Raw genomic sequence first — 57,671 nt, forward strand, 5'->3', positions numbered from 1 at the left:
GAGGCTAAGTACTGTGAATAAGCTAGTCACCCCGTTCAAATCTCCCCCTTAATTGATATTTCCCCCCTTTTTTGAAACACAGAAAAGGCGGAGGGTAAGAACATCTAACTTCCTATTTTTGTTTGTTATGCCCCTATGCAAACTCTTTATTATTCAGTGAGTTAATTTGTCCGTATTCTCTAGTATCTATTTGAAATACTAGGGGTACATAAATGAAAAATAGATTAGTCTGCACGTTAGCCGTGATGTTAATTATGGGGTGCAAAGAATCGAATGAGCCAAACGTAACTGTAGTGGAACAACCGAGTGTCATCTCTCACATAGAAAAAACACCGGAACTAATTGCAGAATTAAAGGCACTGCCGACCATTGATGATCAACTTAGGCTTCTATATGAGCGTTTCGAATCCATGCTTGACCGCAGCGACTCTCTCACTGGTACTGATGCAAACAATGATGGTATCCGCGATGACATTGAGGCGTTTATTGATGCGTTAGAAGTGCCCGAGCCTGTCCGAAAAGCCTTAAAGCAAAATGCCCATTACACACAAGAAAACCTCTATCACGATTTTTCACAAAAGACCGACGCTAATATCAAAAAAGCTCTTGATATTTCAAGTCAATACGACAAAGTCCTGCTGAGGCAAAATATTGTGAATAGGCAAACAATATTATTCATATTAGTGGTTTTACTGCCATTCAATGCAATCGCTAACTCATGCAAAATAGAAGGTTACACTATCGGCTTTTTTAATGGGGTAGCAACAACCAAAGAACAAGCTAAAAGGGGACAAAAGAAGATCAAAGCCACTCTAGGTATCAGCCATTACAACGGTGAGTCTGTCGAATACCAGCTTTTCTACAACGATTCTTATATTGAAGGAAGTGGCCTTAACGTACTGGCTGATTTCGCTGAAACCTTTGACCAAAGAACTTCCGAGTTAGAGCAGAAACAATTCGACCGGTGGGAGGCCTTTTGGGATATTATGAGCAGTAGGCAAAACAGCGCTATCATCAAAAAAATCAGCGCCACTTTTGCTTGGTTTGCTGGATTCGTTCTCGACTTCACCAGTGAAGCCATCAATGCAACCATCACGACATTTTTAAAAGAATTAGCATCACTTGTTGATGCCCCCGAAACCAGCCAAACTAGAATGAAGCATCATCTTTTAAATGACTCTCTTACGTGGAAAGGAAAAAAGCTCATTTACATCGCTCATTCACAAGGGAACTTATGGGTAAACGAATCATATAAGCATGTTACGTCCCAATACGGTTACAGTGCCGATAACATTCGCGTCGTTCACATCGCTCCCGCTTCCCCAACCCTTAGCCCGGACAGTGATTATATTTTATCGACCTCAGATCTTGTGATTAATGGGCTGAACTTTACAGGGATAGGCAGCGTTCCGCCTCCCAACACCGTGATAGCACCGAGCAAATTAGACTTTGCGGGACACGGATTAATTCCGATTTACCTCACTCATCCTAAATCTATTGAAAAACTTAAAGCCTCCGTCGATAAGGCTTTCACGTCTCTGACTAAACCCGAGATGGAAGATTTTTTGTTTAAAATTGAGTTCGATTATAGTGCGAGTTATGACGCACTTCATGATAATCCTGTTTATGAAATTGTTGACGCAAATAAAACTGACGATTTTGGTTCTTACCTAAAGTCTCCTTCTTTTTATCTCAGCCCAGAGGGTGATTCTTGGTTCAAAAGGAACGTGGATTCTTATATACAAGATGAAGATAGATTACCATTTAGAGTTGAGAACAATGCTGTGGTTTTGTTTGATACTTGTAAAAGCCCGAACGAGGCAATGAATGACATTCCATCGATTCCCTCGCAAGACACTTATATGTTCGTACAATGGCGAAATTTAAAACGCTTTGAGCGAGGTACATTTAAAGATATTTGGAGGTCAAGAAAGATGACCGATAGATATGGATTGGTAGATGAAACCCCAATAGCATTTCGAGATATGGACGACGACTATTTCATTTGTGCTGGGGATGGCGATGCCATTGAACTAGAAGCAACACAGCACTTTTATAGTGAAGAACAACGTCAATATTTAGCCACTCAGCATTTATCAGGACGTTATGATGTGTCGGCACGATATGAGACACCTTACCTTCCTTTCCAACCTACCAATCTTTGCCAAGGTCATTGAACATTATCCACAGAATCAATGTATTAGTAACAAATTCTCATCAACTAATCGCTAAATGACAAATATTATGTAGTCATGATTCAGATAACTATTAATAAGTAAAAACAGTATTAGCAAGATGCTGATGAGTATCAACTCTAAATGATAATGGGGCAGAAATAAGTTGGTTAAGTCACCATCAAGGAAGAGGCCTTTATCTAAATCTCTATTGACCTGTCTACAACTTCACACTTTATAGTGGCTATATTGATTGAGAGGGGGCTTTCTGTGTTCCCTTTAAAGTAAGTAGAGAGACACTATGAAACGTTTAATTCTAAACATCACACTCTTGGTATTTATGGCACTTGGTAGCATGAATACCATGGCTCATGATTCAACGGTTAAGTGCGGCATTGCGATATCTCACGATGGTGAGCAAATTGCGTATGGCAAAAGTGGAAGTGGGGAGATAGCACTGCTCTTCATTCACGGTTGGAGCTTAGACAGCAGGCTTTGGCAAAACCAAGTGAGTGAGTTTTCAAAGCAGTACCAAGTGATCACTGTAGTTGCATTAGCCGAAGACGTGAAATCGGCAATCTCTTCTGATAGATAGAAAACCAAAGGCCTCGCATTGCGAGGCTTTTTTAGATCCGGAAACGGATGCTAACTCATTATTGGACAAAAATAATTTAGGGCAATTACTTAAATTGAGTATGCTCGAATTACCTTTTTTATGGCAAACCATACAATTAGAGACAAGCTAACTTGGAGCTTGGCTAAAGATTATTACTACACCTGTGCCACACTTTTATTGTAAATTCACAGGTGTATACAACCCTCCTAAAGTTTCATCTTGTTTGTAGCAAGTAAGGAAAGCGTCTACTACACAGGGGTCGTATAGTTTATTTCGGCCTTGTTCTAAGGTATTGATAGCTTTCTTCGCTCCGACAGCCTTCCTATATGGTCTATCATTTGCCATAGCATCGAAGGTATCTGCAACAGCTATAATCCGAGCCTCAAGTAAAATTTCATTCCTTTTGATTCCATTTGGGTAGCCTGAGCCGTCCAACCTCTCATGGTGCTGTTCGATCATTTCGACGATTGGCCAAGGAAAAATTACTTCATGAAAAATCTTTGCTCCTACTTCTGAATGACTTTGGAGTAACTTGTACTCTGCTGGCAAGAGTTTCCCAGGCTTACTTAAGATTTGAGACGGGATCGTAATTTTCCCGATGTCGTGAACCAAAGCTCCAATGACTAGCCCCTCTTTCACCGAGTCTTCTAATGAAAGTTTATCAGCTATAAGGTCGCATATATGAGCGACATTGCGCTGGTGAGAGGAAGTGTATTCATCACGAATCTCAAGCGCACGGGATATTGCGCCTAACATATTGGTCATAATCGCCATGGAGGCAGAAGAATCAAATTCTAGCTTTTTGTTAGCTAATCCAGATTCGATCTTACTTACCTTTGTTTGTACCTGAGGCCAGATGCTGTTAATCATCCTGTAAAAATAATTTACGAAGTCGTGACTGTATGGTGCGTTGTTGTTGCCTATACCGATGACTGCAACTACGTCATTATTTTGTATTACGGGAAGACTGAAGTGATGAGTTAGTTTTATGTGGTCTTTCGGTAAAGAGTCGCCTATGGAATAGTTTGCATCATAGTGGTTGTGTATTACGGGCTTTTTAGTTCTTATACTATCTGCCCATATTCCTGCAGATGACAGTGGATAGTGGCTTACGTAGCTGCAATGGCAATGTTCCAAGACAGAGGTTGACCAAACATTCAATGCGACTTCTTCGTTAGTATGAGAATAGAAGTGGAAATATCCGATATCGCTCTTAGCTTCTTGTACAAAAAAATCGATGAGATCTCGATAGAAGTCATGACTCGTTAAATACTTCTTTCTTGTAAGAAAATCTATACTCATAGCGCTTTTAGTCCGGTAAAGTCGATATTGACTTTAAGTCTAGTCCTTTTTCACGTATTTCATCTGACATTAGCAGAATTTAGGCTGGCTAAGAAAGTATATGTTCTGGCTGAAACTAATATTGGGGCAGAAATGAGTTGGTTAAGTCACCAGCACGGGAGAGGCTTTTATTTAAATCACTATTGACCCGTCTACAACTTCACACTTTATAGTGACTATATTTATTGAGAGGGGCGATTTCTGTGTCCTCTCCAAAGTAAGTAGAGAGACACTATGAAACGTTTAATTCTAAACATCACATTCTTGGTATTCATGGCGCTTGGTAGCATGAATGCCATGGCTCACGATTCAAAAGTTAATTATGGTATTGCGATATCTCACGATGGTGAGCAAATAGCGTATGGCAAAAGTGGGAGTGGGGATAGGGCGCTGATCTTTATTCACGGTTGGAGCTTAGACAGCAGGCTTTGGCAAAACCAAGTGAGCGAGTTTTCAAAGCAGTACCAAGTGATCACCATGGACTTAGCCGGGCACGGTAACTCATCGTTTAACCGCGAAGAGTACACCATGGTTGCATTCGCTGAAGACATCAAAGCCGTAGTCGACAAAGAACAACTCGAATCTGTCATCTTAGTCGGCCATTCCATGGCTGGTGGTGTTATTGCAGAAGCCGCTAAACTGATGCCGAAAAGAGTGAAGGGCATTATTGGTGTCGATACATCGCAAAACGTCGCACTAGCGGTTTCACAAAGCGACCTAGATGCAATGACTAAACCGTTTGAAGCAGACTTCCAAGCGGGCATTACTACGTTCGTGAAAGACTCGCTACCAAAAGACGTAGACACGGATTTACTTTACTGGGTAACGCAAGACATGGCATCAGCACCGCCAGCTATCGCGATAAATCAGTTCCGCCATTATCTAGGCCAATACGTAACAGGCGAAGCACACCGCGTGTATGAGAACGTGAACGTGCCAGTAATATTAGTGAACGCTCGCCTATGGCCAACAGACTCAGAAGCGAACAAGAAACACATCAAGGATTACAGCATTTACTACATTGATGACTCAGGCCATTTCCCAATGCTTGAGCAACCACAGCAGTTCAACGCAACGTTGATGAAAGCTGTGAAATCAGTGAAGTAGGGCGGTTGTAATCATTCTATAGATAAACGAAGGCCTCGCGTGTGCGAGGCCTTGTTAGTCTTGTTAAACACAACGCAGTTCAAAGCGATTAAGAATTTTTGTATTCGCAATAGTTAAGCTTTTTTGAAAGCGACTCTAGGCTAAGTTTTGCCAATGTGTCTTTAAAAGGCGAACTGTGTAAGGCAGTCGTGAGGATGTCGCACTCTTCTGCTGAAAGCAAATTAGCATGCCTGAATAAGACGTAATCTAATGCGATGTGTAGGTACAATGTTGAGAAGTCAGGTTTGAGCAAATCATCATTGCTTTTCAACTGCCTGATAAGTACTTTAACGCTTCTTTCAATACCTTCCTTTCCCCTAATCGTTAGCACGTTTTGCTCAGCTTCGAAGCGGCTCAATGCAGCGCATCGAAATGCTACTTCCATCAACGTTTTGCTTACTCCCAATAACGACATGCGTTGAGTGTCGCTAGCCTTGGTCGCTGCTAGCTTTTCTGTTGGGTATGCTTGCATGAGGAACTCGCAGATCGTTAAGCTCTCGGTCAGTGCAACCCCATCACTGGTTTCTAGAACCGGAATGGTACTAAATGGATTCACTGCGACCAATGTGCTCGGTGTTTGCCACGGGTCGACCCATTCAAGAACCATTGGAGCATCACATAAATAGGCCGTTGCCAGCACTGCCCTGGAGAATGGCGAGGTGTCGTTTAAATACAGTTTCATGAGCGATTCCTTTGCTAAGAACTTGTTTGAGCAGTGTTTAATGTCTGCTGTTTGGTTGATGTAAATGCGATGCAGAGTATCGACAAAATCAGTGCACTCGCGCTGATCATAAATAACAGGTTATAACTGGTGAGTTGAGGGGCGTAGTGAGCCATAACGAAGCCGACTATTCCTTGCGATATAGCAAACGCCATTGTCATTGCTCCCCAAGATTTCGTATGGAGTTGTGTCCCAACGATTTCTAGGGTGTAGGTTGATACCAGTGTTACGGTGCCCGGCGTAAACATACCGACCAACAAAGATGAAGCAAAAAGTGCTGTTTCACTGGTGCTTAAGAGTGGAAGAGCAACCCCGGCAGCTTTGCAAGTAAACGCCGCTAATAGTGCTTTTTTAAGTCCAAACTTATCACCTAATATACCGGTTACTATTGGTCCAATCGCTGCTCCTATACCAAAAACAGCCCAATAAAACCCACCGCTCGCAAAACTCATTTTTAGCTCTCGAACAATATAGTCGACCCAAAAAAGAGTATGAGGTAGATAGCCAATAGCGTTGAAGGTATAGGCTAACAGTACACAGCTAACACTGATACGCTCATTCTTAGATAAGGCATCAAACGTCGATGGACTTTTATCACAATGGTTTGGCTTAACCTCAAGAGACCAAGCGTTCCACGTCAGGACAGTTGCAACGAAAGCGATCGCTCCCATACCTAACCATGCACTCTCAACGCTTTGGTAGATAAGTAAAGGTATGATGGTTCCTGAAATCATCGCGCCAATACCGATGCCTGAAAACACGACGCCACTGATTCTTGCTTTCATTTCTTGAGGGTGAAGGCTGGTGATCACAGGGGGAGCGAGTACCATGAGTATCGCACCGGATACACCAGCAATAGTTCTAAGTGTTAAAAACCATTCAAAGGGGGCAGACTTTAAGGCACAACCCAGATAGCTAAAGCTACTTAGCAATAAAGAGGCACGTATGAGTGTGCCTGTTGAATAATATCTTTGTAAAAAGCTCGAAGCAGGTGCTCCGAAAATATAGCCAATCAGTGTAGCTGCGCCGAGTATGGAGGCATCTTCGCTTGAGAACCACCCACTTTGAATGAGCACAGGCATTAATGCTATATAGGCAAAGCGGCCAATACCATTCCCAACTAGTGTTGCTGCGAGCCCAGCAAAGGTGCTGCGGTTTAATAGTTTATTATGTGGCATATTCTTTACCTTCAGTTTGGGTTCCAGACAACTGTTTAAACAATGTATTGACAGCTCTACCAGCATCGACGATTGCCGTAGAATTAACACCAGGCCTAGGCACTATGAAGGTGTAAAATTTATTGCCTTCTGTAGGCATGCCTAATGCCCAAATGTTAATTTGCTCCATACCGTTGGCATTGATCACATTCATGTTCGGCGTTACATCAATGCCACCAGGGTGGTAGTCACCATTGAAGTACAGTCTTGTATACTGTTTAGATAGAAGGTTTTCCCAGAGCTGTGTCCCATCGTCCTTTGGGCTGTGCATAGACACTTTTGCATGAATCTTTATGTCGGCTTGCTCTTGTAGTTCAGGCCATACCGTTGATTTGAGTGTGATCAAATGAGTACTTGAACAGCTCATCACTTCTGGCGAGGGGCCGAGGTTTAGCTTGAGCACACCGCTTTTCAGCAAAGCAACCATCTCTTCAATTCTTTCCTTTGGTGGGCCTACAGCAATTCGGTTCATTAAAGGAATAAACACAGAGTCAACCCAACGATGTGACTCTTCGGTAAGGCCTTTAAAGTCGATAGCGTCTCGAATTATGTCTCTTAAGTCGCGTAACACATCGCTAGCAGACTTTATTGGGCTGCTTATGTTTCCTTTTTTTGCTTCTTTTATGTCGTCTTCAAGGTGATCTATCAGCCAAGCGATATAAACTTCTGGAGATTTAAGTGCGTAGCTGGGAATCGGTGCAGCGAGTTTTTCCCAACTGAATCTATCTTCAATAGGAATTGTTTTAGCAACTAAAATTTTTTGTTCATTCAGATTTGAATATAGGAATTGGTTGCAGAATTTTTGTGCGGCTATGAGTCCTTTCTTCTGGCTAAGGTAGCTCTCGTAGTAAGCATACTCCATGTCTTTTATCAGTAAAGGAAGTACATCCTTGATAAAGTTGATCGAGCCCATCTCTCTAAGTTTTGCAACCTTTGAAGGTGTTAGGAATCTAGCATGGTATTGTTTAGATGTTCCTTTTTGGTTTTCAGCTCTACCTGATAAAGGGAGGCCAGTACGCGAATACGCTATTATCTTTGGTTCATTTCCTGAAGGTGAATATTCTAGGTTACCTCTTTGAGTTCGGATGAACTTACCACCACGCCCAATAGATAGCTCTGCCAAAATATCGCAAGCCGTCAGCCCAAGGCCTTGGAGGGCAACTGTTTGCTCTGAAGATACATGCTTTAGCTTATCTTTCACTGGGTATGGATTGGTAATTTCTTGTGCAGTATCAAGCTTGAGATGTTTGGGTTTTGTATGCCCTGTTGTTAAGTAAATATATTCAACATTAGTGAGGACATCTCGGTCATCTCGTAAATTCCAGGAATCGTCATCTAACTTATCGATATCAACAACTTCATGAGGTAAATAGTCTATCGTTATGTGAGGGGCTGAGATATCAACAAGATAGTGAAATACCCAGTTAAGATATTCACCAAAAAGAGAACGGGAGTAGTATTCGTTCGGTAATATTGCTTTTGGACTCAACTCATCTCGTGGTCTTTCACATAACCATTGGTAGAAAGTAGGCCCTGTAATCACATTTCTAGCTTCACTAACACTCTCGTCGGCGAACATTGTAATTTGAGAACTAACAGTATTGACAAGCAAATGATTCGGTTGTTTGACATCATGGCATCCCGAACCTGGAAGGTTTGGGTCAAAAATTTTGATCTCCAATGGTTGGTAGGGAGTGTCTATCGATAGAGCTACTATTCGCTCTAATACGCTTAGTCCGCGAGGACCAATGCCAATGATACCAATTGTTCGTTTTTTCATCGCAAGCCTTTATGGTTCATTTGTTACTTATTGGTTTAAATTGTTGCAACTACGTTAGCATTGAGTGTTGGGAGTCTTCAATAGAGTATTTGCTCTAGTTAGGGGGCGGTTTACATTTTCTGTAAGTGTTAGGATTGTTATTTACACTTTCAATATTTTGCATTGCATGACGTAGAGAGCTATTCAGAGTCGAAATTAGATTTATTAGCGGTTATGTCGGGTAGCTGAGTTAATTTACTACATTGAAGATTCAGGTCATTTCCCAATGCTTGAGCAATCACAGCAGTTCAACGCAACGTTGATGAAAGCAGTGAAGTCACTGAAGTAGGGCGGTTGTAATCATTCTACTGACAAATCTAAGGCATCGCGTGTGCGAAGCCTTTCTGTGTTGTGTAGAGCGAATAAAACAAAGTGGCAGATACATGTGAGATTCGGCTCACAATCCCCTCCTAACCTCCCCTTGGTTTACATCTCCAATCTCTTGTTGGTATTGGGAAAGGGGAGGAACTGAATACCGATAGTCATGTGCGCTGAGATACATTGAGCGCCAAAGAATGTTCTCCCCCTCGATCATATTTCTCAAGAGACCGATGAACTTGATTTGAGGGGGAGTTAGAGGGGGAGGTTTTGCAAAGCTTCAGATTGAATTGCTACGGGCATTTAATCTATTACGTGTTTCCCAAATCACATAACCACCAGATTTATGGTGGTTATGTGAACCAAGACATCTATACCTAAATGACTTGAAGTTGTAGATAGGCGGCAGACGAATGAATCCCCATGAGCCTCGATAAACTTGGTGGTAGGGGGGGGGAAATAAGTGCAGTCAACACCACCACAACTTTAAGTAGAACGGGTAAAGCACCTAATTGCTTTATGCTCATCAATTTCAAAGCGATTAATTTAACCTTGAGTTAGTTCTATGTGCGGTTCGGTTATCTACCGTGACTAACAAAACTGGTAGCAATGACAACAGCATGACGATGGCCAGTGTAGAGATACTACTAACCCCCAAAAGTCCCGATACAGCGACAAGCAATGCTCCTCCAATCATTCTGAAAAAACCATCGATAGATGTTGCCAAGCCAGCACAATATTTAAAGGGCTCAAGCGCAAGAGATGTAGCAGAGCCAGATAAGAGGCTGAAGCCTGCTGCTCCCAATGCCGATAAAGCAAAGAACAGATAAGTAGCATTAGAGCTAATAAACAACAAACCCATTCCTCCGACAGTGATAACAGTGGCACCAAATCGTACAGTATTCCTGCGGCCAAACGACCTCATCAATCTAGGCGCAATAAGGCTAGCAAGTATTTGAACTCCTCCGATCATGCCGAACATAAGAGAGAACTGCACTTGAGAAAATCCACCCTCACTAATTGCAACAATTGGAGCTACCGAAATGTAAGTCAGCAGCGCACCAAAACTGAACATGTTAGTCAGTGAATACACCAAAAATGTACGATTGGTTAATATATCGCGCACGTTACATTTAAGCGCCTGCATGTCTTTTACATTAACCGCGTCTTTTACATTAACCCTAGCCTTAACACTCTTCTTAGATTGAAGTGCGATAGCTGACATAATAAACAGCAACAGAGCCAAACCAGCCATGAGATAGAAGCCACCTGTCCACCCCCACAAAAGAGCCAACCCACTGCCAATGAGCGGCGCAATGGTTGGCACTGCACTGGTTACACCGCCCATATAGCTTAACCACTTACCTGCAACGTCACCTTCGTAGTTGTCTCGAACCCAAGCCATGGCGGTGATCATAGTGAATGAAGCGCCTACACCTTGCAGGGCTCGCGCTGCGTATAGCATCTCTAAAGAGGAAGATGCCACAACCAGCAAGCTACCTGCTGCATACAAGATTAGCCCAAGCATGGCAGAGAACTTACGCCCCTTGCGGTCAGAAACTGGGCCCGCAATTAGTTGACTCACACCCAGAGCCAGAACGTAAATCGAAATAGTCTGCCTTATTTCGCTCTCAGAGACAGCAAAAGCCTCGATCATCTGTGGAAAAGATGGCAAGTAGACATCAATAGCCAGTGGCCCCAAAGGTATGAGAGAAAAAATAACCAGCAGTTGGAAAAATTTGTTACCTGCCATCTTAAACTCCCATTACTGACTGATTGGTGGATACAACGACATTCCAGAGCGTGATGCGATGAAACTAACAAAGCTCATCATGCGCTCACTCATTTCTAATTCCGCTACCATTGTGTAGTTTCGCAGCTCAGAAAATGCAGCAATGTCGTCAATGTTCAACTTGCGCTCACCAGAGACAAGAGCATCAATATCGAGCGAGGAACCCAGCTCTTCCAAGAGTTGTTTAAGCTCCGGAAGGTACTCTTCTGTTCTCTCCAACGCCTGCTCAATGGATTGGCTTAATGCGTCTTTGCGTGATTCAACAAACATATTGAGGGCGTCTGGCGTAGACAGCTCAGGGAGGTTAAGTTGTGGCATGCGCGGGTACAAAAGCTGTGCGGATATCGGGTAAAGCCGCTTTAGAAGGTTGTTTAATGCTTCTGATACTTCGTAGCGGGTGAACATGGGTTCATCTTGTTGATCTAGGTAGCGGATAATGTCGAGGCTCTCAACCATCACCGTATGCTTACCATCACGCTGTCGCTGTTCAAGCACAGGGACAGTCAACCTCTCCAGTTTCCCCTCTAACGATTCTGGCAATTGCCCCAAAATCATGGGGCGAATTTCACAATCAATATTTTTAAGCCTCACAAAAGTCTTAACACGAACACAAAATGGACAGCTATCAAATACATGCAGTTTCATCATTCGCACCCTATTAATTACCATGCCAAATTGAGTAAGCCATGCGCTCAACATGAGCTGGCAAATGTTCCTCATAACCATTCCAATGGCTGAATTTAGGCAGCTTTATCGACTCTTTTAATTCATCAACAGATTTACCCTCTTGTAGCCCTTTCCAAACCTCATCGAATAGAGCCTGAGCAAACTCTTCACTCTCTTCTAGCAGTTCTGGTGAATCGACGGGGATATGACCATTTATGATGGTGTCAAATTCTAGCTCTTTACGTACGCGCTTAATCGTATTCAATGTGGCTACGTAATCCTGCTCAATTAAACGCCCAGAACTCACTAGGTATTGAGGCAAGTGCCAATCTACTGCAACTAATACTTTGTCTTCAGGCATGTGAACAATACTCATGCAATTACCGTCATTCTTACCGTAGTAGTGTAGGTCGACGTTTTTTCCGCCTAACGAAATCGTCATGCCATCTTTGTAAGTGGTCGTTGGATATGCCACCTTATCTTCTAAGTCGCGAGAAAGAAGGTCTGAACAATTTTCTTGAGCGATGAATTCTGCGCCTTGTTGTTCGAAGATCTTACCGCCACGGGAGTGGTCAAAGTGATCATGGGAGTAAATGACTTTTTTGACTGGCTTATCTGTCACTTTACGGATCTCTTTCATCATTTGTGCAGAGCGAGCATCGCCTGAAGGATCAGTAATAATCACGCCTTCGTCGGTAACAACGACCATGCTGTTATAAAAAAACTGGGAATACTGATAGATACCTTCTTTTAGTTCTTTTAATACTGGCTTCGATGGGTCAAAACCATCGGTCGCACTAGCACTTGCGACCATGCCTAGCGTCAGAGTTAAAGTGGTCAGTTTTGAAGTAATAGACATTGTTCTTTCCTTTCATCATTGAAGATGAAGTAAAAGATAATTAACATTAACAAATAGAACAATACAACCAAAAGTAACTTAACTTAATACTATAGGTATCAAATGGATAAGTATCGGAATATGCAGCTATTTTGTACGGTTGTCGATAGAGGCAGCTTTTCTAAAGCGGCCAAAGCATTAGGTATTACCCCAGCAATAGTCGGCAGACATATTGCCGCTATGGAGGAATCGTTGGGATTTAGACTTTTGAATCGTACAACACGCAGTATGCACCTTACCCCTGGAGGAAAAGCCTATTATGAAGGTGCGCAAACAGTATTGAGCCAGATAGAGCAATTAGAAGACTCGCTAACCACCGCCCATCAGAATAACCCTGAAGGTCTTATTCGCCTGTCTGCTCCCGATGCAATGGGCCCTTTTCTAATGAAGGCCATTAAAGATTTTCGAGCAGAATATTCTGGGATTCGATTTGATCTCGCCTTATCTAACAGTAAGTCAAATCTGATTGAGGAAGAGATCGACCTCAGTATTCGATTCGCATTCGAGTTACAAGATTCATCTTACATTGCAACCAAGCTCGGGGAGTCGGAGTTTGGTTTGTATGCAGCCCCATCATACATAGACGCGCATCACGTGCCTTCTAACTACAGCGATCTAAAAAATCATGACTGTCTACATATGGGCAGCTCAAGAGATGGCGATTATTGGATGCTTACTGTCGATGGTAAAAGCCTTTCGTATCGACAGCAGTGGGTTGCGGTCATCTCAGACACAAACACCTTAATCCAAGCGACTGTGGACGGAATGGGCATAGCCATGATACCAAGCGTATTTGTTAATACACACATCATCAATGGCGACTTAATCAAAATAGAAAACGTTGCGGAATTTCCAATCGTAAATATTTATGGAATGTATCCTACACGTAAACATGTGCCTTATAGGTTATCGCTGTTCTTGGAATACCTAAAAGCGAACCTTATTCGTATTGTTACTCCATAGGCAAATTTAGGCCCTTTTGCCATAACCCAACTCCTGCGGATGATGTGTGGTTAATAACGACTCAATTCTTTCTTTAACCAAAGCCTTATAAAAATCCACTCTCCATTTTCGTCTTGCATTTGCCCTAATTCGATACTCTAAGTAATAAGTATTGAGATATATCGGCTAATTGTTTCTTTTATTTGGCCGAATAAAATGTGCCAATATTCTATTTGATTAACACTGGCGAGCGATGTTTGGGCTTACGTTATTACTCACCCTCATTTGGGTTCCAAGTTTTATTCTTGATTTTTAAAATCTTTCCGACCTATATACGCTCAGAAAGCACTTATTTATTTACACAGGCATGCGTGTTTGAGCTACATCAGTATGGTGACGGTGTTGTGTCGAGCACTGTTGTTGGTATGAACAAACTATAGCTAATCCCATTTATGTTGATTAGATGGTTAATTTGAGTTTCAACACCCCAAATACGGGATGGCTGGAGAGGGCAGACGAAAGAGATATCGTCGTGACTACTATTAGCGAAAGTCGTTGAGTTGGGCAGTTTTGCTCAGGCGGCACGTGAACTCAATGTTCCTACAACAACGGTCAGCCGTAAGAGCTGACAACTCGAATCAAAGCTAGGTGGTAAGCTGTTCAATCGTTTGACTCGGGCGTTATCACTGACTGAGCTAGTTCAGCAAGTTTTACCTAAAGCACGGTTGGTCGCCGATACGGTTTTTGAACTCTACAGTGAAGCGGAAGAGTTCTCATCACCTGCAGTAAATAATCACCTCAAATGAATTTCTTAATTAATTAAAAGTTATCTGAATACGTATCAATCCCAAAAAATAACATTCTAAAAATGATCATGTAACAACTTGTTAACGATCTGTATTGTCTCTGTGTTCTCGGTATTAGTTGCATATCGCTACTGAGCTAGGAACATAACATTATTTTTGAGGATCTGAATATGAACGGAAAACTAATAGCGGCTTTATCGCTAAAGCTTAAGAAGCAAGACATCACTAGCCAACCACCAAGACTGGTGCGATCAAATGCTGCCTTTGAACCGAATCCAGCCCCATCAGAACACAACAAAAAAGAGTCTCGCTAATTAGCTTGCTACCCCTCAATGAGGCACTTGAGAGAGTGTCTTGTTGAAGATGTCTGCTGAGGAAAGGAATGGTTTATGAATAATATACAAAATAGTCTCTATGGTTTATTTGATGACAAAGGCGTGAGTCTTTCAAAAGAATATAAAGATTGCATCGAGCAGTATTTGGTATCTGATTTGTCTTTCACGTCTGAGATGATGAATGGCTTGGCTCGAACTATTTTTCAAAATAAAAAGATGATGGCTTACTACCTTTTGCACAATGCGATAGATGAAGCCAAAGGTGCGGCAAGGTTACGAATGATTGCTGAGCGGTATGCTGATGATGAGCTAAGGCCGCTTATGTTGCGTCATTATAATGATGAAATGAATCACTCTACGTTGTTTGCCAGCCTTATTCCTTTGACCGGCTATGAGACAGAAACACATGAACATGAGGTTCAATATGAGTTAGATAAAGTCATGAACTTTGACGATGAGATCAAGACGTTTCTGTTTAGGGTTCACTCTATTGAAATACGCTCATGGCGTTTATTGTTGCTGCATTTGGCGATCATCGATGAGTCTGACGATGATTACATGAAACAAATGCGTCCAACGATTCAAAAAATCTTAGAAGATGAAATGCAGCATGTCTCTTATACCGGGCAGTGTGTCAGTCGCTGGTTACATGCTGAGCCACACTTAAGCAAAGTTTTTGTTGAGTGCATCACTCACACGAATAAAGAAACATGGGAAGACCTCTCTTCTATGGCTTTATTTATGCGTGATCATATTCAAGACTTTCTTTTCGAATCGGCGGCTTAAATGACTCTCTGGCTTAGACTTTTAACATCGCGGAGCTCATTCGCGATGTTGGTTATTATCGCTATTGCATCGGTGATAGCGAATACGGGGTGGCGAGTTGTGATGAACAACTTCGCTGTCGACACTGTTGGTATGACAGGGGCTGACGTGGGTGTACTGCAGAGCGTTAGAGAAATTCCTGGCTTGCTTTCATTTACTGTGCTGTTTCTGTTGTTCATCGCTTCAGAACAGAGAGTCGCGGTATTGTCAGTTGCAACATTAGGGCTGGGCGTTGCAGTGACTGGGTATTTGCCTTCGATTTATGGCTTCTATTTTAGCACGACAATCATGTCTATCGGTTTCCATTATCTAGAAGCGGTAAACAAATCACTCTCGACTCAATTGTTAGCAACTGAGAATTTTAGTGAATCAATGGGAAAGATTCGCTCTGCTGCGTCACTTTTCTCCATGGTGACGTTTCTAGGTATTATGGTCGCGAGCTATCTGTTTGACGTTTCAGATAAGGTCATCTTCTTTACTTGTGGCCTAATATGTTTCTCACTGGCAGTTTATCTAATCACGTTTCGAGATACTCCCACAGAGGTCAAGCAACACACCAAACTCGTTATACGGCGTGAGTACACAACCTATTACATTCTGACCTTTTTGAGTGGGGCAAGAAGACAAATCTTTGTGGCATTTGCTGGCTTGCTGATGGTGACCAAGTTTCATTACACCGTCCCAATGATGGCTGCGCTGTTTATGGTCTCTAGCTTAGCTGCGACGCTTGCTTTGCCTTATGTTGGGCGCTTAATCGATAGAGTAGGCGAGAAGTTAGCGCTGATCATTGAGTATGCTGCGTTAGTGTTGGTGTTCTTATCCTACGCATTTGTGGATGATCATTATGCGGCGGCAGGGCTGTATGTTGTCGATAGTATTATTTTTAGTTTTGCGATCGCTTTAAATGCCTACTTTAAAAAGACAATTAGGGAAGATGAGGTGGCTTCAACGGCGAGTCTGTCGTTCACCATTAATCATATTGCAGCGGTGTTCTTGCCATTTTTGTTGGGAATAATTTGGATGTCTGGTTATCAATGGGTGTTTGTTACAGGAGCAGTGATTGCTTTGATTAGCCTATCGGTATCTTTGACTATGGGCACGGAGCTCCATCAGCGAATTAATGGGTTCCATAAGCTACAGAATCAATAGCGACTCTTATCAAGAGTCAAAGCATCTTACATTGAAGGCTCAGACCATTTACTAATGCTAAGGCAACTTGAACAACCACAGCCGTTCAACACAACGTTGGTGACATCGGTCAAGTCAGTGAAGTAGGGCGGTTGTAATCACTCTATAGAAAAAACGAAGGCCTCGCGTGCGCGAGGCCTTTTTTGTGTTTTGTAGGGCAAACAAAACAAAGTGGCAGATATATGTGAGAATCGGCTATAAATCCCCTCCTAACCTCCCCTTGGTTTACATCTCTAATCTCTTGTTGGTAATGGGGAAAGGGGAGGAACTTAATACTGATCGTTATGTGTGCTGAGATACATTGAGCGACAAAGAATGTTCTCCCCCTCGAACGTTAATCTAAACAGGTCGGTGAACTTCATTTGAGGAAGAGGCTCTGGTCCTGTTCAACACAACGTTGATGAAAGCGGTGAAGCCAGTGAAGTTCGAGAATGCGCTGTAGTTGTTAAAGGATCGCTGTAACAGTTCGATAGAAAAACTGATGTCTCGCGATTGCAGGGCATTCTTGTGTTCCGAGTGAAACTCAATTTCTCCTACGTTCTGACGTTGATAGTGATAGAATCTCTGCATTAGAAATATCGAGAACCACTATGTTTATCCATCATGTAAACGGCATCGACTGGCTGGTGATTACCGCCTTTGAAGAACTAAAACCGATGTTTATCGAAGATGCTGGCCCAATCCCATCGTACTTTTCTAGTAACAGTGAATTGAGTTTGATTGACCAAGCCAAGCGTAGCTATGGTTTTTTGCCGACACTTCGCGGTGTCGTCACTGATACTGGCACTTATCAGAGTAAAGATCTTGAAGAAGATTTGAACCCGCAGCTGGCCTGTATCGTTGAAGGTCGTGGGAGAGTGTTCATCTATCACGGCGACTACGTGGCTTTTGTTGATGATGAACAAACCTTCATTACCCGAATGGATTAAATTCAGTAAAGTAGGGCGGTTATAACCCTTGCTATATAAACTAAGGCCTCGCATTTGCGAGGCCTTTGTATTGAAGTTTAGTATTAACCGAGCTTAACGAAAGCTTGGGATAATCGCTGGGATACCTGGTAGAAGGCCAACCAACGCCATCACGCTTGTTAGAACAACAAACATAATGCCCGGTAGTACCCAACGGCTCATCTTACTCAGTTCACCACTACGTTCTTTACAGCCAACTAAGCCTAAGTTGTCTAACAGCATGGTGAGAGACCAACCAAATGCTGGGTTCACAAGTGCTGATGAGAACACAACAATCGCTGCTGATTGAGTGGTTTTTCCTTCACGTGTCATCTCCATTCCCGCTTCTAGCAGTGGAACGAATACACCTACAATCAGAGCGACACACAGTACCGGTTGCCAGATAGCTAAATCCATCGGGTAGCCCCAAACCGCTCCGATGATACAGAACAGAGCCGTCAGCAAAGCACCTGCCGGAATAGGGCGCTTAGCAATCGCTGCAGGTACGATGTAAGTACCCCATGAAGAGGTAAAGTTAGTACCACCAAGTAGCGAGCCGAATGTTTGACGAATAGACGCTGTGGTCATGGTGTCATCAATGTTCATGTGTACTTTTTCAGTGCGCTCTGGGTAGCTGATCTTTTGGAATACTTGATGCCCTAAGAAGTCTGGTGACCACATCGCTACCGCAAGAATCGCGAACGGCAGTACTACCATGAAGTGCTCAATCGTCGGTAGGCCAAGCATCCAACCGGTATTTTCTCCCCACCAATACATAGGGTTCATGTTCGGTAGGCCCGGCTCTGTGTGGAAAGCGAATGGGGCACCCATGGCAAATGCAATCGTACCACCTAGCAAGCAGCTAAGAGGCACAGCTAACCAACGTTTACGGAAGTGTTCCAATAGTGCATACAAGATAATGGTGCAGAAGATCACGACAAAAGCGATGTGGCTCATGCCGATGCCTTCTGCCCAAGCGAACAGCTTTTTCACCTGAGAAGCTGTGCCCACGAAGCCAAGGTAGAGCAACAATCCGCCACACACACCTTTACTGGTGAGGTTAGCCAACATACTGCCGCCTTTACTGATGGCTAACAGCAAGCCAAATGCGCCAATCAGCAAGCCAAAGGCCATTGGGTGACCGCCAGCAGCAACCACGATAGGGATTAATGGAATAAGTGGGCCGTGTGTACCTGCGAGGTTGGCCGTTGGTAGTAGAAAACCAGAGAAAAGGATGATGAAGACAGAAGCAATAAGGAGTTCGTATCGAACGTTTTCTAGAATAAAGTCTTCATTTAACCCAAGCGCTCCAGCAAAAGTGGCAGCAATTGCACCGACCATTACTACTTTACCAATAGTCGCGGCCATGGCTGGGATGGTGTCTTCTATCTCAAATCGATAATCTTTAAACGGTAAATTTGGACGCCAGCGCTTAGGCGACATGATTTGTAATTCGTGCTCTAGATACTGTTCTCGGGTTTCAAACTCTGAGCTTGGTTTGTGTTGTTGTTCATAGGAGAGTTCGTCCTCATGGGTCTGAGGCTCCTCTCTTGGTATATTTACGGACTCTAAAGTACTGCTCATTTTGATTCCTTTCTTTCACACTCTAAGGTGTGTTGTTCCAACAAACGTTATTGACTCATGCAGATGTGCAAACAATGCGTCAACTTATAATTAAAAATTCGTTAACATTTAGTTGTTAGTACCTTATACCAAACCCAAAAAAACAAATAGAGTCAGGCAGTTAGACATTAGTCGTAGGATGAAGGCACTAGAATGAAAGCCTGTAACTTGGATGGGGAAGCTTGTTTGTAGACGATGAACTTAATGGGTAATAAACGAATATCTAACAAGAAATGCTTGGCGCTAAAGCATCCGTTAAAGTCTATCGATTATTACTTGCTAGAAGTCTTGGGTGTGGTTTGATGGTGAAGCTGTCTGAAAAGTAAACGATACGCTGAGACCAAGGTATACGCTAGAAGGCAACTTTTAGTAATCCAAAGGAAGAAAGGCAGCTGTTGTTATGAGTTTTGCCAAAGCTAAATGTAAATCCGTCTGATAGCAACGTTTTGAATTAAATTTATTGATAATAATTCTCATTACGTTATTTTGTTGTCTCAAACATACTCATTGTTGCGGAGACCAACATGGAACACTCGGATATTACTCAACTGCTTATTCCAAAGAGCGATTGGGCATCGCCTGATCTCTTTCTCTATGAAGGAGAAGACAAACTTCACCTGAGCTTAGAAGGCGCAATTCAATACAGTGGATTGAACAGCATTGGTGGTGTGGTTCTAGGCTTTAGGATGATCCAACACGCGGTGCAACTCGCGGCGGGTGACCAGTCTTTGCAACGTGATGGCATCAGCATTTATACCGCGTTCCCTGGACGTGGTGCACAAGATGCCTTTGAGTACACATGCCGTGCACTGCGTGATAAACGTTATTGTTGTGATACCACATTGCACCACCCAGCAGCGCAAACAGGGCAACGTGGTCAGTTCCTATTTACGATTCGCTTGAATGAGCAATCTATGGTGATGACGCCAGCAAACGGACTACCACGAAAAAGCTACTTTGAAGCTGACCGACATTCACAAGACGGTCGAGAAGCTGCGTTGAGATGGCGTGACGAGAAGATCAACTTCGCCAATACACTCTTGAGCTTGTCGCCAGAAGAGTGCTTGCGCGTGTTGTAGCTCTCCGTTTCCATAAGCAGAATGAGCTCACGAACTGAATGAAGCTTGGAAACAGAATAGTCACCATAGGTCGCTCGCTTTTAAGTGGGCGACTTTTTTGTATCAGCGCTCGCGGAAACCAGATTCCTGGCCGCGCTTAGGCTTGCTGGAATGACTCGTTTTCTGCTAACACATTTAAGCGTATAGGTGAGGCAGTTTTCATATCATTACGCTGTGTATGGTTATACAAAGTGATATACTTTTTACGTAAGGCTTTGAAGAGCTGATGAATTAAAGGATTAGTACGATGGCAAAAACGATCTCATTGGTACTGGGTAGTGGTGGCGCAAGAGGCTTGGTTCATGTTGGCGTTATCCGCTGGCTCATTGAACATGGCTATGAGATCAAATCTATCTCTGGCTGTTCAATTGGCGCGCTTATTGGTGGGGTTTACGCGGCGGGTAAGTTGGACGAATTCGAAGAGTGGATCACCAGTATCGACCAATCAGATATGACTATGCTGTTGGACTTTTCATGGCAATCGAGCGGGATGTTCAAAGGGGATAAGATCATAGACTCTCTACGTCAGTTAATCGGTGAGATTGCTATTGAAGAGCTGCCTATTCCTTATACCGCCGTTGCTGCTAATGTCGCTGAAGAAAAAGAGGTTTGGCTGAAGTCCGGTTCTCTGTTTGATGCCATTCGCGCTTCTATCTCTCTGCCACTGTTCTTCACACCTCATGTCATCAATGGTGAAGAACTTATTGATGGCGGAGTGCTTAATCCTGTACCGATTGCACCAACCTTCGGCGACAACACAGATGTCACGATAGCTGTGAACTTAGGTGGCGAACCTGAACTGCTTAAACAAGAAGTGACACCAGTTTCCCTGCCGACGAAAGAGAGCAACCTGCACGATAAGGTTGCTAATTTTATTGATAACCTAGGCAATAACGTCAAAAGTAAAATGAGCTTCAACTTTGCGGCCTACGATATTGCCAACCAAGCATTTGATGCGATGCAGTCGACCATTGCACGCCAAAAACTAGCCGCTTATCCTGCCGATATTACCCTTGAAGTCCCACGTAATGCCTGTGGCACCTTAGAGTTTGAACGCTCAAAGGAGATGATAGATAGAGGCTATCATTTGGCACAGGCGACACTGGGCAACAGACTTTAATGTGATGGTTACTGACTCGAGGAAGAGAGTATTTATGGAAACGGAACTCAAACAACTTGAACTCAACGATTTGATGGCAACAAAAGATGTCATTGTGCTTACCAGCATAGAAGAGCAGGCGATATCTTGGCTCACAAGTTACTATCAAAAAAACGCTGATATTCAGGTTATCGAGAACGCACATCAACTAGAGACAGACACGATTTTGGCGCAATGCCGAAGCGGCCTTAACGAAAGTAAAAAGGTGATACTCACCGCCCAGTTTCGTAGCCAACTTCCTATCATCAATATCGCTTCACTGTGTAATGAGAAGCGCAAATCATTGATCAACATTGAGCTATCAGATTGGGATGAAGAGCAGTGCCTTCCTCAGTCGTTTAGTAGTTTTTAGGTAACAACTTTGCCTTAATCTCCCTTTATTTATATCTTCGGTATCTTACTGGTACGGATGTAAACAATGATGGTATCCGTGATGACATTGAGGCGTTTATTGATGTGTTAGAAGTGACCGAGCCTGTCCGAAAAGCCTTAAAACAAAATGCCCATTACGCACAAGAGAGTCTGTATCACGGCTGGAGTGTAAAGAATAGCGCCAATATAAAAAAGGCATTAGCGATTAGCCATAAACATAACAAAGTTCTCGCTTGTAAAGAGTTTGTTGGTATTCCCGTAAGAGATATAACCAATACAGGGCAACCGACGGCTAGCTTGCTCTATCTATGGGTTTTATTTGGTTGAGGTAACGAGAAAGTGCTTCCACTAAGTCTGACTTAATCAGTGGTTTCGTTAACACTTCATTTGCGCCTGCTTCAATGAAAGCTAGAGTTGATGTTTGCATGATATCGGCAGTCCAACCAAAGATAACAAGATCGTCATGTCCAGCTTGTCGTATTTTTCGAACCGTTTCCAAACCATTCATTTCCGGCATATGGTTATCAATAATAAATAGGTTGAAACGACCGGTTTCTAAGTGTGTTAAAGCCTCATAGCCACTATTACAGGTAACGCACTCAACGTTTAATTTATCCAAGAATCCTTTGGCGATAATAAGGTTCATTTTGTTGTCATCTGTCACTAGAATCTTAAATGGAGACAGGTCGATTTGCTCTGTTATTGGATGCTTATCATCTTCGGCCTTAATTGATGGTAGGTTTATAACAAAGCTGAACTTGCTTCCTGTACCAAGCTCGCTTTGTACAATAAGTTTACCGTTCATCAAGGTCACAAGTTTATGGCAAATTGCCAACCCAAGTCCGGTCCCACCATAATGCCGAGTCGTTGAGACGTCTGCTTGCTCAAACTCATTGAAGATTGAGCTCAGTCTTTCAGCTCGGATGCCGATACCTGAATCTTCTACCGTAAATTCCATCGCGGAGTGATCTAATGGGTTGATACTGACAGTGATCGAACCATTCGCTGTGAACTTCAATGCGTTCCCAACTAAATTTAGAATGACTTGTCGGATCCGAACTGAATCGCCGCTGTAGGCAGAGGATGCATTACTGTTATCTCGCAAAGAGAACTCAATCCCTTTTTCTGAACATAAGGTCTGATAAGTGTTTAACACGGGGTTAGTGATGTCGCACATTTTGAATGAGTGTGGATCAATTTCTAAACTGTCATTCTCTATTTTGGCTAAGTCTAGAATATCATTAAGAATGGCAATTAAGTGCTCGCCTGAGTCAAGTGCTAACTGAAGAACCTCCCTTTGCTCAGCTTTTTCCAAGTCTTCTACCAACATCTGTAGAATACCCAGTAAGCCATTCATTGGAGTTCTAATTTCATGGCTCATTGTCGCCAAGAACAGTGATTTTGCATCATTCGCCTGGCGAGCATTGTTTGCCTGTTCTTCTAATTCCTTCTCAAGCTGCTTAAATTCTGTGATATCACGTTCAATGGCGATAAAACGTTCAACTTCACCTTTCACGTTGCGTAAAGGTACGATATCAATATCAATCCAGTAGGGCGTTTTATCGATCGCGTAATTCAATATTTCTGCTTTAACTTGGTTTCCTTGTTGAATCGCAGAACCTATTCGATTTATTGTGCTAACAGAAGTCTCTTCACCTTGTAAAAATGAGCCTGGCCTTAACCCTTTGATGGAGTCTAAGCGGTAACCTGTCATTCGTTCAAAAGCACTGTTTACCCACTCAATACGTCCTTTATTATCGGTTATCACAACGCCATCTCTGGCTGTCTTGACTACGGTGGCAAGAAGGTGACTTTCACGTTCTTGCTCTGCTAGTCGTTTGTTGGATTCCTCTAGGAGCTTTTTGGAACCAGCCAATTCTTTGTGGGGATTAACGAATAATTTTTGCCCGATAAAAAACACTAAAATTGAACTGAGTGCTAATACAATCAAAAGCCCATTTATCAGCTCCTTCTGTAAGCTTAACAGCTGGTTGGTAACAAAAGAGCGGCTTACCCCTTGAGTCAATACTAAATCACCTCTTGTTAAAGCCGTTTGAGTCAATAGCCAGTCTTCTTCACTGTATTTATTTTTAATTGGTATGTGTGAATGATGGCCATGAGAGTGTGTATGCGAGTTATCTTCTTCAATAAGAGATGCGATCGGTGAGCTTATTTGACTGAGCTCGTACCAACGCTCTCGGTTCGTGACAAACGAGCCAAAGAAATCATCATAATCGACAGCGGTTTCACCATATAGCACGCCTACGAAATCGCTGCCTTGAAGTAACGGCATAAATAGCTTGATACAAATATGGTTAGCATCATCATGCAAAAGGTAAAGGATACGATCATCGACTTCCTGATTCGCTATCGCGTCAAAGATAGCTTGCTCTTGCTTTGATGCGGGATGACGAAATGTATCTTCAAACAACAGCTGGCCGGTACGGTCTCGCACGGCAAATTGCATTGACTGGTTCTGCCCCTTGAATCGCTCAAGATGAAATGAGAGCCGTTCTATATTTGAGACCGACACTGCGTCGATGACCCCTTGGTATTGCGAAGCTAAAACAATGCGGTCTTCTGCAACCTCGAGATACTTTTCCATAAAAATTTTGGCAGACTCAAGCTCGAAGCTACTGTTACCGCTTTGCAGTTGTTTGACGGTCGATTGGCTGTGATTAGAGAGTACATAAAGTGAAATGCCGCCGTAGGTCAAAGACGTAAGCAAGAGAAAGAGTACAAGCAACACTTTGGGGCTAATAGAAGATAGCTTGGTCATGCTGAAATGACTTCCATGTTATTTTTTGGAGTTATATGAAAAATATAGGATAGATATCTTGTCTATGGGCTTGTTTATCCGTTTTGTCGAATAGAATGGGTGCTGACTAGTTCCATTCTCATAGCCCTTGATTCGCCGAGTTATTGCAAAACTTCCTTAAATATCTATGTTTAATATAGAAAACCAATACAAAAAGGGTCATTTAAGTATGGATGCCACTCCCGTCAAAGTTCTGTTTGTGTGCGTGAAGAAAGGTGTAAGAGCGGCTATCGCTAAAGCGATTGTCGAGCTGCAATCTAATGGGGTGATACACGCTAGCTGTTGTGGTTTTGAGCCAGGACCAACCCCCCAAGTTCTCTTAGATGAGTTGTCTAACATGCTTGACGTTGCAATAATTGGCGAGAGTAAAACAGTATTTGAATACAAAAAGACTAATGAAAAATTTGACTACGTGATTACGCTTTGCGACCAAGCAAGTAATGAGCAGTGTCACTTGTTTGTTGGATGTGTGAACTTGTTTTGCTCTCACGTACCCCATAGGCTCCATTGGGCTATCCCCAATTTGGCTGGTGCAATAGATCTGCCAGAGAGAGAAAGGGCCCAGTTTGTAAGAGGGGTTGTAGAACAAATAGATCTTAAAGTGACGCAACTTGTGGCAATGGCACAAACAAACGGCTAAATGGTCTCTCAGTTTGCGTTAATGTGGATTTACTTACCTTACGGGTAACTTGGTTTTTGTCTTTACCTGTCCAAACGCGAAGCTGGATTCAATTGAAGCAATATTGGGCAGGCGAGTTAAATGCTTGCGAATAAACTGCTCGTAGCTTTTTAAAGATTCACTTACTACATGCAATAGGTAGTCGTGATTCCCCGTCATTAAAAAACACTCTAACACTTCATCAATCGCTTCAATGTGCTGCTCAAAGTCTCGCATGTTCTCTTCAGTCGGCTTTTCAAGCTTCACCAACACAAACACATTTACGGGCAGGCCGCACGCTTCTTGGTCGACACTGGCGTGATAGCCACGGATGATCCCTTGTTTCTCTAATGCTCGAACTCGGCGTAAACAAGGGGAGGGAGAAAGCGCGACGCGGTCGGCTAACTCTTGGTTGGTGAGTCGTGCGTTGCTTTGCAGTTCAGCCAGTATCTTTTTGTCGATCTCATCCATTGGCATATTCCATCAATATTAGACCGTAGTTGGCAATATTATTGCTCAAAGTGTATGTCTTACTTCGCAAATAGCAATATTTAACATCTATGTAACACTAAAATTAAAGGAGGTACAACAAGGATGGAATGACTTAGCAATTATGAATACTTCAACGCAACTTAGCCCCCTACGTAAAACCACCAAACACGAACAAGCAGAAGCCCTCGCCATTGAGCAAGCAAAACACTTTGGTATTGATCCAAGCAGCGATTACGGCACCACGCTGGTGGAATTAGCGACGACACTGTACAAAGCCAATACCAAGACACACGATCTTTGGGCATTGACGGTTGATGGCCTTTCAGAGCTGGATAAGAGTGACCGTATCGCTTGGTTTAACGCCAAACGTTTCCTGTCGTTCCAGATCGCTAAGATCCTCGATAACCTACAAAACCCAATGCGCGCGACTTACCAATCCATAGCGACTAACAATGGTAATTTTGCCTCAAAAGGCGCGTATCCGATTTTCGACAATGTGGCGGCTATATTTTCCGCAAGCCCTGTCATTACTCGCACCGCGACCTATTTGTTTGCCTGTACTGAATGGATTGAAGACGCATTCAACGGTAAAGAGCCACTGCACGATATCTATTCTCGACTTCTCAACCCGACATCGATTTCACTTGCGAACCACATGGTTGATCTAGAGGCAGGCTCAAGAGCCAATGAGTACCTCGCATGGAACTTTAATTCAGGTATGGCGGCTATTGATGGGCTGTTGAGCCATTTACTTGGTCATGAAGATATTGTGTTGGCTTCACGCAACATCTATGGCGGGTCGTACCAACTGTTGGAAGATTGGTTCGGTAAGCCGTCGAACTTGAATGTCGCGGTAGAGTGGGTGGATGGTTATTCCGGAGATGAGTTTGCGACTCGGCTTGATGAGGTTGCCGATAAATATGCTGATCGCCTCGCTGTAGGCAAGAAAATCTACGTTTACCTTGAGTCACCGTGTAACCCGCACGGCTATGTATTAGATGTTGCGAGTATAAGTAAAGCCGGTCACTCTCGTGGTTGGGATGTGATTGTTGACTCGACAGTGGGCACACCACTGCTGCACCCAGTATTAAAACGCGATGATGTGATGGAAAGGCCAGATTATGTGATTCACTCGTATACCAAAGAGCTTGCCGGTTCTGGCACCACCACAGCAGGTGTTGTGATTGGGCGCAACGAGACCATGTTTGTGCCAAAAGGAGAGGATGTCACTTTCACCAAGCCCAATGGCGATGAGGCGACGATTCCTTGGAACGAAACCCTGTTCTGGAATGTGTATTACATTAAAGGCGCATTCTTAGATGCAGACAAAGCGTTTGAAGTGCTTAACGGCATGAAAACCTATGAGATGCGTGTGGTGCAGAAAACGATTAATACACTGACGCTGGCGAAGATCTTTGATGCTCACCCAGACATCAATGTTTCATGTCCCGCTTTACCAGACAGCGATAACTATGAGCACTGCCAAAACAACATGTACTTGGGGCTACCCGCCGCGCTGTTTACTATCGATATGGAAGGTAATGGCGACCGTGCACCAATCAATCGAGATGGGTTCAAGCAGTTCTTCGATATGCTTGAACCCGCTATCGGTATGCAAGTAAGCCTTGGGCAAACCAATACGGTGGCGTTGTGTCCTGCATTGACCACTCACTCAGAGTTGAGCGACGAGGCACTTAATGAAGCAGGCATTAAACCTACGACTATGCGTATCTCGATTGGTTTAGAAGATCCTCGCATGTTTATTGCACATATTATCGAGGCGGCTAAGTTATCGATTGACCGTAAACACACAGACTTCTCATCGAGCTTCCCGAGTGATGACAATATCGATGAAATCTATATGCAAACTTATATGGATGTACACCAGAGGTTTGTGAAGAGTCTGCCTAAGTTCGGACAGCTTAGTCAGTAAAGGTGGTTAAAATTCTACCAAAAGGAATTATGTCAGCAAACAAAAACACCCCATCGAGTGGATAGTCGATCGGGTGTTATTTGTTTATTGTGGAGACTTATGCTTCAAGTTACGCCCAACTAAGTCGTGCATTTTCTTTATTGGATTCAGTTTCTATAATTTCATTCATTAAACGATCAATTTGGAATACGACTTGGATACTCGCATCTTCCATCGCTTGAACCGCTGTGATTATGCCTTTTTTATTCCCTGACGCTGCTTGATGCATGGCTTTTCGACCGTTGTCATGTACCTGTTTATGTGGCTCTTCAAGCAATTGATAGCTTCTCATATGACTGTAAGCCTTACCATCACCGCGATAATACCACTGGCCTAGACGACACTCTGAATGAGTATTGATAGTTTCACCAAAAGCACCGCTTTGGAGTAGGCGATAGGTATTATTTTTCCAGATAGCGTGGTCGAGTTTTACCGAGTCTAAGAACGCACGGGTAGAAGCTATATGAATAACTTGCTTCATGTTTTCTGACTTCACAACCACTTCGTTAACAATAGAGCTTATTTGCGCGGAAGACGCTGATACTTCTTCTGCGCAAACTTGGTTCTCTCCAATAGAGGTTTTTATCGCGTTTACTTGCCCCAAAACTTGCTTTACTAATGAGTCAATTTTTTCGCTAGCTTCACTGGCCTTACCCGCAAGGGTTCTTACTTCGTCAGCGACGACTGCAAATCCGCGTCCAGCTTCACCTGCGCGCGCGGCTTCAATAGCAGCGTTTAATGCTAAAAGGTTAGTTTGGTCTGAAATCTCTTGGATAGTCGATACCAGGTTAGAAATAGCGCCAGCCGTATGATCCAATATATCGACAGATTGAATGCTTTGAGATGCCTGATCGCTGATCTTGATTGCTCGGTTGTCTAGGCGCACCAATGCTTGATGTGTTTGTTTAAACATATCGTCCAGCTGTTGAAGCTCTTGGTTTTCATGAGCCATAGATTTCGCACTTTCAACCATCTCTTTTTGAATGGTTTTGAGCATATCTCCACCTTTCAAGCAATTAGACATCATTTGACTGCTGTTGTGATGTTGTTGATGTGTCGATTGAGCGAGGTTTTGCGACTTATTTAATTCCATTTCGAGAGCATTAATATCAGATTCATGCTTCTTTTTTAGTTCGGCAAGTTCCTTTTTAAGTGATTGGTTGTCTAGTTTTATTCGTTTTATTCCAAACATAAAATACCTATATGTATAGACTGGGAAGCTATTTACGTGGCTAATAATGTAACTTATGGTGATAAGGTATTGGTTTTAAAGGTAATAATTGTCGGTTGGATTGTAACAAAATATTATTTGGTTGTTAGCCTTATTATCTTGTCTAGGTTGATTAATGACTAGTAAATCACTTTTTTGTCTGAATATTTAGGTTGCTATCTATTTTATGGTCATTCTTATTATGCAGCTTAATAGGTGATTTTACATTGATGAGCATTATTAATGTTAAGTCTTAATTATCTTTTAAATTAGACCTCTCTAATTTAGCGGGCTATTAATTTATGCTCTTTAGTATCAGTTCTTATTAAGTTGGTTGTCATTATTAATCTTTCTGACATTCACATTGCAATAGGCTTGCTAATGAATAAATAAGATCTTAACATTCTCTGTGCTTATTATTTATTTGTTAATTATTCTTGTTGTCAATAATAAGATGTTGGTTCCCTTTAAATAATGTGGATATAAGCATTCTATAGTGACAGGAAATACTTCGTATATGGGACGTCATGTACTCAATAGTAGATATGATCATAGCTAAAAATATCTCATATCGAACTTTAATGGATTAAGAAAAATGAAACTAAAGACATTAGCTTTAACGGCTATACTCGCTTTGAACTCTCAACCTGCCTTGAGTTATAGCACCGAGAGGTGGATGGAGGATCTTTTCAGTAACACAAGACGAGACACTCCGCTTAACAATATTGTTATTCCGGGGAGCCACGATAGCGGTGCTTACGACGCGCAAAACTATAGTAAAAAGGCAGCCGGCGTTAATTTCCCACTTTCGAAACTAAGAGACTGGTCTGAAACACAAGACTTGAGTGTAAGAAAGCAGTTGAATGCCGGTACTCGCTTTTTAGATTTGAGAATATATGAAGACCGAGGGGAGTATTACTTCGCTCACTCGCTTATTTACGGAAAAATCGACAATATTTTAAATGAGGTAAGCCAGTTCTTAGACGAAAACCGAGGCGAAATCGTCATCATAAAGTCTACATTTGTCCGTAATGTAACTAACACTGATAATTTTTATCAATCCTTGTGTACTAACAACGCCATCTCAAAGCACCTAATCACAAATGAGTTAAAACCAACATCTAAATACAAAGACCTCATTAAAGCCGGAAACTTAATTATTATACCTGATAAAGGTGTGTCTGGATGTGGGGATAGTTTTTGGCCGCGCCAACGTCTAAAAAGCTATTACAAAGAAAGCATCTATCAAAACCCTAATAAAATAGGAAATTGGATTTCGTCGGAGTTAGCTAAGAGTCGAAGCACAAACAACAATCGACTATATACGGAGCAGCATATCGTTACTCCCACGGCGGAGGTAATTCTCAAAGGTGTGGCTGAAACCCTGGGCAGTAAAGCAGTATGTACCTTAAGTATTAATCTGTTTTGCAAAAACGTTACGGGTTTTTCGACAAACTTGAAAGAGTATGATGCTAAAACTGCTAAACATAACTCCATTGGTTGGCTTTACAATCATTACCACAAGGGAAGCCGTTCGAACATTGTTTTACGAGATTTCGTTTCTGCAGGTAAAAACAGGAAAATTATTGATTTTAATTTGCATAACCGAGATGTCATGGTTCGTGGTAGAGCTGAAAAGGACGATTCATTTGGTAAGGTATTCTCTAGTGGTGATTACAACGGAGATGGCGTGGCTGATCTGCTTGTTGGTTACCCGACTGAGGATATCAATGGTGATAATGACGCCGGCGCAGTGACGGTGGTTTACGGAGGTGATTCATTTCCTTCAAAAGGCTTGAGTATGTTGAGTTCCCGAGGCTTTCACCAAGACTCTAGCGGATTGTCCGGCATGTTTACTGAAGGCGGTGACCTGTTCGGTTCTGCGTTAGCGAGCGGCGATTTTAACAATGATGGTTTTGATGATGTTGCCATTGGGTCCCCAAATGAAGATATCGATGGGAAATCGAATGTTGGTATGGTCACTGTGCTGTATGGGGGCAACAAAGGACTCACTACTTCAGGCTATCAATTGCTAAAAGAAGCCAATATTAGTAAGGGTAAGCAAGAAAAAGAAGACAAGTTTGGCTTCGCATTAGCCAGCCACGACTTCGACGGGGATGGCTATGATGACCTAGCCATCGGTTCTCCATATGAAGACATCGGCTCAAAAGATAATGCCGGCGTAGTCTATGTGAGCTATGGCACCAGCAATGGGCTAAGCAAGAAGCGTATCAGTAGATTCCACCAAAATAGCTCCGGTTTAGAGCGCATGGCAGCAGAGAAAGATGACCGTTTTGGACATGAGTTAGCGGCAGGAGACTTTAACGGTGATGGGCTAGGCGATCTAGCGATTGGCGCGCCATATGAAGATTTAGGTGATGGTGATGATGAAGGGATGGTTGTCGTATTATTTGGCACCACTCAAGGTCTTCGTACAATGGAGTATCGTTTTTACCATGGTGACAGAAGTGGTTTCGCTGGTAGCGCTGAAAAGAACGACCATTTTGGCTACACGCTAGCAGCTGGCGATTTTAATAATGACGCCATTGATGAGCTCGTTATTGGTGTTCCATACGAGGATTTGGGCTCTGGGGGAAATAATAATGACGGAAATGCTTTCGTGCTCAGAGGCACAAGCAGTGGCCCTTCAAGAAATAGCATTCGTGAGATTCATCAAGACAAATCAGGTGTGCATGGCTCCGCTGAAAAAGATGATAAGTTTGGTTTCGCATTAACGACCGGAGACTTTGATGGTGATGGTTATCAAGACTTAGCTATTGGTTCACCAACGGAAGACTTGGCGGGCAAGGACAATGGAGGCAAAGTGGATGTGTTCTTTGGTTCTGGTAACGGTTTACGATTAAGCGGAAGCCGTGAATACAATCAAAACAAAAACAATATCACTGGTAGCGTCGAAAAGGACGACAAGTTTGGCTACAGCTTGATGGCTGGAGATTTTGATGGTGATGACAAGGATGATCTGGTTATAGGTGTTCCATTTGAAGACCTAGGCAGCGGCGGTAACAACAATGACGGTACCGTTCATGTGCTATACGGTGACTCTGATAGAGACTTAAACGGCAGAGAGCAAGAAGTGAGACAAGGGACGCGATAGTTACAAGGGACGCTATAGCTACGAAGGCCCTCCTTTCAATAGGAGGGCCTGCATAAATGTTAGAGGTCATTTATGACTTATGGACAACCTCTCTATGCGATGTGTTTTAGCCCCTACAATTCAGCCCCTATAACCATATTTCTTTTATTTTATGTGGCCATGGAATGGCTACATAACCTTACCTGATGTTTTATATAAAATTCCTCAAATTCATGTTTAAAGATAATTAGAACATTGTTGGTTATTTAATGTGTAATTCATTTCTTATGCATTTCTAATAAACTAAACACTAATTAAGTTAGTCTCTAAATTAGTGTTTTTCTAATTTCCTTATCACTAATTTAATAAATCCTTAAATAATTAAAGGTATTTAAAAAAATATATAATGTAAGTTATCATCAATATCCCAATTAAAATATCAATAAGGAAATAGCTTGTGTTATTAAGTAGTTCACATAGAGATGTGGATATTAAAGAAATTGAAGTTATATGCTCAAATAGTGATAGCAACCTAGAAAAAATACAAAAAATGTCTCAAATTCTAGAAGTTGTTAACAAGGAGATTGCTGAGTATAAATCTCTTTCTTTAAAGGATTACAAGGCTATCGATGATAAGTACTACGTAAGACACTATATAGTCAGCAAGATTAATGATTTAAATAGCTTGATTTTCATACAAAACTTGAAAATAAGTGTGATGAACACGATCAGCTATCGTTATAAAAGTGATGAAAAATCTAGAAACCTCGCTGTGAAATCAAGTATTGCGAGAACAATGATTTATATCGAAGATCTTATCGAGCGTCGTAATGATGGCTTGTTAGGGGAGTCATTGAACAGTGCGATCACAAGTTTAAAGTACGATGAGAACAGTTTGTATTTTAGGCTAGAAAGCGCTTTGATCTACACGTTTCTTAAAGCAGAAAAGTCGCAAGTACTGTTCGCTATTAGCAGCACTGGCTTCAAAGAAGAGATAAAGCTCATTCCGGAATCGGGTGCTAAAATCTCAGAGAAAAAAGTAAACGGCATCGTACAAAGAGCGTTAAGCGGAAATATTCACGATAGTTTAGATGAATTTAATATAACTAAAGTGCTTAATGATGCTACGAGAGAAATAGAGATTTATCATGCTTTCTCTCAAGGTGATGATAAAGCTGCTTTCCGTTTAGCTTTGGTGAAAATGACAGCAATATCTGATGAGATGAGCACTTCATTGGATTATTTGGACGAAACTTTCGACCAAATTTTATTAAAAAATAATATACCTAAGAAGGTACTGATCCGAGATGAGTCTAAGGATGGTCTAGAATTTCAGGTAATGGATACCATGGCGTTATTTTACAGTGACGCTATTAAGCTAGACGACATTATTGTTTATGAAAAACCCCAAGTAGTAGAACGATTTAATGATGTTATTCATTTAATTAGTGTACTTTCTGAAGTCATGGAACTGGAAGGGGATGAAAGTCAATCAACTCTCGCTATTGAAAAGATAGTAGGCAGAGAAAATTTCGACTCGGACAGTCAATATTATGCGCAGTTTGTCGATTATACAAACTCTGATATCGAGCAGGATTTGAACACTCTGATTCGTGATCAATCAATCTATCAAAGTGACTTGAATAGCAATGTCAGCATCATTTCATCCGCAGATATAATATTGCCTTTCTACAGTAAGAATGCGATTAAAAATATTCTTGATGACTATGTGGTTGGCAAAGCAGAGGGTATTGCTGAAGCGTATCGATTGGTAGAAGAGAAATTTCCTAACTGTGATGATTCAGTGAAGGTTTTTATTGCTCTACTTGCTAATTTGTTTATGTCTGCACCGACGACAGAGGCTATATCTTTAGCGATAAAACCAGCGGTGCTGATGCTGCAAACTCATCTAGGCATGAGCGGCAGAATTGTGCTCGCTAAAGATAGTAACCATCGTCACTTCTTAGTCAGCACATTTGCATTCCATCACCGAGTGACTTACCTCGGTGGGGCCGATAATGAGCTTGTTACTCAGTTGATTGAAGTGTTGCCTAAACCGGATGAAAACTGGAAAGATGTATCTTACGAAGCGTTAAACGCTATCCTCTCAAAATTGAACATTCCAACAGGTTTTGACGATACTCAGGAGCAACCTAAACCTTTCTTATTGCGCAATCATAGATTTGATAACTTTATGTGGGACGCAGTACAAGAGACGACGCTCCTTAAGTTTAACCTGATTGCTCAGTCGTTTAAAAAGGTTGGCACCAAAAAACAGTTCCAAGAGAATTATCTTTTGAAAGCTCTGGTTGCGAATGAATTTAAGTTATCTCTTAGCGACAAATTGGTCGAAATGAAGGAAGTTCTGTTTGCTGAAAGCTCAATGGAAGCCGCATTAAACAACAAGGTTCCGTTCTTACAAGTCGCGCAGAAGATGATAAATGATCCTGATTATGAGGTAGATATTCAAGATGTTGAATCGATTTTGCTTGATTCAATTGTACTTCTAGCAGACATCATTCCCATTTTTTCCCCGATCGCTAAGGCGTTGGATGTTAATCTCTCTGTTATTGTAAATGCTTGTGTAGTGAAAAATATCAGAGTGATTCGTTTATCTAAAACGGCCTTCATGAGAAGCGTTGTTAACGATATCTCTGACGAATTTATACGTCGTTCTAAATTTATATCGAGCGATGCCATCGGCGATCTAAAAAATAAGATAAGAGCGATTAAAAAGTACAAGTTCATGAAAGAAACCAGTGAACGTTTAGAAACCATCAAAACGATGGGATTAAGTGGTGGGGCGGGCAGCTTTAAAGTGAATAGTGCTTACGGTGCCTCTACTGGAAACGTGGTACTTGAAACGTTTGACTGGTGTTTTAATGGAAAAGGACCTGTTGGGAAAGTCGTATCGGACAATAAGATTCCATTGCCAGCTCAGCCTGAAGTTTTTCAATCTATCATCGATGAAAAGGTTTCTATAGTAAGGCAGGCGGATGAACCGATTTTGATTTCTGGTTGGCGTTCCCCACAAACTGGCCGCATTCATATTCTGGATGGACAGCACAGGTTTATTGCCGCGGCGAAGCTGGGGATTCCCGTTGAAGTAAAGATCAAAAAGTTCGGTACTGTACCAACCCAGGTAGACTGGAGTGGCACGAAGTTTAGCCAATCTACCCCTGCAAAGCACAAGATAAAAGGTGTTCAGAAGCCGATATTCAAAAAAACTGTCGTTCAAAAGGCTACTAACACTAAGGGGAAAGTTGAGAACATCCACATTCACCCCGAGCTTAGAATTGGTTCGATTGGCCGACCTAATAAAAACTATTCTACTGGCGCGCAGCTGATGACGTTTTGTGAGAACCTGAAACGTAACAATGTCGCGGCATTGATCTCCCTTGATTCTGGTATGTCGGCAAGAGAGATCGTATCGCTAACCAAGCAATTAGCGAGTTACAATATCGAGTATATCTCTAACAAGACGACGTATATCAAGGATTTCTTTTCTATCAAAGCCCTTACACAGCCTTCAAGTGAAGATATCGATGGTCTAGCGAATCGGGTTCTGGACTTATTGAGTACACGCGAAGGGAATGTGTTAGTCCATTGTGCGTTAGGTGATGGCCGCTCTGGTATGGTTAAGTCTGCAGTGATAATGAAACAAATGTTCAACGAGAGCCGTTTAGATTTAAGCAATGTGCTCGAGGGGACTAAGGCTTACGTCAAACCGTCCATCGAATCCGAACAAGCCGTTTTATCATATTTAGATGTGAAAAATAGCATTGATACGATTCGTAAAACTCATGCCAAAGCACTCGAGCGCTCTGATGATATAGAGGTTTTAAATCAATACCTTGAATATCTTCAAAATCAGAGTGCAACTGCATAATTGATCTCGTACTCGTGTCCGCAGTGACACTGAGCTATTAGGTTACACTGCCTCATCTGAACAAGTAATCGAGTGGGGCAGTGGTTAAATCAATTCTGGTAAATATAAATATAAATAGAGGTTAGAGCTGCTCTATATCTTTTACAGCTTACGCTTTTTGATGAGTGGTATTGGTCATCATAGCTATAAGTCTTGCCACTTTTTTACGTATGTCACGCCTATCTACAATCATGTCTAAAGCACCATGTTCGAGTAAGAATTCACTCTGTTGGAAACCATCGGGTAGTTTTTCCCGTACCGTTTGTTCAATGACTCTTCGGCCCGCGAAACCGATTCTCGCTTTAGGCTCACCGATATTGATGTCACCCAGCATGGCTAAACTGGCTGAGACACCGCCAAAGGTTTGGTCTGTTAGTACCGAGATATAGGGCAGTTTGGCTTCAGACAATCGTTTTAGGGCAGCGCTGGTTTTCGCCATTTGCATCAACGCCATGAGTGATTCTTGCATGCGCGCACCACCACACGCAGAAAAACATACCAGGGCACAGTCTGATTCAATTGCTTTATTCACTGCATCTACAAATCGAGCGCCCACAACGGAGCCCATTGATCCTGCCATAAAAGCAAATTCGAAAGCACATGCGACAACTGGCATTCCAAGTAGCTCGCCCTTCATCACGACCAGTGCATCTTTCTCACCTGTACTTTTTTGTGCAGAGGCCAGTCGCTCGGTATAGCGCTTGTTGTCTTTAAAGCTGAGTAGATCTTTTGGATGGTGTTGATCCCCTAACTCCGTACGTTCGCTGTTATCGAGAAATGTTTCTAAACGAAGACGTGCTGTCATGCGCATGTGATGCCCACATTTTGGACACACCTGTAGGTTTTCCTTGAGTGCGATATGGTACAAGGTTTGAGTACAAGAAGGGCAGTTGATCCAGACACCTTCTGGGACTGACGCTTTACGATTACTTTTTAAGTTATTCTTATTCAATAGTTTTTCTAGCCAGCTCATGGATAACCTTTATTCCCATCGTTCGAGTGATGAATATTGTATAAGCCTGATTTTGGTAATAAAGTGTCAATATTTGGCTTTATAATCCAATAATATGGGATTATCTGTGAGGAGATATGCTGGATAAAATTGATCAGCAATGGCTAAAGAGTTTTCATTGTGTTTATGAGAATAATAGCTTCAAAAGAGCGGCAGAGTTTCTGTGTTTACCGACTTCAAATGTTAGCCGACATATTGCGTTGTTAGAGCAACAACTAGACGTAAGACTGTTTGTGAGAAGCACGCGTCGTATTGCTCCAACAGAAGCTGGAGAGCATCTTTATCAGCGCACGCAGCCCTTGTTGGATAAACTCAACCAGGCGATAGAAGAGGTCACACAACACTCTCAAGAGGTGCAGGGGCAGTTAAACATCTTAATGCCGGACTCTGCCGAATTAGCTCAAGCTGTCATTGCCTTTTGCAACCAGTACCCATCCATATCACTGTGTTGTGATACCAGCATCAGTCCAAAAGAGGACTTGATCGACGGCTTTGACGTTATTGTCAGTTTTCATCGAGGAAAGTTAGAAGACAACAGCTGGATCGCCAAAGAAATCCAACGTTGGCCGAGTGCAGTCGTTGCTTCACCTAAACTTCTTCAAACCTGCTCAAAACCGTTTCAGATTACAGATCTAAAACACGTGTCCTGTATCAGTAGCTTTACCGCATTGAACGGAACGCCTTGGGTATTTATAGACGATCATGGTGAATGGGTAACACAGCGAGTCAAATCATCATTTAAGGTCAACAGTGGTCAGCTTGCTAAAGCTGGAGCATTGGCCGGTTTAGGCTTTGCGATACTACCAGCTGAGCTTTGTCGTGAAGAGGTTGAAGCTGGTGAATTAGAAATCGTGGAGCTCGAATATCAGCCCGCAGACATAGTTCTGTATGCGTTTTATGCCTCAAGAAAACATATAGCGAAGAGGGTTCCTGCTTTTATCGAGCACTTGCAGCACCATGCAAAATAAATCAGTAGGTCATTTAAACACCCCCTTGTCTAGGGGCGTAATAACGGGTACTGAAAAGCTACCCCCCAGTATCGCTAAAGTGCTACATTACAAGTTAACCGCTTGTTTTTAATTACCTTGAGTACCTACGTTATGTCACATACAGCCAAAGATCAGAAAAAACTAAAGGCCCGAGTTAGTAAAATACAAGGTCAGGTCAATGGTTTAAAAAAGATGCTCGATAACGACGAGCAACAGTGCCAAGACGTACTGCAGCAAATAGCAGCGATTCGTGGCGCAGTGAATGGCTTGATGAGAGAGGTCATTAAAGGTCACCTTCTAGAGCATGTGGTACTAGAAGATGACAAAGTTCAGCGTGAAGAAGATATGGAAGTGGTACTGAAAGTATTAGATTCATACATCAAATAGCGCTTGTTTTAGCGGTTCATTTGAGCCTTTCTTTTTACTAGTTCTTTCTTGAGAACATTAACAGCGTAAGGCTTCATTGATTTCCAGGCCTTACACTCTTCTCGTGTTCTACCACAGCCTAAACACCACCCTTTGTCGTGTGAAAAATCGCACATATCAATACAAGGGCTTTTCTGTTTTTTCATATTAGAGCCTATCTAGTACTTTCTCTACACTGGCTTCAAGTGAGCGCAGTCGGTTGAATTCTTCGAACAAACGCTGTTCTAGGTTTTTGAAGTTTAGGGGTAAGGTTCTCTGGCAAATCCCGTAGCTGTTGTCTTGGGTTTTGTAGCCTTTCCAACTTTCAATACGATCTTTTTCTAGAGCTTTAAACTGGCGTATAAATTCCGCTTGGGAAGGGCAGTCCTCTTCCGCATGCATGCAAACAGGAAAGGCCTTTTGCTTAATTTGAGGCCCTTCGATAAAGGTCTCAAAGTGGATACCGCCCTGTTTTTGGTTGAACCAAGTCTCTTTATATAACTGAAGGTACTCTCCACGGTTATAGATCTCCCAACCATCCTCGAACCAGTTTGCTTTTCTTAGCATCTTCTCTAGGTTGCGGAAAACACCTTTAACATCTTTCATATGGAAACTCTTCTTCCGTGGTTTGTGAGACAGTGCGTGAAAAAACTATACTCCCCCTGAGTATAAAATACTACCCCCTAGTATATGTGGTTATCGTACATCATCGAATCTTAGAGCTTATCTTAGCGTGCCAGAATCGGAATTAGCTTGCTTGGAAAGGACACCGATAAACCTGATCTAGCTGTATTCCCGATGTGATTCTAGGCCCTTATGTATGGGGTATTTACGCGGTAAAACTGACAAGTTGATGTTTAACGAGGGTTCATTTCAGTTATGTAGGCCGAATAAAACAAGGGAGGCGAGATTAATCGGTTCTATCCTCGTTAATTTTCAGGAAAATAGCCGCCCGATGATTAATGTCGGTAGTGAACACGAGGTTTCAGGTATGGCAAAGAAAATTATATTTATCCACGGTCGGGGGCAAAAGCCTGACAGGGAGTCGCTTCAATCATTGTGGTACGATGCTATCGAACATGGATTACAGCGTGACTGTAAAGGTTCTGATTCACTCCAAGCTTTCCAGAATATCGAGAAGCGTTTCGTGTATTTTGGCGACTTATCAAACACATTATTGAACAAGCCAACTGAAGAGCCGCTTGTCCGACAACAGGCTTTGATCGATCTCAAAGGGTACACCTCCCATCAGTTTAATAAGAAAACGTATGGTGAAGTTTCGAAGGCAGGGTTCCTGCAAGAGGCGCTCGCGGATACTTTTTCTTCTGTGCTTAGTCGTTTGAAAATGGCAGAGCCACTTATAGCATTAGTTGCTCCCGATATGAGTCATTATTGGTATGAAGACTCTTACTTTGGTAGCGACGTAAGGTATCGATTAATGGTGGAGCTGAGAGAGGCGCTAGATAACCAAGATGAGGTGATGATCGTCGCACATAGCCTTGGCACAATGATCAGTTATGACGTGTTATGGAAACTCTCCCATTACAGTGAGTACCGAAACGCTTACGGCGCTAAAAAGAAGATCGATCTTCTGGTTACGTTAGGTTCACCATTAGGCGATGAGAGTGTAAAAGAGCGCTTGAAAGGGAGCCGTTTAGAGGGCATGAAAAAGTACCCTTTAAATATTCATAGGTGGGTGAACTTGTCGGCTGAAGATGACTTTATCTCTCACGACAGCAAAATCAAAAATGACTTTCAAGAGATGCTCAAACTGGATTTGATTGCTGGTGGAATGAAAGACATTTATCCAATTTACAATCTCAATGTGTGTGACGGGCAAAGTAACCCGCACGCTTCTATTGGTTATCTTATAAACCCCCAATTCATCTCCGTGTTAGATGAATGGCTTGCCAGTTAGCGGTAGCGCGCAAGTTCAAATACGAATATTCAAAGGTAGATAGCCAGATAATCAAATGAGTATTGCGATGTGGAGATCTTGCTTAATCCAATCTTATCACTGCGATTGTACTCCTCAATCGAGTGGTCGAACCCATAAGCTGTAGAAGGCGCCATATATTGAGTAATGCCGTGCTGTGTCGTTGTTATTTGATCATGCCCATGTCCACAAATCACCTCTCGTACTCCATATTTCTGAAGCACCTTCATTATGGAAAAATCGTTCTCGAGACGTATTGCTTGCATCCAATCGGCACCGACAGGGATGATAGGGTGGTGAACAATAATGATAGGGTTACTGGCTTTTCTCAGCTGTTTCTTTAACTGGGCCAGGCCTCGATTATCGATACGCCCTGAACCGAGCGGGTGAACGCTGTCTTTGGGTTTGAAACTCGAATCGAGGAACACAAACTCTCGCCCACAAACGTTGGCTCTGTCGGTCACGCAGATCGTCGAACCTTTAAGTTCTGCACGCATTAAGCGAGAGTCATCATGGTTGCCTGCAATCGCATAAATAGATTTGTTGGTAAGGTGTCGAACGAACGTTTCTAAGTGAGTATAGTCACCGGGTTTGGGGTTACAGCAAATGTCACCTGTCAGGAAAATAGCTTCGCATTCTTGATCGTTATTGACGTATTCAAGCGCTCGACGTAGGTTTTCATAACTGGATTCATCGGAGAGGTGGCAGTCACTGATTTGGTAAATGGTGTTCATTATTGGCGTCCGGTTATTTCAATTCTTGAGTGAGATAATCAAGCAGGGCTTTTACCTTAGGTGCTTACCTTTTATGGCTTAGCCAGAGCGTGTTTCGCTTTATGGATCTAAATGCCCAATCATACAAGATACTAATTAGCTTACCATTTTCTACAAATTGTTCAGCTATGTTATCTGGTAACTCTTTGCTCCTAAGCTCCTGAATCACCATGCGCCCGTGAGTTTTGATTAGTACAAAAATGCCTGCTGTATGAGCAGGCATTGTGTGAGGTAGGTTTAATAGAATGACTCCCACAAACTAGTGAAGGAAAGCATTCAACCCTAGTGGATTAAAGAAGCGAATCCCGTTGGAGAGATAAAACCATCATTTGTTCTTTGGTCAACCGTCTTTAAAATTGGGTTGATGTAAAACTCTACGATTTCGTCACTATTGATTCGATTCATGTACAACATGACCGTTTGATCAGATTGTACGACAGCGCCATCGATAGCGGTTAATTTATCAACGTCTGGTGCGTAAAAGTCTTTGTTAAGCTCTATGCCAGTATCAAAGTCATAGAATGTTTGAGTCTCAGTATCGAATGCCGATACTTTGACTGTTACCCCTTCCTTAACCCAAGATTCATTGTAATCGACGCAAAACAGGGTATGTTGCGAGGCTCTCAATGCATCGAATGAAGAGTAGGGGCGACTTTTGTCTATCAGCGCACTTTCTCCAACGTAGTCGTAGCTATTCTCATTGAGCTTATTTACTACGCATCCAATATTCATGTCATAACCATTAATTTGTGGGCTGCGCTTACTTGTATTAACGGTATTCCCTTCAGAGCCAGTAATGTCGTATTGGCTTTGCGTCGAGGCTAGCTTGTCTCCTACTGGCGTAACAAATGAAAAGTAGTTTGGCTGTGTACGGTCGATCCCTGCTAGTTTGCCATCAACCACTCTCAAGGAATCATAACGTGAATTCGTATCGTGATAGTCTAGTTCCTGATATTCATCTGAAGATTTGATATAGGCATAGTGATTATAATTCACAGCATGATCTTCTGGTGGATCTTGGTAGTCGACGAGAATGTTACCTTGTGCGTCTATCTGTATGTCTCGTTCATCGGCATACGCACGACTTTTTAACGTTTTGAAGACAAAGGCATTATCTTTTAGCACTGCTTTGTAGATTCCTCTTGTGTGCCAATGCTCGTCATCTGTAATGTCAAAGCTATATAGCGTCTCATTTGGTGCTAAGTCACCTTGTTTCTGTTGGCTAAGAAATGGGCTCTCGTTTTGTAACTCAGCATCAAATTCCGATACCTTACCGTCAATCACAATGGGATAAAGCTGACCACTTTCTTTGTCCATGATGACAGGGTAATTGCCATGATATGTTTTACCTTTCCAAGCGACCGTTGAGTTGTCCATATTAAACATGGTGTACTTTTGGTTGATATCGAATACACGTGTAACCGTTGGCATAACCGCTTCGTCACACTGTTCGCATGGCTGGAAGGCAACTTCGAATATGCGCTCGTCACCTTGTAAACTTTTGTACGCCATCGTATTTAATGCCGTATTGCTTGCGGGCTCAATGTCAAAATTGGAAGGCTTAATTGTCTGAAAGTTGGTTTGGGGAATATTCAGTGATTTGAGGGCTGGAAGCTTAACAAGCGGTGCTGGATCAATTGAGCCATTACCGTTTGAACCTCCGCCATTCGAGCCTCCACTGCTTGAGCCGCCGCCACACCCGGTAAGGGCCATAGTTAGCATTGCTGCGATTGAAATAGTGTATTTCTTAATGTTCTTGTTTTGCATGAGCTGACTTGTGTTCTTGATTGTGGGATTGATACTTCTCTCTAACTTAACCGCCACTTTATTTTTTATCTGAAACCAACATTGGAATCAGGTGTTTTGTTGTGTGCGGTCAATGATTCTGAGCGGAATCATTGTGTATTCACATATTGGGATGAATACGAGTAAGTTAGGACGCTTTGTTTAAATGCCTTTGTAGGCTTGTTAAAGAGTTGCGCGATTATAGTTATTTTTATTGTGTTGCCAGCTGTGCAAACTAATATTTTATAAATGATTGGTTGAATGACTATTTCTAAGTAACTAGCGGCATATATTCGGTGTATAGCTATAGCATGATTTAATTATTCTGATGTATTTAGTCAGCCAGTTGTCGCTTATTATTTTTTTTGACGCAACAGATGGTCGTACTTTTAATAAGCTCTAAAAAATCTAGCTGCATGTTCAAATGACTATATTAGATACTGGGAATATAATCTGGAGTTTAGCTCTATAAATGCCATGGTACATATTGAAAGTGTGGTAATTAAATAACCTACGTGCTTATAGGGTGGATATACAGTGGGTAGGGAACAGATCGTGATTCTTAAATTCTGCTATTTAATTATTAATTCTTTATCTATTTTTGTTTATTCGAAATTTTTACGTATCTCTATATGGGACTCAATTAGTTAAGTGAGTCCTGAAATACTAAAGAATATTCCCATTACCTAATGGATCTAGTGAAGCCGCTGCGTAAGATGTTGTGCTGAGTAGTAGAAATAATATGGTCCACTTTAACATGATAGGTCCTCATTTTTTGGTTCGGTGGATAGGGTATTAGATAGCTTGATGGTGTGTAAAGCATTAATAGATAAGAGTTTTTATTGATAAATTCGTCGAGTTAGCTCGGTGTAAGTACGTGCGAAGACATGAAAACGGCCTAAGGCTTTAATAAAAAAAAGCCACCCCGAAGGGTGGCAAATACAAACGAGAAGAATCATTACAAATGAAAAGCCCTTATTTCATAGTAAAGATATTCTACAAGGTTATGCAGACGGTTGAATGTGAACATTATGTTGTAGATGTTGCAAATTTGTAATTGGCAAAGTGTGATATTTGAACAGGAAATGCCCGATATATGCACATTTTGTTTGATCTAGCGCTGATATTTCCGCCGCTAGTATCTCGTCCTTTTGCCTATTCAGCTCTTTGTTCTGGGTTCATTTCATTATTCAAAAACTCTTCAAGTGGAATCGGTTTAGCGAACAAGAAGCCCTGTAGGTAGCTGACGCTTCGCTCTCTTAAATAATCTGCTTGTTGCTCTGTTTCAACGCCTTCAGCGATAACATCTAGAGATAAGTCGTGCGACAAGGTGATCATGTTTTGAAGTAGGTGGCCTGTTATTGTGTCAACGCCAATGTCTCGGACAAAGGTTTGGTCAATCTTTAGGTAGTCGAGGTCTACTTTTTGTAAGTTAACCAAAGAGGAGTGACCCGTACCAAAGTCATCTATTGCTATCTTGCATCCGAGCGCTTTGATTTTCCCGAAAATATCATCGGTTAAATCGCAGTAGTTTAGCGCTTCTCTTTCTGTGAGTTCTAGAACTAGAGTAATGTCGTCACAGTCAATAATATCGATAAATTCCTGACACGCCTCCAGTAATGTGCCTTTCGAACAGTGCTGGGGTGAAATGTTTATACCCACATGGAAACCATTGGGTAGCTTGTCTATGAAAGGCTTAATTTGCATAGCAGTAAGCCGCATCAATTGATGTGTCATCGGTACAATAAGACCAGAGGTTTCAGCCTTAGGAATGAAAAGATCTGGCCTCACGATGCCTTGCACGGGGTGTTTCCACCTCAATAGGATCTCAATGCCTTGTATTGTACGAGTTTTACTATCCACAATCGGCTGAGCGTACGGGACAAACTCTTTTCTTTCCATTGCTCGCTCGATTTCGAGGTATAGATTAGAGGGACGCCTTGATAGCCATATAAGATAAAGGGCAAACAGAGTTTGCAGCAGTATGATGGCTACAATGTATTGTTTATCCTTGGCCCAGAATGCCGTCAGCATATTAGGGTAAGCAAACCCTGCATGTGCGCTATAAGGAAACTCTTTTGATGACACTTGATGCCAAGAGATGAGTTTTTCTACTGGGTTTGTCTTTACGGTCAACTCTTTACTATCAAGCCACTTATCACCGACCGCAATAAATGATCGTAACTTGCTGCCTGAAGTGAGCGACTCTCTTAGGTAAAGGCTATCAATCCCACTTAATGCCGCGTGATCATCCAACGTTGACCTCACCACGATAAGAGGGTGAGAAGTATCAACATTACTTCCATTAAGCAGCAGTAATTGTCCTGAAGTGTATGCGGTAGGATCATATTTGTAATTGCCTTCACCCCAAATAGAGGTGCAGAAGATAACATTGTCTTTCGCTAGATTGGCACTTCGTACGTAAGGTATGGTTGCTACCAGATGTCTAAGGGCTAGGGCTTCATCTTCACAGGCATTAGAGTTTAGCAATAGCTTTAAAGCACTCGTGTTGGTCTCCTTACCAAACTCAAGAATCTCATCTACTTCTTGAACAATATTCATTGCTTTCTGGTTGGCTTGCTCATCCAGTGAACGCCCAAAATTGAGATACAAAAAAGTGAGAGCCAAGACACAAGGGATAAAAGAAAGAAATACTAGCGTTGTTGGGCTAGTTTTTTTGTTTGCAAACATAGAAGGCCTAGTTAATTGAGTCTTTTTTGTTTTAAGAGAAGAGCATTTAACGAGATTGGGTACCCAAGTGCTTCGTTAGGAATACATAAACATCAGTATAAAGCATAATTTTAATCTTTCACTTAAGATTCGCTGCTGATTCCACGTCGTCCATTCTCATTTTTGAGAAATAATTGTTCAACACGAAGCATATAGTGAGTGAAAAATACATATTACCTATTTTATCTGCAAAGACATGTGGTGTACGTTAGTAACTCTTCATAGAATAATCAGCATTAGGTTAGATTATTTCCCTTACGGAAAATATTAACTATACAGTTTTCTTATATCACTATTAATATTAAGGTTATTTGGCGGCCGTCTATAGAGATGAATCCTCAATGGTAAATGCCCACTTGATACACTTTGGTGTGCAAACAAACCCCATTGTGTATTTTTTTATCATGAATATATAAACGTTTTGTATTGATTTTTTATTATTTATAGCCGTTATTTCAATCAGTTCTGCCTGTTGAGCTAAGATCTGCTCTTTAGTCTTTTGCAATAGAACGTCGCTTAGTTTTGTATCAAATACATTCACTATTTCATCATAACTAAGTTGCTTCCCCTCGATAGAGATAAAGTAAGCTTTATTTCCAACTTCGTTGATCTCATCGACGCCGTTTTGAGCCAAAAGGCTCATGGCTCCGTTATGGGTACCAGCAATCTTCCATATGAAGCCTTCTGGCGCTGTTAGTATTTGACCGTAGGTCGTACATTTTACATCGGACAGCTCCGAAATTAGGCCTGGCATTCCGGTGACCATATCATCGGGACCATCTTTACAGGGTATCTGAAACTCTGGATTCACTAGATCGACCAATTGAGCGGCGTGTAATGGTGCTGTGAGTCCCATCAAGGCAATGCTTAATATCATCTGCTTAAACATTTCAACTTCTCTTAATTGTTTTGTTTAAATAGGGCGTGCCCAAGGCCAAGCATTAATCAAAAATTGATTACTTCAAGTGTGGTGCACTTGATGCAATTGTGCAAAAAGCAGGGGAAAGTTTGAGTTCAATTCAATAGGTATAAGCGGTGCTGAATCATCTAGATGAACTCACGCTAAAAACAGGCAGTGGAACTGTACATGGGATTTTTAAGAACTAGAACATGGGGTTAAGCTGAGTGCGGTAGGAATCTGTTTTGTAAGGCTAGAAAATATTAAGACCTCAACTCTGAGAGGTCTTAATACACTTATGTTAGTTAGCTTTTGATGCTTTATGTTGCTCAACCATGAAAGTAATCGCGTCATCACTTAGGCACGATTTGCTCACGTATTGGCGTTGCTTCCCAATATGAATGATAAAGCCAAGGTCAGTCTCCTCAAGCTCGTCGATCTGGTTCCACTTAATCGTGTTGGTGGTCTTATAGTTTTTGTAACTCACGCCATCTAAATCACCTTTAAATACCACTTTGCTGCCAGCGCCAGAGCTGATTCTTTGTCGCCACAACCACCAGGTTCGTTTGCAATATACGCTGAACGCTTCAATAACACTCAATACAATGAAGAACCAACCAACGTAGCCGCTCGGTAATAGTTCAAACTCAAGTAGAACCCAACCAAAAAGAAGAAACAAAAACGCCTTCAAATACGCTTTTGGGAATTGAGTTGGGACGCTCGTTTGATCATAGCACTCAGCGAAGAAAGCTTTGTCGAGGGTGTACTCTGTGGTGAAACCGGGTTCTTTAGACATGTATGGCTACTTTAAGGTTCTCTGTAAATGGATTTTCGGTGGTCAGGTGTCCCACGCTGCAATTTCGCAACTTGATTATTGTATCGCTTCTTATGGCTTATCTTTAGCTATTTTGGTTATCTTTTGTAAATCGATGATACTAGATAACGGTATTCGTACTATTAGCTATGCAACGTTTGAATAAAATTAAAGGGTGTTTATGTCAGCGAAGTAAAAAGACCTCTGGCTAAGAGGTCTTTAGTCTGGGGAAGTGTTATGTAGTTTCTAGCAGTGTTAGAGCGCCCCTACAGTTACATAGTAAACACCGGCGACATACCGCTGTCTTGTCCACTCATTAGCAACAAGCCAATTAAGACAAGTAAAACACCACCAAACAGTTGCAAGTAATGACCTGCAGCTTTCAATGACGCACTGTTATTCTTGTTACCTGCAGCCAAATAGCGTTTTACCAAGTTTTTGCCTGTTAGTGTCATGATTGCAATCGTCGAGGTCGTGAACGCGGTACCTATCGCCATGGCAAAGGCACTGACAACCCCCATCCAATATAAGCCAACCATGTTTGCGAAAAGCAGAACCATAATCGCACCTGTACATGGCCTTACGCCAATCGTAACGATGATTCCTGCATATTCACGAAGTGTTGAAGCTTTGTTTATAGCGTCTGCATCGGCAACATGCTGGTGGCCGCATCCGCAATCCGTATGAGAATGATCTGTGTGAGCGTGTTCTGCAGTTTGTAATGCGTTAGATGGGTTCAACATCATTGAACCAGCAGGTACTGATGAGCTAAGCGCCATTGGTGATTGGACTGAAATTGGCGAAGACGTATCGGCAGCTAAGGTGGTGATCGCTTTCACTTTCAATTTTGGTGTACGCATTGTGGTGTAGATGTTTTTAAGAGCCTTCCAACAGATCAATGCACCCACTACCGCGACTAACGCGAAACTCAACGAGACAAACATGTTGGCTTTGTCATTCACCATTCGCATAGAAGCGCTAAAGCCCCATAGCAACACGCTTACTAATAATATTGCGACTAATGCTTGTAAAAATGCAGAAACAATCGTTAGCACTAAACTGGCTTTTGCTTTTGTTGGGTGAGTAGCTAAGTATGTTGAGACGATGACTTTGCCGTGTCCTGGTCCAAGTGAGTGAAGCATGCCGTAGATAAAGCTGAACCCGATAAGGTAGCTACCTGCTCCCCAAGGGTTAGACTTCGCATCATAGAGGAGGTCGGCAAGCTCTGAATTAACTTCTCTTTGCCATTGAATGCTGGATATCACCAATGATGGCCACATAACCCACAGTTGGTATGCACCGACGGCAACGAGTGTTAAAGCAAGGACACCTATAAGGTAGTACTTAGTTTGAATTTGATTTTTCTGCATTAAATGCACCTTTATCAGAAATCTTTTTCTCGATGATTAGAGAGACTGAACGAGCACAGACGCTTAATTGTCGAAACGCCTAATCGTAAAAATAAAACGCCTTGGTTAAGAACCAGGAACCGCTGCGCAATGAAGCTCGACCGACTGAGTGAATAGCTGACCTAATGTGTTGTCTGGGTCGGCATCGGCAGGTAAAGACATCGCATAACTCATTTGCTCAGGCGTTGGGTTCGGCTCGATAATTTCTAACTTACATTGCCTTGCGAGCTCTGGAGATAACGTCACGTCTTCATTGGCGATCCACGACATATCGACAAAATAGCTCGGGTCGAAAATTAACATGCGAAGCGAATCGCGGGTGACCGGTTTTGGCTTTGAAAGTGGTAGGTCGAACGTTAGAACCATTTTGGCTTTATCACGTTCGAACTTAGCGTGTTCAGCAACCTGATATTTAATTGGCTCCTCACCATCGTAGAAATAGGTGAAGTAGTGCTCGTACATCATGTTTTCGATTACTGAGGCAGCAAGGTTCTTGAACGTCTCTTCCTCTTTTTCTGGAGAAACGTCTTCGCCATCCAGCATGTACATAGAGGTCATGGCGTCAAAAGACCACTCCATTGAGAATCCGGTGATCATGCCATTCTCGCCCTCTATATGAGTTTTCATTTCGATCCAAGAGTGGGGGTGTGCATGCAGGTTCGGAGCAAAAGTCAGCATCGCTAACCAAAGAGGTAAATGCTTAACAGAGCGTAATCTCGTTGGGAAACGACATAAATATCGTGAGGAGAGGCACCTGAGCACCTTGATTAGACTAAATAGCGGTTTCATGGGACATAATAGTTAATTGATGTAATGTTATACTATAACAACTGGTAGTGCTGTTCACATCAAATTTGTGTAAATCATCAATTCACTTGTAATAATGTACAGCAAGTGTCGATCATTATTTTTTATGAGCCTCCCATACTCAAAGTCATCAAATTACTCAGTGTTGCGTTATCTCTATTTTGTATTCGATATGAAACTAAGCTCTAATAATTTTTGGAGTGCGACAAACAAAAGAGTGCCTGAAGTGATGATCACCAAATTGATAAGTGCGACATTATTATGTTTGTTGTTTTTCTGTAGCGTTATCAAAGCAGAGACGAACATACGTATTTTGAATAATACCCGTGAGGATCTTAGCCTATTTATATCCGGAGATGAGCAAGTTATCACCTCAACCGGCGTCAACCATATCAGGCCTTATAGCTATGCTGAGGTTGCTAACCTGAGTCGATATGGTGGTATAAAAGTAGGCAAAGACTACTACTTTTTTATATTTTTAGGCTACGAATATCTCACTCCAGTCGTTAGGCTAAAAGGAACAGCGTGGGGGTCTGATATGTCTTTTACCCTTGTCGATCCTGAAACCACACATATCGGTGACTTATACAGTGATCGAGCAATTCACGGGAACAATAAAGGGGGGTACCGATACTATTATAAGGCTGATTACACCGGTGGTTATGATGATATAATGTTTGTTATAAGTGAAGAGCCAACGGCTCCATTATCTGATGCGAATAGCATCAATATACTGACTTACAACGTATGGCTGCTCCCTTATATTGGAGAGTATATGAATGATAGAGATATACGAATTGCTGAAGCGGTCAAGAATCATGACGTGGTTTTTATGCAAGAGGTGTTCAGGCGAGAAAATGAACTACGTTTAAATGCGGACATGCAGCGCCATTTTCAGTATGTCAGTCATAAACTCGATGGTGGTGGCAGTAATACCTACGATGGCGGTGTTATTACTTATAGTAAATATCCCATTGTTGAACAGGCACAACATGTCTTTGATAACTGTCGGGGAACCGATTGTGCGGCAGATAAAGGTGTTCTCTATACCAAGATAATAAAAGATAGCCGCCCTTATCATCTGTTTAACCTGCATCTTGGCTCTTGGAATTCCCGCGAACATCGAAATATACGAATGCTGCAGGTCGGTGAAATACTCGCCTTTGTGGAACGGTTAGGTTTACCGGAGGACGAGCCTGTTATCTTCGGTGGTGATTTCAATATCGCCAAGCACAAGTTTCCGCTCGATTTCACTCAAATGCTAAGAGTACTGGATTTGCAAGAGCCTTCTTTAAAGGGAGCATTGACCTATAGTTACGATCCGCTTGTGAATCAAAACCTATCCGATAGTGATCAATCAGCCCAAGAACGATTGGACTATCTGTTGTATTCAAATAATGGCAGCGTGATGGCGAGTTCCAGCAAAATTGAAGTGTTACGCAGTTTTGACGATGACATGTGGGGTGTGTGGGATTTATCTGACCACCTTGCGGTAAGTGCACGTTTTGAAGTGCCCTGAAATGATAGGGCACTGTTCATATGGGCAATCATTATGTTTTTAGAAGAATTTCTTAATCGCTTTTTCAGCACATGCGACATCTAAGTGACCACCAGGAGCACCGCCCACACCAATCGCCCCAATCATTGCGTTGTTGAGTTGTACCGGAACACCACCCGCGAGAAATAACAGGTTGTCATCCATATTCTGTAAAGGTTGCATGATCGGCTTATCGGCGATGAGCTTCATCAAGTTACCTGAAGGCTGCTTCATGCTTGCCACTGTGAACGCTTTTTTGCGCGAGCTATCAAGGGTGTGAATACCTGCACCATCAGAACGCAGTTGAGCAATCACATTACCCGACAAATCAACAATAGTTGCAGAAACCTTGTAGCCATCTTCCTTGCATTGATTTACTGCTTCATGAGCAAGCTTGAATGCCGCTTCTGATGAGATTTGAGTGAAAGAGACCGTTTGTGTCTCTGCCGCCATTGCGTTGTTAGAAAGGCTAAGGAAACCAAGAGTTGCTACTAGTACAGTTAGTTTTGTCATTTTCATGTTTACTCCATTAAGACATTCTTTTTCAGGTATAGGGTTTCGATGAGTGCTGGTCTGATATTGACAAGCCACTCTTAATCAACAGATTCATACTAACGAACGCATGATTACGAGGTGCTTTCTTGAACATTACAAAGTTGCAATGTTGCTTATATTCGAGAAAGGATATTGATAGAGTGTGTTTAGAGCACGCTAACTGATAAATGAAAGTAAATGAAAATACTATTGATTGAGGACGACATTCATATCGCGAAGTTTTTGGTGAATGGTTTTCATCAAGAAGGGATAACGGTGACCCACTCAACGGATGGTGTTGATGGATTACACGAAGCCGTGACTGAAGGATACGACGTGATTATTCTCGATATCATGTTACCTAAGAAAGACGGATTTGCAGTGCTTGCCGAGCTGCGAGGGCAGGGCTACGCGACGCCCGTCATCATATTAAGTGCTAAACACTCAGTAGAAGAGCGTGTTCAAGGGCTGCAATCCGGTGCTGATGATTATTTGGTGAAGCCTTTTGCATTCCCTGAGCTGCTCGCTCGTTGCCAAACATTGGTGCGTAGAGGCAAGCAACCGACACCTCTGCCATTAGAACTGCATTATGGTCCGCTTAGCCTAGACCTTCTCAAGCACACGCTACAAAGAGGTCAACAAACGATCACCATTAATCAGCGTGAGTTTATGTTGATGAAGTTACTGCTGGAAAACCCCGAGTCCGTCATGTCTAAAACGGCGATTCTTGAGCATGTTTGGGGGCATCAGTTTGATCCGCAAACCAACGTGGTGGATGTGCTCGTGTGTCGACTACGCAGTAAAGTCGACAAGGGGTTTTCTAAGCCATTGATTCACACACTTCGAGGTGTTGGTTATGTCCTCAAGTCGTAGTATTGAACAGGCGCTTGCCAAAACGCAGAGACATTTATTGGTTCGCTTTATGTCGACCTTGCTACTCTGCTTGCTGCTGGTGGAATTGATTGTCGGAGCCATTTTCTTTTTCGATCTTTATCAAACGGAGAAGAAAATTCTAACGTCGATGTCGACTGAGTATCAACGTATTCTAACTTACGACTCTAGCGAACGTTTGATTCACGTTTTAGAGGCTAACCCTCATCGATTACTTGAAAACAACATTGCCGCTTATAAGGTTGAGAAGGGCGTTTCATCTGAGGGAACGTTCATTGCGGGAAATCAACACCTATCAACAACACAACCTTATTCCAGCTACCAAATTGATGACAACCGCTCGTGGCTAGAGAGCTTCATACTTAGCCCTTATATGTCTTTGGCAATTGAAGGGGAGCAATATGACTTCTGGTTGGTTTTGGACAACCGTTCGAGAGACTATATCGCTTACAATCAATGGCTAATGACCTTGTATGCCTTGCTTGCACTTGTGGCGGTTACTGCGGTGTTTACTCGTAGAATCATACACAGTGCGATGTCGCCCCTGATTACTTTTGGTGACCTGCTCGATAAGCTTAAAAAGGGGCAGTTAGAACTTCCCAGCACTAGTACTAGAACTCAGAAAGAAACCAAATCTCAGCCACAGCAAGGTCTCAACGTCATCAGTTCCAGTGTTCACACTGCAGTTGCAAAGCTCCAGCATGTCACGACAACATTGAATACCACTGTAGATGCGATTGCCCATGATATTCGAACTCCTTTGTCTCGTATTACTTTGGCGTCTCAAAGCGCATTACTGAGCAACGCCGATGAGCAAGTAATGAAAGATGCATTGGCAGATTGTTCTGAACACGCGATGCAGGCAAGTAACATGTTAACTGCTTTGATGAAGCTGAACGATGAACTGACCGGCAAGCGCACACCACAGAAGGTGTCGACACAGGTAGCGGATGTGGTTGGTAATGTTGTGAGTTGGTATGAAGATGTGGCAGAAGATAAACAAATCGAGCTAATGCTTGAAGGTGACCTTGAGGCTGTTGTTCAGTCAGACCCTGACAAGTTGACTCAGGTGTTGGTTAATCTTGTTGATAACGCGATTAAGTACACCGAGCCTGAAGGAAGAGTGACGGTCAAAGTTGAGCAAACTACAGAGGGCAAGGTGGCGATAAGCGTTCAAGATACCGGTGTTGGGATAGAGCAGAAATATCTGGATCTGATTTTTGAAAGGCTTTATCGAGTCGACAGTAGCCGAAGTAACGTTGAGGGGTATGGTATCGGGTTATCTTTGGCGCTTGCTATGGTCGAGAACCTCGAAGGCACGTTGAACGTGAAATCTGAGTTAGGAGTGGGGAGCACCTTCACGCTTACGCTTTGATAATCGGTATTGCAGGTTATCGTTTTATTGGCTATGAAGGACGGCGGCCTTTGTAAGTAACGAGTAGGTTACCGATCAGCATCACCACACCACCAATGATTAGCGCGAAGGTCAGTGGTTCGTCATAAAGCACAATTCCGACTATTGCGATAACAGGGAGCCTGAAAAAGTCGAGTATCATCACCAGAGTCACTTCTGCGTTCTTCATGGCTTTGGTCAAACAATAATGAGCGGAGAGTGCAGATAGGGCGACTAGCAACAACCAAGCTGATTCAAGTGTTGAAGGCGTTTTCCATACTTGCCAAGACAGAATCAAGCCGATAGGTAGTTGGATTAAACACATGTAAAACAGGATGGTCAGCGGAGCCTCTGTGCTGGCTAAAGATTTGGTCGACGTATGCGCAACCGCGTAACAAAACGCTGCACACAACACGACAATAGCTCCGGCATTCATGACATCTTGAGTCGGTTGAACAATGATGACAACGCCGAGTAACCCTAATGCGATGGCCATCATCTTCTTAAGTGTTAGGCTTTCACCCAGAAAGAGGCTCGCCAATAGAGCTGTCCAAAGTGGGACGGTGAATTCAAGCGCAAACACTTCCGAAAGGGGAAGTAATCCAATTCCAACAAACCAGCCAAACTGCCCTCCAAAGTGAAAGACATTACGCAGGCTATGTAAGCGGAGTCGCTGTGTTGAAAACAGTCCCTTTTGCTTGGCCGCGATGATCAGAAATGACACGACACATAATCCAATGACACTTCGTACTAACAACACTTGATAAGTACTGATGTTACCGCTGAGCTCTCTTGCTCCGATGGCCATCAAACTGAATGACATCAGAGTGCCTATCATCCAAAGAATCGTTGATGAGATAGTGATTTCCTTATCGTGCGTGTCAGGTGCCCATAATGAATGATTGTGCAGACTTTAACCGCTGCATTCAATTGAAACCTATTGTTTAATCGGATTTTGCATACTTGCTATTAAGATCGCTACAAACGGTAAATCTAATTTTTCACACGATAATTATTGGCATATGCTAATAACTGGGCGTATTCTGAGCTCCTGACCATCAATAACAGGAAGTTACCATGTTATACGCAGTACCTTGCCGCGACCTTCATGTCGGCAACCATTTTGCTCGTTCTCCTCAGATAGCTATTGTCGATGAGCGAAAACAAATCAAGCATCTTATCCCTTTGGTTGAGTCTGATAGCTCGTGCAATAAGAAGAAACGATGGATGTCTGTTGTTAAATCTTACGATGTGCAGGCTGTGGTGGTTCGACACATTGGGAGGAAGATGTTGGCGCACTTGTTTAACAACGATATTCGTGTTTTTTCGTCTAAAGGAAAGGCGGAAGTGGCGACTTTGGACTTCAGCAGTCTGCAAGAAGTGACTGATATTGATTATGGTCGAGAGTCACGAAATAGCGGGTGCAGCAAGAATACGTGCGGCGAGAAAGGGCACAAGAAAGAAACGTCGATTCTCACGGCCCAGTTGAACCGGTTCAGTGTTATTCGAGGTGTCCGAAAATGACATTTTTACTCACACTGGTGGCCTTTGTTGGAGTGGTTGTGTTAATGGCAATTGGCGTGATTTTTTCACGTAAGCCAATCAAAGGCAGTTGTGGAGGACTCGCGCAGTTAGACATTGAGCGCGAGTGCAATTGCAAGGATGTGTGCGAAGGGCAAAGCCGAAAGCTGTATCAGATTACTGAGCCATCACATTAATGTTCTTTGAGAGCCTGTCGACAAGCAAAGTTAAAGCTTCGGACTATGAGCCTTGAATCACTAATGCATGGCCGTTGACGATGCACTTTGCGACTTTGGTTCGTGCTCGTTTAATGATGTTGCCGAACGTTTGGCGAGACACCTGCATCTGCTCTGCGGCTTCAAGTTGGCTTAGACCTTCTTGATCCGCTAAGCGCAAGGCTTCCAACTCTTCTAATAGCAGCTCTTCTTTCTGAAGCTCGTCCATAGGAACACCATTAGGTTTGAAACAAGAGTAAGCCGCACGGGTACATAACTGGCGATGTTTTTTTGGTCGAGCCATATCAATCTCTAAGAATCTAAGGGTAAAAAGGAATAAGGGAAAGTATGAAGGTTTTCATTCCTCACAATCATCGCCGTTGCCAAGTGTGCAGCCAAGGTTTTTTCGCAGACAGCCCCATTTGTTTTGAAGCCGTTGGTGCGCATGAAGCTTTAACCAAGAAGGAAGTTCTAGTTAAATATGAAGCTAAACCCAAGTATGAAACTTTAATAAAATATGAAGCTTTTGCCAAGATTGTACCAACAGATAAAGTTGAGGGCTACGATGGCATCATGCAGGGCGGTATTGTCACCACATTACACGATAGCGCGATGCTGCATTGCTTGTTCCAAAACAGCATCAATGCGATGACAGTGAGTTTAACGTCTCGCTTTCATCATCCAATCTTCATTGGTCAAGAGTTAGAAGTTCGCGCACATTGGGTCAAAAGCAGACGCAACATTCACTTCTTAGAAAGTAAAATCACTCAGAATGGGAAGCTGTGTTCATCGGCACAAAGTCAGTTTATGTCTTAGGTTTACAGCCCAATGTTTTGCAGAATAATTAGGGTTCTCTATAGTTAAAGTAACAACTATTAAAGCTAGGGCAGCATTGAATTCATCATAAACTTTTTTCACTTATGAGGACGCTAGGGTGTGTTCGTTAGGCGAGCCTTTGCACTCGATTCAATTCATCGCTGCCTTTTCTGGAGGGCTGCTGATGCAAAAATTCTTCAAATCGACACTTCGATACTGTGCTCTTTCAATCGTTTTACTTTTTCCATTCTTCAGCACTTCTGCTTCATCTGCTCCGCTTAAAGTTGGCGTTTACTCTTGTCCTCCTTTTGTTATTGGCTCGATGGATAATGAGTGGGATGGCCTCAGTATTGAGCTGTGGGAGAAGATCGCCAAGGATATGGATGTTGCGTTTACGATAGAAAATCACCCCCTCGATGACTTACTCAGCTCGATAGAGACGGGGCAAATCGATATTGGTGTCTCTTGCATCTCAATCACGCCAGAACGTGAACTGTTCGCTGATTTCTCGCACTCATTCTATGAAACCCATCTTGCTATCGCAGTGAAGAAGAAAGGCTACCTGGAGACGTTACACTCGATATTCTTGAACCCTGCGTTATGGCTGATCATCGGTGTGGTGGTATTTATCGCAGGTGTCATTGGCGTATTTTTCTATATGCTCGAGCACGGTGAAAACCAGAAGCTCTATTCGATGAAAAGCCGAACTGGACGCTGGCTAGAGAGTTTTATTCTCGGTTTGCTTTTTATTACTCGCGGTCCATTCAATTACTTTGAATTTAAGAGTTTAACGGGGCGGATCGCGACGGTGTTTATTGGCGTATTCAGCATGCTTTTTATTGCCAGTATTACCGCTGTGTTAGCGAGTAAACTTACACTTAGCCAAGGATCTTCTCAGATCAAAGGTATTAATGATCTAGCGAATGTCGCAGTAGGTGCCAAGGTCGCGACGACATCCTCTCTGTTATTGACGAGCTTCGGTATCAGACACGAGAACTATATCGATATGCC

The 57,671-nt window shown here is 42.5% G+C and carries 48 protein-coding genes and 5 pseudogenes (1 of these 53 running past the window's edge); 29 read left to right on the forward strand and 24 right to left on the reverse strand.

What is annotated here, in order from left to right; all coding sequences use genetic code 11:
* Window positions 1-212 precede the first annotated feature (212 nt).
* From F0251_RS24630 to F0251_RS06000, 3 genes and pseudogenes are all read left to right on the forward strand, one after another.
* Window positions 213-638, forward strand: a pseudogene (locus F0251_RS24630) (chromosome partitioning protein ParA); the annotation flags it as partial.
* Window positions 639-653: 15 nt separating this feature from the next.
* Window positions 654-2,177 (forward strand): hypothetical protein, encoded by a 1,524-nt coding sequence (locus tag F0251_RS05995; protein ID WP_171730666.1) that lies wholly within the window; start codon window positions 654-656, stop codon window positions 2,175-2,177.
* Between the two features lie 298 nt (window positions 2,178-2,475).
* A pseudogene (locus tag F0251_RS06000) lies at window positions 2,476-2,754 on the forward strand (alpha/beta fold hydrolase); the annotation flags it as partial.
* 210 nt (window positions 2,755-2,964) lie between these two features.
* On the opposite strand, the gene F0251_RS06005 reads toward F0251_RS06000, so the two are convergent.
* Window positions 2,965-4,092 (reverse strand): HD domain-containing phosphohydrolase, encoded by a 1,128-nt coding sequence (locus F0251_RS06005; RefSeq protein ID WP_061031587.1) that lies wholly within the window; start codon window positions 4,090-4,092, stop codon window positions 2,965-2,967.
* 273 nt (window positions 4,093-4,365) lie between these two features.
* On the opposite strand from F0251_RS06005, the gene F0251_RS06010 reads away from it, so the two are divergent.
* A complete protein-coding gene (locus tag F0251_RS06010; protein WP_171730567.1) occupies window positions 4,366-5,238 on the forward strand; it encodes an alpha/beta fold hydrolase in 873 nt (290 codons plus the stop codon).
* A gap of 88 nt (window positions 5,239-5,326) precedes the next feature.
* Here F0251_RS06010 and F0251_RS06015 read toward each other — a convergent pair whose 3' ends face one another.
* The 3 genes from F0251_RS06015 to F0251_RS06025 are packed head-to-tail and all read right to left on the reverse strand — an operon-like array spanning window position 5,327 to window position 8,995.
* Window positions 5,327-5,959 (reverse strand): glutathione S-transferase family protein, encoded by a 633-nt coding sequence (locus F0251_RS06015; RefSeq protein WP_171730568.1) that lies wholly within the window; start codon window positions 5,957-5,959, stop codon window positions 5,327-5,329.
* Window positions 5,960-5,973: 14 nt separating this feature from the next.
* Complete coding sequence (locus F0251_RS06020; RefSeq protein WP_116870385.1) at window positions 5,974-7,176, reverse strand: YbfB/YjiJ family MFS transporter; 1,203 nt, start codon at window positions 7,174-7,176, stop codon at window positions 5,974-5,976.
* On the reverse strand, window positions 7,166-8,995 hold the full coding sequence (locus F0251_RS06025) for an FAD/NAD(P)-binding protein (protein ID WP_171730569.1): 1,830 nt from the start codon (window positions 8,993-8,995) through the stop codon (window positions 7,166-7,168). The genes F0251_RS06020 and F0251_RS06025 overlap by 11 nt, the downstream gene beginning before the upstream one ends.
* A gap of 232 nt (window positions 8,996-9,227) precedes the next feature.
* On the opposite strand from F0251_RS06025, the pseudogene F0251_RS06030 reads away from it, so the two are divergent.
* Window positions 9,228-9,323 (forward strand): annotated as a pseudogene (locus F0251_RS06030) (alpha/beta hydrolase); the annotation flags it as partial.
* A 570-nt stretch (window positions 9,324-9,893) separates the two neighbouring features.
* On the opposite strand, the gene F0251_RS06035 reads toward F0251_RS06030, so the two are convergent.
* The 3 genes from F0251_RS06035 to F0251_RS06045 are packed head-to-tail and all read right to left on the reverse strand — an operon-like array spanning window position 9,894 to window position 12,669.
* Window positions 9,894-11,105, reverse strand: coding sequence for a multidrug effflux MFS transporter (locus tag F0251_RS06035; protein WP_171730570.1), 1,212 nt, complete (start codon window positions 11,103-11,105; stop codon window positions 9,894-9,896).
* A gap of 12 nt (window positions 11,106-11,117) precedes the next feature.
* The gene (gene grxB, locus F0251_RS06040) at window positions 11,118-11,789 is read right to left on the reverse strand and encodes a glutaredoxin 2 (RefSeq protein ID WP_171730667.1); all 672 of its coding nucleotides are present in this window, start codon (window positions 11,787-11,789) and stop codon (window positions 11,118-11,120) included.
* A gap of 13 nt (window positions 11,790-11,802) precedes the next feature.
* Window positions 11,803-12,669, reverse strand: a complete 867-nt coding sequence (locus F0251_RS06045; protein WP_061031574.1) for an MBL fold metallo-hydrolase — start codon at window positions 12,667-12,669, stop codon at window positions 11,803-11,805.
* 102 nt (window positions 12,670-12,771) lie between these two features.
* On the opposite strand from F0251_RS06045, the gene F0251_RS06050 reads away from it, so the two are divergent.
* The 6 genes and pseudogenes from F0251_RS06050 to F0251_RS06075 all read left to right on the forward strand — a co-directional run bounded on the left by F0251_RS06050 (window position 12,772) and on the right by F0251_RS06075 (window position 17,733).
* A complete protein-coding gene (locus F0251_RS06050) occupies window positions 12,772-13,671 on the forward strand; it encodes a LysR family transcriptional regulator (protein ID WP_171730571.1) in 900 nt (299 codons plus the stop codon).
* 530 nt (window positions 13,672-14,201) lie between these two features.
* Window positions 14,202-14,279 (forward strand): annotated as a pseudogene (locus tag F0251_RS24445) (hypothetical protein); the annotation flags it as partial.
* Window positions 14,280-14,626: 347 nt separating this feature from the next.
* Window positions 14,627-14,770: a hypothetical protein gene (locus F0251_RS06060; RefSeq protein ID WP_155647293.1), complete on the forward strand. Its 144-nt coding sequence runs from the start codon at window positions 14,627-14,629 to the stop codon at window positions 14,768-14,770.
* A gap of 75 nt (window positions 14,771-14,845) precedes the next feature.
* Window positions 14,846-15,577, forward strand: coding sequence for a GTPase (locus tag F0251_RS06065; protein ID WP_105059371.1), 732 nt, complete (start codon window positions 14,846-14,848; stop codon window positions 15,575-15,577).
* A gap of 45 nt (window positions 15,578-15,622) precedes the next feature.
* On the forward strand, window positions 15,623-16,765 hold the full coding sequence (locus tag F0251_RS06070) for an MFS transporter (RefSeq protein ID WP_105059372.1): 1,143 nt from the start codon (window positions 15,623-15,625) through the stop codon (window positions 16,763-16,765).
* Window positions 16,766-17,394: 629 nt separating this feature from the next.
* Window positions 17,395-17,733 carry a hypothetical protein gene (locus F0251_RS06075; RefSeq protein WP_061031572.1) on the forward strand — a complete coding sequence of 113 codons (339 nt, stop codon included), beginning with the start codon at window positions 17,395-17,397 and terminating at the stop codon, window positions 17,731-17,733.
* A gap of 93 nt (window positions 17,734-17,826) precedes the next feature.
* Here F0251_RS06075 and F0251_RS06080 read toward each other — a convergent pair whose 3' ends face one another.
* Window positions 17,827-19,335: a DUF3360 domain-containing protein gene (locus F0251_RS06080; protein WP_171730572.1), complete on the reverse strand. Its 1,509-nt coding sequence runs from the start codon at window positions 19,333-19,335 to the stop codon at window positions 17,827-17,829.
* Between the two features lie 563 nt (window positions 19,336-19,898).
* Here F0251_RS06080 and F0251_RS06085 point away from each other — a divergent pair.
* From F0251_RS06085 to F0251_RS24450, 4 genes and pseudogenes are all read left to right on the forward strand, one after another.
* Entirely contained in the window at window positions 19,899-20,453 is a 555-nt protein-coding gene (locus F0251_RS06085) for a hypothetical protein (RefSeq protein ID WP_105056965.1), read from the forward strand.
* 286 nt (window positions 20,454-20,739) lie between these two features.
* Window positions 20,740-21,612, forward strand: a complete 873-nt coding sequence (locus tag F0251_RS06090) for a patatin-like phospholipase family protein (RefSeq protein WP_171730573.1) — start codon at window positions 20,740-20,742, stop codon at window positions 21,610-21,612.
* A 34-nt stretch (window positions 21,613-21,646) separates the two neighbouring features.
* Window positions 21,647-22,003, forward strand: coding sequence for a hypothetical protein (locus F0251_RS06095; RefSeq protein ID WP_116870391.1), 357 nt, complete (start codon window positions 21,647-21,649; stop codon window positions 22,001-22,003).
* A gap of 44 nt (window positions 22,004-22,047) precedes the next feature.
* Window positions 22,048-22,308, forward strand: a pseudogene (locus tag F0251_RS24450) (chromosome partitioning protein ParA); the annotation flags it as partial.
* A gap of 7 nt (window positions 22,309-22,315) precedes the next feature.
* Here F0251_RS24450 and F0251_RS06100 read toward each other — a convergent pair.
* Window positions 22,316-24,802, reverse strand: a complete 2,487-nt coding sequence (locus tag F0251_RS06100; protein WP_171730574.1) for an ATP-binding protein — start codon at window positions 24,800-24,802, stop codon at window positions 22,316-22,318.
* Between the two features lie 208 nt (window positions 24,803-25,010).
* Between F0251_RS06100 and F0251_RS06105 the strand changes: the two genes are divergently transcribed.
* On the forward strand, window positions 25,011-25,481 hold the full coding sequence (locus F0251_RS06105; protein WP_171730575.1) for a hypothetical protein: 471 nt from the start codon (window positions 25,011-25,013) through the stop codon (window positions 25,479-25,481).
* A 33-nt stretch (window positions 25,482-25,514) separates the two neighbouring features.
* On the opposite strand, the gene F0251_RS06110 is transcribed toward F0251_RS06105, so the two are convergent.
* Complete coding sequence (locus tag F0251_RS06110) at window positions 25,515-25,970, reverse strand: Lrp/AsnC family transcriptional regulator (protein ID WP_171730576.1); 456 nt, start codon at window positions 25,968-25,970, stop codon at window positions 25,515-25,517.
* A gap of 142 nt (window positions 25,971-26,112) precedes the next feature.
* On the opposite strand from F0251_RS06110, the gene F0251_RS06115 reads away from it, so the two are divergent.
* Window positions 26,113-27,924: a PLP-dependent aspartate aminotransferase family protein gene (locus F0251_RS06115; protein WP_171730577.1), complete on the forward strand. Its 1,812-nt coding sequence runs from the start codon at window positions 26,113-26,115 to the stop codon at window positions 27,922-27,924.
* Window positions 27,925-28,033: 109 nt separating this feature from the next.
* Here the strand turns inward: F0251_RS06115 and F0251_RS06120 are convergent, their stop codons facing one another.
* A complete protein-coding gene (locus F0251_RS06120) occupies window positions 28,034-29,155 on the reverse strand; it encodes a methyl-accepting chemotaxis protein (protein WP_171730578.1) in 1,122 nt (373 codons plus the stop codon).
* Window positions 29,156-29,768: 613 nt separating this feature from the next.
* Between F0251_RS06120 and F0251_RS06125 the strand changes: the two genes are divergently transcribed.
* On the forward strand, window positions 29,769-32,288 hold the full coding sequence (locus tag F0251_RS06125) for an FG-GAP-like repeat-containing protein (protein ID WP_171730579.1): 2,520 nt from the start codon (window positions 29,769-29,771) through the stop codon (window positions 32,286-32,288).
* Between the two features lie 436 nt (window positions 32,289-32,724).
* Window positions 32,725-36,156: a hypothetical protein gene (locus tag F0251_RS06130; protein ID WP_171730580.1), complete on the forward strand. Its 3,432-nt coding sequence runs from the start codon at window positions 32,725-32,727 to the stop codon at window positions 36,154-36,156.
* Window positions 36,157-36,304: 148 nt separating this feature from the next.
* Here the strand turns inward: F0251_RS06130 and accD are convergent, their stop codons facing one another.
* Entirely contained in the window at window positions 36,305-37,168 is an 864-nt protein-coding gene (accD, locus tag F0251_RS06135; protein WP_171730581.1) for an acetyl-CoA carboxylase, carboxyltransferase subunit beta, read from the reverse strand.
* Window positions 37,169-37,284: 116 nt separating this feature from the next.
* Between accD and F0251_RS06140 the strand changes: the two genes are divergently transcribed.
* Together F0251_RS06140 and rcnR are read left to right on the forward strand one after the other, a co-directional pair.
* Window positions 37,285-38,175 carry a LysR family transcriptional regulator gene (locus tag F0251_RS06140; protein WP_171730582.1) on the forward strand — a complete coding sequence of 297 codons (891 nt, stop codon included), beginning with the start codon at window positions 37,285-37,287 and terminating at the stop codon, window positions 38,173-38,175.
* Window positions 38,176-38,307: 132 nt separating this feature from the next.
* Complete coding sequence (gene rcnR, locus F0251_RS06145; RefSeq protein ID WP_008223718.1) at window positions 38,308-38,583, forward strand: Ni(II)/Co(II)-binding transcriptional repressor RcnR; 276 nt, start codon at window positions 38,308-38,310, stop codon at window positions 38,581-38,583.
* Window positions 38,584-38,591: 8 nt separating this feature from the next.
* On the opposite strand, the gene F0251_RS06150 is transcribed toward rcnR, so the two are convergent.
* Together F0251_RS06150 and F0251_RS06155 are read right to left on the reverse strand one after the other, a co-directional pair.
* Entirely contained in the window at window positions 38,592-38,768 is a 177-nt protein-coding gene (locus F0251_RS06150) for a DUF1289 domain-containing protein (protein ID WP_020477243.1), read from the reverse strand.
* A gap of 1 nt (window position 38,769) precedes the next feature.
* Entirely contained in the window at window positions 38,770-39,207 is a 438-nt protein-coding gene (locus F0251_RS06155; protein ID WP_008223720.1) for a hypothetical protein, read from the reverse strand.
* A gap of 385 nt (window positions 39,208-39,592) precedes the next feature.
* Here F0251_RS06155 and F0251_RS06160 point away from each other — a divergent pair, with 385 nt between their 5' ends.
* Window positions 39,593-40,519, forward strand: coding sequence for a hypothetical protein (locus F0251_RS06160; RefSeq protein WP_061031901.1), 927 nt, complete (start codon window positions 39,593-39,595; stop codon window positions 40,517-40,519).
* A 29-nt stretch (window positions 40,520-40,548) separates the two neighbouring features.
* Here F0251_RS06160 and F0251_RS06165 read toward each other — a convergent pair whose 3' ends face one another.
* The 7 genes from F0251_RS06165 to F0251_RS06195 form a co-directional block, all read right to left on the reverse strand.
* Entirely contained in the window at window positions 40,549-41,271 is a 723-nt protein-coding gene (locus F0251_RS06165) for a metallophosphoesterase (protein WP_105056967.1), read from the reverse strand.
* A gap of 321 nt (window positions 41,272-41,592) precedes the next feature.
* The gene (locus F0251_RS06170) at window positions 41,593-43,077 is read right to left on the reverse strand and encodes a hypothetical protein (protein ID WP_171730583.1); all 1,485 of its coding nucleotides are present in this window, start codon (window positions 43,075-43,077) and stop codon (window positions 41,593-41,595) included.
* A 1,173-nt stretch (window positions 43,078-44,250) separates the two neighbouring features.
* Window positions 44,251-45,786, reverse strand: a complete 1,536-nt coding sequence (locus tag F0251_RS06175; RefSeq protein WP_061031555.1) for an EAL domain-containing protein — start codon at window positions 45,784-45,786, stop codon at window positions 44,251-44,253.
* Window positions 45,787-46,147: 361 nt separating this feature from the next.
* Window positions 46,148-46,714 carry a hypothetical protein gene (locus F0251_RS06180; protein ID WP_171730584.1) on the reverse strand — a complete coding sequence of 189 codons (567 nt, stop codon included), beginning with the start codon at window positions 46,712-46,714 and terminating at the stop codon, window positions 46,148-46,150.
* 310 nt (window positions 46,715-47,024) lie between these two features.
* Window positions 47,025-47,519 (reverse strand): YcxB family protein, encoded by a 495-nt coding sequence (locus F0251_RS06185; protein WP_061031553.1) that lies wholly within the window; start codon window positions 47,517-47,519, stop codon window positions 47,025-47,027.
* Between the two features lie 290 nt (window positions 47,520-47,809).
* A complete protein-coding gene (locus tag F0251_RS06190; protein ID WP_116870404.1) occupies window positions 47,810-48,907 on the reverse strand; it encodes a nickel/cobalt transporter in 1,098 nt (365 codons plus the stop codon).
* A 105-nt stretch (window positions 48,908-49,012) separates the two neighbouring features.
* Window positions 49,013-49,624, reverse strand: coding sequence for a DUF1007 family protein (locus F0251_RS06195; protein WP_105056972.1), 612 nt, complete (start codon window positions 49,622-49,624; stop codon window positions 49,013-49,015).
* A 301-nt stretch (window positions 49,625-49,925) separates the two neighbouring features.
* Here F0251_RS06195 and F0251_RS06200 point away from each other — a divergent pair, with 301 nt between their 5' ends.
* The gene (locus tag F0251_RS06200; protein WP_253821620.1) at window positions 49,926-51,272 is read left to right on the forward strand and encodes a sphingomyelin phosphodiesterase; all 1,347 of its coding nucleotides are present in this window, start codon (window positions 49,926-49,928) and stop codon (window positions 51,270-51,272) included.
* A 39-nt stretch (window positions 51,273-51,311) separates the two neighbouring features.
* Here the strand turns inward: F0251_RS06200 and F0251_RS06205 are convergent, their stop codons facing one another.
* The gene (locus F0251_RS06205) at window positions 51,312-51,809 is read right to left on the reverse strand and encodes a heme-binding protein (RefSeq protein ID WP_171730585.1); all 498 of its coding nucleotides are present in this window, start codon (window positions 51,807-51,809) and stop codon (window positions 51,312-51,314) included.
* Between the two features lie 213 nt (window positions 51,810-52,022).
* Between F0251_RS06205 and F0251_RS06210 the strand changes: the two genes are divergently transcribed.
* Both F0251_RS06210 and F0251_RS06215 read left to right on the forward strand, forming a co-directional pair.
* Window positions 52,023-52,697, forward strand: a complete 675-nt coding sequence (locus F0251_RS06210) for a response regulator transcription factor (protein ID WP_171730586.1) — start codon at window positions 52,023-52,025, stop codon at window positions 52,695-52,697.
* Window positions 52,681-54,090, forward strand: a complete 1,410-nt coding sequence (locus F0251_RS06215) for a HAMP domain-containing sensor histidine kinase (RefSeq protein WP_171730587.1) — start codon at window positions 52,681-52,683, stop codon at window positions 54,088-54,090. Before F0251_RS06210 ends, F0251_RS06215 begins: the two co-directional genes overlap by 17 nt.
* 31 nt (window positions 54,091-54,121) lie before the next feature.
* Here F0251_RS06215 and F0251_RS06220 read toward each other — a convergent pair whose 3' ends face one another.
* The gene (locus F0251_RS06220; protein WP_061031545.1) at window positions 54,122-54,946 is read right to left on the reverse strand and encodes a DMT family transporter; all 825 of its coding nucleotides are present in this window, start codon (window positions 54,944-54,946) and stop codon (window positions 54,122-54,124) included.
* Between the two features lie 239 nt (window positions 54,947-55,185).
* On the opposite strand from F0251_RS06220, the gene F0251_RS06225 reads away from it, so the two are divergent.
* Both F0251_RS06225 and nqrM read left to right on the forward strand, forming a co-directional pair.
* A complete protein-coding gene (locus F0251_RS06225; RefSeq protein WP_116870408.1) occupies window positions 55,186-55,632 on the forward strand; it encodes a NifB/NifX family molybdenum-iron cluster-binding protein in 447 nt (148 codons plus the stop codon).
* Entirely contained in the window at window positions 55,629-55,826 is a 198-nt protein-coding gene (gene nqrM, locus F0251_RS06230; RefSeq protein WP_061031543.1) for a (Na+)-NQR maturation NqrM, read from the forward strand. Before F0251_RS06225 ends, nqrM begins: the two co-directional genes overlap by 4 nt.
* A 43-nt stretch (window positions 55,827-55,869) precedes the next feature.
* On the opposite strand, the gene F0251_RS06235 is transcribed toward nqrM, so the two are convergent.
* Window positions 55,870-56,148 carry a DUF134 domain-containing protein gene (locus tag F0251_RS06235; RefSeq protein ID WP_055318616.1) on the reverse strand — a complete coding sequence of 93 codons (279 nt, stop codon included), beginning with the start codon at window positions 56,146-56,148 and terminating at the stop codon, window positions 55,870-55,872.
* A gap of 44 nt (window positions 56,149-56,192) precedes the next feature.
* Between F0251_RS06235 and F0251_RS06240 the strand changes: the two genes are divergently transcribed.
* Window positions 56,193-56,660, forward strand: a complete 468-nt coding sequence (locus F0251_RS06240) for a PaaI family thioesterase (RefSeq protein ID WP_171730588.1) — start codon at window positions 56,193-56,195, stop codon at window positions 56,658-56,660.
* A 184-nt stretch (window positions 56,661-56,844) separates the two neighbouring features.
* Window positions 56,845-57,671 carry the 5' portion of a transporter substrate-binding domain-containing protein gene (locus tag F0251_RS06245; RefSeq protein ID WP_171730589.1) on the forward strand. Its footprint extends 265 nt past the window's final position, so the window shows 827 of its 1,092 coding nt (coding positions 1-827); it begins with the start codon at window positions 56,845-56,847; the stop codon falls past the right edge of the window.

The organism is Vibrio sp. 070316B, from assembly GCF_013114115.1.
Taxonomy (GTDB): Bacteria; Pseudomonadota; Gammaproteobacteria; order Enterobacterales; family Vibrionaceae; genus Vibrio; species Vibrio chagasii_B.

Bases quoted from the DNA above. Each gene is read 5' to 3' on its own strand.
- F0251_RS06005 (WP_061031587.1), bottom strand. From the start codon at position 4,092: ATGAGTATAGATTTTCTTACAAGAAAGAAGTATTTAACGAGTCATGAC.
- F0251_RS06010 (WP_171730567.1), top strand. From the start codon at position 4,366: ATGAAACGTTTAATTCTAAACATCACATTCTTGGTATTCATGGCGCTT.
- F0251_RS06015 (WP_171730568.1), bottom strand. From the start codon at position 5,959: ATGAAACTGTATTTAAACGACACCTCGCCATTCTCCAGGGCAGTGCTG.
- F0251_RS06020 (WP_116870385.1), bottom strand. From the start codon at position 7,176: ATGCCACATAATAAACTATTAAACCGCAGCACCTTTGCTGGGCTCGCA.
- F0251_RS06025 (WP_171730569.1), bottom strand. From the start codon at position 8,995: ATGAAAAAACGAACAATTGGTATCATTGGCATTGGTCCTCGCGGACTA.
- F0251_RS06035 (WP_171730570.1), bottom strand. From the start codon at position 11,105: ATGGCAGGTAACAAATTTTTCCAACTGCTGGTTATTTTTTCTCTCATA.
- grxB (WP_171730667.1), bottom strand. From the start codon at position 11,789: ATGAAACTGCATGTATTTGATAGCTGTCCATTTTGTGTTCGTGTTAAG.
- F0251_RS06045 (WP_061031574.1), bottom strand. From the start codon at position 12,669: ATGTCTATTACTTCAAAACTGACCACTTTAACTCTGACGCTAGGCATG.
- F0251_RS06050 (WP_171730571.1), top strand. From the start codon at position 12,772: ATGGATAAGTATCGGAATATGCAGCTATTTTGTACGGTTGTCGATAGA.
- F0251_RS06060 (WP_155647293.1), top strand. From the start codon at position 14,627: ATGAACGGAAAACTAATAGCGGCTTTATCGCTAAAGCTTAAGAAGCAA.
- F0251_RS06065 (WP_105059371.1), top strand. From the start codon at position 14,846: ATGAATAATATACAAAATAGTCTCTATGGTTTATTTGATGACAAAGGC.
- F0251_RS06070 (WP_105059372.1), top strand. From the start codon at position 15,623: ATGTTGGTTATTATCGCTATTGCATCGGTGATAGCGAATACGGGGTGG.
- F0251_RS06075 (WP_061031572.1), top strand. From the start codon at position 17,395: ATGTTTATCCATCATGTAAACGGCATCGACTGGCTGGTGATTACCGCC.
- F0251_RS06080 (WP_171730572.1), bottom strand. From the start codon at position 19,335: ATGAGCAGTACTTTAGAGTCCGTAAATATACCAAGAGAGGAGCCTCAG.
- F0251_RS06085 (WP_105056965.1), top strand. From the start codon at position 19,899: ATGGAACACTCGGATATTACTCAACTGCTTATTCCAAAGAGCGATTGG.
- F0251_RS06090 (WP_171730573.1), top strand. From the start codon at position 20,740: ATGGCAAAAACGATCTCATTGGTACTGGGTAGTGGTGGCGCAAGAGGC.
- F0251_RS06095 (WP_116870391.1), top strand. From the start codon at position 21,647: ATGGAAACGGAACTCAAACAACTTGAACTCAACGATTTGATGGCAACA.
- F0251_RS06100 (WP_171730574.1), bottom strand. From the start codon at position 24,802: ATGACCAAGCTATCTTCTATTAGCCCCAAAGTGTTGCTTGTACTCTTT.
- F0251_RS06105 (WP_171730575.1), top strand. From the start codon at position 25,011: ATGGATGCCACTCCCGTCAAAGTTCTGTTTGTGTGCGTGAAGAAAGGT.
- F0251_RS06110 (WP_171730576.1), bottom strand. From the start codon at position 25,970: ATGGATGAGATCGACAAAAAGATACTGGCTGAACTGCAAAGCAACGCA.
- F0251_RS06115 (WP_171730577.1), top strand. From the start codon at position 26,113: ATGAATACTTCAACGCAACTTAGCCCCCTACGTAAAACCACCAAACAC.
- F0251_RS06120 (WP_171730578.1), bottom strand. From the start codon at position 29,155: ATGTTTGGAATAAAACGAATAAAACTAGACAACCAATCACTTAAAAAG.
- F0251_RS06125 (WP_171730579.1), top strand. From the start codon at position 29,769: ATGAAACTAAAGACATTAGCTTTAACGGCTATACTCGCTTTGAACTCT.
- accD (WP_171730581.1), bottom strand. From the start codon at position 37,168: ATGAGCTGGCTAGAAAAACTATTGAATAAGAATAACTTAAAAAGTAAT.
- F0251_RS06140 (WP_171730582.1), top strand. From the start codon at position 37,285: ATGCTGGATAAAATTGATCAGCAATGGCTAAAGAGTTTTCATTGTGTT.
- rcnR (WP_008223718.1), top strand. From the start codon at position 38,308: ATGTCACATACAGCCAAAGATCAGAAAAAACTAAAGGCCCGAGTTAGT.
- F0251_RS06150 (WP_020477243.1), bottom strand. From the start codon at position 38,768: ATGAAAAAACAGAAAAGCCCTTGTATTGATATGTGCGATTTTTCACAC.
- F0251_RS06155 (WP_008223720.1), bottom strand. From the start codon at position 39,207: ATGAAAGATGTTAAAGGTGTTTTCCGCAACCTAGAGAAGATGCTAAGA.
- F0251_RS06160 (WP_061031901.1), top strand. From the start codon at position 39,593: ATGGCAAAGAAAATTATATTTATCCACGGTCGGGGGCAAAAGCCTGAC.
- F0251_RS06165 (WP_105056967.1), bottom strand. From the start codon at position 41,271: ATGAACACCATTTACCAAATCAGTGACTGCCACCTCTCCGATGAATCC.
- F0251_RS06170 (WP_171730583.1), bottom strand. From the start codon at position 43,077: ATGCAAAACAAGAACATTAAGAAATACACTATTTCAATCGCAGCAATG.
- F0251_RS06175 (WP_061031555.1), bottom strand. From the start codon at position 45,786: ATGTTTGCAAACAAAAAAACTAGCCCAACAACGCTAGTATTTCTTTCT.
- F0251_RS06180 (WP_171730584.1), bottom strand. From the start codon at position 46,714: ATGTTTAAGCAGATGATATTAAGCATTGCCTTGATGGGACTCACAGCA.
- F0251_RS06185 (WP_061031553.1), bottom strand. From the start codon at position 47,519: ATGTCTAAAGAACCCGGTTTCACCACAGAGTACACCCTCGACAAAGCT.
- F0251_RS06190 (WP_116870404.1), bottom strand. From the start codon at position 48,907: ATGCAGAAAAATCAAATTCAAACTAAGTACTACCTTATAGGTGTCCTT.
- F0251_RS06195 (WP_105056972.1), bottom strand. From the start codon at position 49,624: ATGCTGACTTTTGCTCCGAACCTGCATGCACACCCCCACTCTTGGATC.
- F0251_RS06200 (WP_253821620.1), top strand. From the start codon at position 49,926: ATGAAACTAAGCTCTAATAATTTTTGGAGTGCGACAAACAAAAGAGTG.
- F0251_RS06205 (WP_171730585.1), bottom strand. From the start codon at position 51,809: ATGAAAATGACAAAACTAACTGTACTAGTAGCAACTCTTGGTTTCCTT.
- F0251_RS06210 (WP_171730586.1), top strand. From the start codon at position 52,023: ATGAAAATACTATTGATTGAGGACGACATTCATATCGCGAAGTTTTTG.
- F0251_RS06215 (WP_171730587.1), top strand. From the start codon at position 52,681: ATGTCCTCAAGTCGTAGTATTGAACAGGCGCTTGCCAAAACGCAGAGA.
- F0251_RS06220 (WP_061031545.1), bottom strand. From the start codon at position 54,946: ATGATAGGCACTCTGATGTCATTCAGTTTGATGGCCATCGGAGCAAGA.
- F0251_RS06225 (WP_116870408.1), top strand. From the start codon at position 55,186: ATGTTATACGCAGTACCTTGCCGCGACCTTCATGTCGGCAACCATTTT.
- nqrM (WP_061031543.1), top strand. From the start codon at position 55,629: ATGACATTTTTACTCACACTGGTGGCCTTTGTTGGAGTGGTTGTGTTA.
- F0251_RS06235 (WP_055318616.1), bottom strand. From the start codon at position 56,148: ATGGCTCGACCAAAAAAACATCGCCAGTTATGTACCCGTGCGGCTTAC.
- F0251_RS06240 (WP_171730588.1), top strand. From the start codon at position 56,193: ATGAAGGTTTTCATTCCTCACAATCATCGCCGTTGCCAAGTGTGCAGC.